Origin of the sequence: Paraburkholderia sp. 31.1 (assembly GCF_014397645.1) — a bacterium.
Lineage (GTDB): Bacteria > Pseudomonadota > Gammaproteobacteria > Burkholderiales > Burkholderiaceae > Paraburkholderia > Paraburkholderia tuberum.
This window is the reverse complement of record NZ_VZQN01000049.1, coordinates 1-51,334: the sequence shown is the minus strand read 5'-3', so window position 1 is coordinate 51,334 and position 51,334 is coordinate 1. Positions and strand designations below refer to the sequence as shown.

Sequence of the window (51,334 nt, the reverse complement as noted above, 5' to 3'; positions counted from 1 at the left end):
ACGACATCTGTTGCAAGGTCTTTTCCTCGGCTTCGCTCAGCTCTACAACACACTTCATCTGGACTCCGGCGCAATGGGGTCGCCGAAGTTAACAAAATTCAAACGCGTTTACCAGCAACACTTAAGCCGAGCAATGGAAAGTGGCTAAAAGCCTGTGTCTTAAGTAGACTGCTTGCAATGTGTGCCGGACACCCTAGACAACCCGGTAGAAATGACGTAGTCGGCGCCCCGTTGCCGAACGACTCCAATGCTCAATGGCTGTCACGTCCGCAATGTGCAACGGGCCGCGACCACTTCCGGAAAACATGGTCCCAATCCTCAACTATCTGCTCGAACGCCAAATCTCGCCGCAATGGCGCGGCATGCTGAGCGCGCTGGCGAGCGAGTTCGAAGCGCAAATCGGACACGACGAGCTGCGCCAGCTGATGCATCGCGTCGGCAGCCGTTTCGCGCTCGCGTATCCGCTGCCCGCCTGCGCATCGACGGCCGAGCTCGAGCAGGTGTTGAATTCTTACTGGCATCAGATGGATTGGGGTTACGTCGCGCTCGCCGATGAGGCGGAGTCGCTGCGCATCATTCACTATTGCGCGCCGCTGCCCGCCTTCGGCGAATCGGCGCTCGCCTGGACGCCGGCATTTCTCGAAGGCGCCTATCAGACGTGGCTGAGCGCGTTGGGCGCGCAGGGTTTGTCGGTCGTGCAGACGAGCGCGTTCGGCGAGGACAGCTCGCTCGAATTCCGCCTCGGCCGTCACCCCGCCTGAGCACCAGCGGGTGCTGCAAGCATACGTGCGAACGAGCGTGCGACGGCGATACAGCCGCCACGCAGAATCAGGGAAGGCAGTTCAAATAAACAGCACTCCGAGCAGTCGGTTTGGGGCCGTGCACGGGATGTAAGAGACGACGGCATCATGAGTTCATCGAGCGACATCGAAAAACTGTTCGAGCAATTTGGCGGCGACGCCAACGCGTACCAGGAGATCGGCCGCGAGAACGACGCGCGCACCGCGCGCACTCGTTGGCCGCTGCTCGTGACGCTCGATCTGACGCAACCGGCCATTCCGGCAATCGGCCAGCTTCGCGACGCGAAACCACAGCCGCCTATAACCGTGGCGCCACGGGCCGCCGTCCACGAGGACACGACACCGAAGGACATGGCATCCGTGACGCGCGCGAAGGCACCGCTGTTCACGCGCCCGCACCGGCGTGACATTCCACCGGTACCTGTGGCCGCAGCCCAGCCCGCGGCGCCGAGCGGCGCGTCACGCTTTCGCACGGCCGACGAACTCGACGAGGCGGCCGCGCAAACGATTGCGCCTGTCGCGCCAGGCAGGACACGACCCGCCGCGCCCGCCGCGCCCGCCGCGCCCGCTTATGGCAGCGCGAGCACGGCACCGGCATCGTCGATGCCACCGCCACCAGCGCCGCAACCCACCTATACGGCCCAACCCGCGCAACCGGCCCAACCGCCGTCGATCCTCGGCAAGATGTTTGCAGCGCAAACCCCGAGCGCGCCGCCGCAAGCGGCCGCGGCCGCGTCGCTGAACTCGGTGTTCGACCGTCTGCGCGGCACGTCCGCCCAAGGCACGCAAGCACCCGCCGGCACCGCGCGCGGCGGCTTCGCCTCGTGGCTCACCAACGGTCCGCGTCGCTCATGAAAGTCATTGCCGTGGTGTCCGCCAAAGGGGGGGTCGGCAAGACCACCCTCGCCGCCAATCTCGCCTCCGTGCTCGCCAACAGCGGCCGGCGTGTGATTGCACTCGATCTCGATCCTCAGAACGCCCTGCGGCTGCACTTCGGCGTGCCGCTCGACAGCATCGACGGCCTGTCGCGCGCGACTCTCTCGGGCAACCCGTGGCAAACGGTGATGTTCGACGGTATCGACGGCGTGACCGTGCTGCCGTACGGCGCGCTGCTGGAGGACGACCGCCGCCGCCTCGAGGCGCAGATCGACCAGCATCCGCAATGGCTCGCGCAGTCGCTGCAGCACCTGCGGCTCGATGCGTCCGACATCGTGATCGTCGATACGCCGCCCGGCTCGTCGACCTACGTGCGAACCGCGCTGAGCGCGGCCACCTTCGCGTTGAACGTCGTGCTCGCCGACGCCGCGTCGTACGCGGCGATCCCGCAGATGGAGCGGCTGATCGAAACCTACGCGGCGCCGCGCGCGGACTTCGGCGGCGTCGGCTACGTGATCAATCAGATCGACCAATCCCGCCAGTTGACCAAGGACGTGCTGAAGGTGCTGCGTCAGATGCTCGCCGGCAAGGTGTTCCCCGGCGTGATCCATCTCGACGAAGGCGTCAGCGAAGCGCTCGCCTGCGACACCACGCTGATCCATTACGATCCGCTGAGCCAGGCCGCCGCCGATTTCCGCGCGTGCGCCGCCTGGCTCATGGCGGCGCTCGACGCGATCGCCGCCCGGCCAAGGAACGTCGCATGAGCAGTCCAGCCTCCTCGCGCGAGCCCGAGGGCGGCGAGCCGTCGCGGTTCCAACGCTTCATCGACGCAAGCTTCTGGAACAGCCGCATCGTCACCGCGCTCGTCACGATGCTCGCGCTGTACATGCTGTACTTCGTGTTCACGGTGCCGCTCGAGTTCTATCAGCAACTGACCTTCGCGACCCTGTGCTTCGTGCTCGCGCTGCTGTTTCGCCGTCGTCCCGGCCGCTACGCGACGATGGTGATGATCATGCTGTCGATCGTCGCGTCGGGCCGCTACATGTACTGGCGGCTGACCGAAACGACCTACTGGGAGCATCCGCTCGACGCCGCCTGGGGTCTGCTGCTCGTGTCCGCCGAGCTCTACGCGACGATCGTGCTGATGCTCGGCTACTTCCAGACCGCGTGGCCGCTCAAGCGCAAGCCAATGCCGCTGCCCGCCAATCGCGACGAATGGCCGACCGTCGACGTGTTCATCCCGACCTACAACGAGCCGCTCGCCGTCGTGAAGCCGACCGTCTATGCGGCGCTCGCGCTCGACTACCCGGCCGACAAGATGTCGATCCACGTGCTCGACGACGGCCGCCGCGCCGAGTTCAAGGCGTTTTGCGAGGAAGTCGGCGTGAACTGGACGATCCGCACGCACAATCGCCACGCGAAGGCCGGCAACATCAACGAGGCGCTGAAGATCACGAGCGGCGAGTACCTCGCGATCTTCGACTGCGATCACATCCCGACCCGCTCGTTCCTGCAGATCGGCCTCGGCTGGTTCCTGCGCGACAAGCTGCTGTCGATGCTGCAAACGCCGCACCACTTCTTCTCCGCCGACCCGTTCGAGCGCAACCTCGGCACTTTCCGCAAGGTGCCGAACGAAGGCGAGCTGTTCTACGGCCTCGTGCAGGACGGCAACGATCTGTGGAACGCGACGTTCTTCTGCGGCTCGTGCGCGCTGCTGCGCCGGAGCATGGTCGACGAGATCGGCGGCATCGCGGTCGAGACCGTCACCGAGGACGCGCACACCGCGCTGAAGCTGCACCGCCGCGGCTACACCACCGCGTATCTGGCGATTCCGCAGGCCGCCGGCCTCGCGACCGAAAGCCTGTCGGGCCACATCGGCCAGCGCATCCGCTGGGCGCGCGGCATGACGCAGATCTTCCGCATCGACAATCCGCTCACCGGCAAGGGGCTGAAGATCGGCCAGCGGCTGTGTTACCTGAACGCGATGATGCACTTCTTCTACGGCGTGCCGCGTCTCGTGTTCCTGACCGCGCCGCTGTCGTATCTGTTCTTCGGCGCGCATGTGATCGAAGCGGCGGCCAGCACGATCGCGATCTACGCGCTGCCGCACATGATGCACGCGAGCATCACCAACTCGCGGATGCAGCGCCTGTTCCGCCATTCGTTCTGGGCCGAGGTGTACGAGTCGGTGCTGGCGTCGTACATCACCGCGCCGACGCTGCTCGCGCTGATCAACCCGAAGCTCGGCAAGTTCAACGTGACGGCCAAGGGCGGCGTGATCGAGAAGAGCTACTTCGACTGGTCGATCTCGCGGCCGTATCTGTTCCTGCTGCTGCTGAACCTGCTCGGCTTCCTCGCCGGTCTGGTGCACATCTACATGAACTGGCACGTGCGCAGCATCGTCGAGACCACACTGCTCAATCTCGCGTGGACCAGCTACAACATGCTGATCCTCGGCGCGAGCGTGGCCGCCGCGAGCGAGCGCCGCCAGATCCGCGCGGTGCCGCGCGTCGCGATGAAGATGCCGGTGATGCTGAAGTTCTCGACCGGCCGCACGCTCGCGTGCGAAACGATCGACTACTCGGAAGGCGGCGTCGGCGTCGCGCTGCCCAGCACCATCGAAGTGCCGATGCAGGAGCGCGTGACCGTGTCGCTGTTCCGCGGCGACGAAGAGTACGCGTTCCCCGCCACCGTCAGTTTTACCGAGCCGGGACGGGTGGGGCTGCGCTTTTCGTCGATGTCGCGCGAACAGGAGTACGAGTTCGTCAAAACCACCTTCGCGCGCGCGGACGCGTGGACCAGCTGGGCCGAGGGACGCGAGACGGACGCACCGCTGCGCGGTCTGTCGCACGTGCTGAAGGTCGGCGTGCGCGGCATCGCGGGGCTGTTCGAACATCTGTACGACGACTTGCGCAGTTCGATCAAAAGCCGTCCCGCGGACGTCAAGAAGCTAAAAACGAAAGACTGATCTATGGGCTACCGGATGGCCACGGACAATATCGAACGCCCGGCACACGGGCGCAACAGCATTGGACCCCAATCGCGCCTGTTTGCTTGTCACGGCTTGCGACACTCGCGGCGAATCATGCGCGGCGTCGCCTGCTGGCTCGCGCTGCAGACCGCGCTGGCGTCGTTCGTGCCGCTCGCTGAAGCGGCCACCCCTGCTGCCGCCGCCGCCAAACCGGCGTCGGACGCGGCGGCACCCGCCGGCGCGCCGCAAACCCCGCAAGTCGCGACCGGTGTCGGCAACGTGCCCGCGCCGAGCGCGGCGGTGCCGTTCGATCCGAACGCGATCGCCCAGGGCCAGCTCGCCACGCCGACGCCCGCGCTCGCGGCGGCGTCGGTGAAGGCGCTCGGCATGCGCACGCCGACCACCGCCGAGCCCGGCACGCTGGTGCCCGGAGGCCGCCGCCAGACGCTGACGTTCGCCGACTTCGGCGCGTTCGACCCGCTGCAATTGCGCGGCGTCGACGGACAGAACGGCATCGCGTTCTCGGTGCGCGGCGACGAGGTCGTGACCGGCGCGACGCTGCATCTGATCTACAGTTATTCGCCTGCGCTGTTGGCGAACCTGTCGCAGTTGAAGGTGCTGGTCAACGGCGAAGTCGCGGCGACACTGCCGCTGCCGCACGAGCAGGCCGGCATGCTGGTCGCGCGCGAGATCACGATCGATCCGCGCTTCATCACCGACTTCAACCACCTGAACCTGCAGCTGATCGGCCACTACACGACGGCCTGTGAAGACCCCGCCAACTCGTCGCTGTGGGCGACGATCAGCAACGCGAGCTCGCTCGACCTGACCTACTCGTCGCTCGCGACGAAGGCGGAGCTGGCCGCGCTGCCGCAGCCGTTTTTCGACCGCCGCGACGTGCGCCGCCTCGAGCTGCCGTTCGTGCTCGCGCAGAAGCCGGGCAACGGCACGCTCGAAGCCGCCGGCATCGTCGCGTCGTGGTTCGGCTCGCTCGCCGGCTACCGCGGCGCGGTGTTTCCCACCCAGCTCGACAACCCGCCGCTGTCGGGCAACGCGGTCGTGTTCGCGACCAGCGACCAGCATCCGGCCGGCGTGACGATTCCCGAGATCACCGGGCCGACCATCGCGGTGGTCGAGCGCGACGCGAACGCGCGCGGCAAGCTGCTGCTCGTGCTCGGCCGCAACGAGGCCGAGCTGAAGACCGCCGCGAAGTCGCTCGGGATCGGCCATAGCGCGCTGTCCGGCGCGAGCGCCACGATCACGTCGCTGAACGAAATTACGCCGCGCGTGCCGTACGACGCGCCGAACTGGCTGCCGACCGACCGCGCGGTGCGCTTCGGCGAGCTCGCCGATCCGAAAGACCTGACCGTGCTCGGCTACGACGCCGACGCGGTGCGCATCAACATGCGGGTGCCGCCCGATCTGTTCATGTGGCACACGCGCGGCGTGCCGATCGATCTGCGCTACCGCTACACGGTGCGGCCGGCGCGCGACCGCTCGTCGCTGAACATCAGCGTGAACAACGGCTTCGTGCAGGCTCTGCCGATTCCGGCGCGCCCTGCGTCGGTGTTCGACCTGAGCCGCTACTTCAACCTCATCATGCCCGACGGCACCGCCGACGCGCGCCGCAACATCCGCATCCCGCCGCGGCTGATGACGCCGCGCACCCAGCTGCGGCTGCACTTCTACTACGACATCCCGAACACCGGCGAATGCGCGGGCCGCCTGCTGCAGAACGTGGTCGGCGCGATCGATCCGAACTCGACGATCGACCTGTCGTCGTTCCCGCACTACATGGCGCTGCCCGATCTGGCCGCGTTCGCCAACAGCGGCTTTCCGTTCACGCGGATGGCGGACCTCTCCGAGACCGCCGTCGTGCTGCCGGACGACCCGGACGCGAGCGACTACAGCCTGTATCTGCTGACGATGGGCCGGATGGGCGAATCGACCGGCTATCCGGTCTCCGGCGTGACCGTCACCCATGCGGCCGACGTCGAGCGCCTCGCCGACAAGGACCTGCTGGTGTTCGGCGCGCCTGGCAAGCAGCCGCTGTTGCAGCGCTGGTCGAAGTCGATGCCGTTCTCCAGCGACGGCGCCGCGCACACGTTCCAGCTCACCGACCTGGTGTTCAAGCTGCGGGACTGGTGGCACGGCGAGCGCGGCGTCGAGCGCACGCCCGCGCGTGCCGATCTGACGATGGTCAGCTCGAACGGCGCGGCGCTGCTAACCGGCTTCGAGTCGCCGCTGCAGCGAGGCCGCAGCGCGGTTGCGCTGATCAGCGCGGCCGGCCCGTCGGATGCCGATCTGTCCGCCGCGCTGCTCGACGCCGACGTGCTGCCGAAGATTCAAGGCGCGATGGCCGTGATCCATGGCCGCGCCGTCACCATCACGTCGAACGGCACCGCATACTACGTGGGCCGTCTGTCGCCGCAGGAGTATCTGCGCTGGGCACTGTCGTCGCATCCGCTGCTGCTGTTGCTCGGCGGCGTGCTCGCCGCGCTGATCATCGCGGCCTTGTGCTACCGGACGCTTCGCGCGATCGCCGCGCGTCGACTGAAGGACTGATGGATATGACTCGAATGCGGTTTCGGATCAGCAGAAGAACCTCTTTTGCGCTCGCGCTCGGTATCGGCATGACGGCGTCGGCCAATCTGGCGGGTTTGAGCGGCGCCGCTCAGGCCGCGCAGAACGGCGCTGCATGCGGCGACTGGGGCGCCTGGCAAAGCTTCGTGCAACGCTTCGTCCAGGCCGACGGCCGCGTGATCGATTACTCGACGCCGGCCCAGCAGACCACCTCGGAAGGCCAGTCCTACGCGCTCTTTTTCGCGCTGGTCGCCAACGACCGCGCGACCTTCGACAAGCTGCTCGGCTGGACCCGCGCGAATCTCGCGGGCAACCAGTTCGACGCCCAGAACCTGCGGCTGCCCGCATGGCAATGGGGCAAGAAGCCGGACGGCTCGTACGGCGTGCTCGATCCGAATTCGGCGTCGGATTCCGACCTCTGGATCGCCTACGATCTGCTGCAGGCCGGCCGCCTGTGGCACAACCCCGCCTACACGCAACTGGGCCAGGCACTCGCCGAGCGCATCGCGCACGACGAAGTCGCGAATCTATCTGGCCTCGGGCCGATGCTGCTGCCGGGGGCGCAGGGCTTCAGGAACGGCAACGTCACGCGTCTGAATCCGAGCTATCTGCCGCTGCCGGTGTTGCGCGCGCTCGCGCACGAGGTGCCGGACGGCCCGTGGGCCAAGCTCGCCGACAACGCTTATCAGTTCGTCAAAACCGTGTCGCCGCAAGGCTTCGCGCCTGACTGGGCGGCGTGGCAGAACGGTCGGTTCGTCGTCGATCCGAAGAACGGCGACGTCGGCAGCTACGATGCGATCCGCGTCTATCTGTGGGCCGGCCTCGCATCGCCCGCCGATCCGCTCGCGAAGCCGTGGCTCGGCGCGCTCGGCGGCATGCGCGCGAAGGTCGCGCAGAACGGCTTCCCGCCGGAGAAGGTGTCGTCGACCACCGGCGCGGCGAGCGGCGAAGGTCCGCTCAGCTATTGGGGCGCGCTCGCGCCCTACTTCAAGACACTGGGCGACGAGCACGGACTCGGCCTCGCGCGCACGCGGCTCGCCGCGCTCGACGCGAACGTTCCGGGCCGTGAACCGGTGTACTACGATCGTGTGTTGGGTCTGTTCGGCACGGGGTTCATCGATGGCCGCTATCGCTTCGATGAAGCCGGCGGTCTCGTGCCCGCCTGGAGGACCGCATGCGATTGAACGCCCTCGCCGGGTCGCTGCATATCGCGCTGCATATCGCGCTGTCCGTCGGCGCGCTCTTGTGCGCGGCCGCGGCCGCGCCCGATGCGCTCGCGCAGGCGAGCAAGGATCCGCTGACCGTGCTGATCGATCAGGGCAAGTACTGGCAGTCGCATCAGCGCGGCGACCTCGCCGAGCAGGCCTGGCAGAAGGTGCTCAGCATCGATCCGAAGCAGCCCGACGCCCTGTTCGGCATGGGCATGGTGCTGGCCGACCGCAAGGACGGCGCCGGCGCGCAGCAGTACCTTGCGCGGCTGAAGGCGGCCGCGCCGAACTATCCGAATCTCGATGAGCTCGGCCGCCGCCTTGGCGAAACGAGCCCGCGCGACCAGACCATCAGCGAGGCGCGCCGGCTCGCGCAAGCCGGTCAGAGCGCGAGCGCGGCGCAGGAGTATCAGCGCGCGCTGGCCGGCAAGCCCGCAACGCCCCAGTTGCAGCTCGAGTATTACCAGGCGCTGTCGGCGACGCCGCAGGGCTGGGACGAAGCACGCCGCGGCCTCGAACAGCTCGCCCACGACAACCCCAACGACCCGCGTTTCGCACTCGCGTACGCGCAGCATCTGACCTATCGCGACGTCACGCGGCGCGACGGTATCGCGCGGCTGCAAAAGCTCGCCGGCGACACCTCGGTCGGCGCGGCGGCGAAAAAGAGCTGGCGCCAGGCGCTGCTGTGGCTCGACGCGCGGCCCTCGGACGCCGCGCTGTACGAGTCGTACTTCCAGAGCGCCGGTGAAGATGCCGCCGTGAAGGCGCGCTTCGAATCGATGGTGCAGCAGGACAGCGCAGCGCGCGCCCGCGCGCAGGAAAACGCCGCCGCCGACGCGCGCGGCCGCGTGATCGCCGACGGCTTCGCCGCGCTCGACCGCGACGACATCGTGAGCGCGCGCGCCAGGTTCTCGTCGGTACTCGCGAACAGTCCTAACGATACCGACGCGCTCGGCGGCATGGGCATCGCCGCGCTGAAGCAGGAGCGTTTCGCCGAGGCGCGCAACTACCTCGAGCGTGCCTCGCGCGGACCGAATCCGGCGCGCTGGAAAACCGCGCTCGACAGCGCGACCTACTGGACCTACACGAGCGAAGCGATCGGCGCGCGCAGCAATGGCGAGTTCGCGAAGGCGAAGGCATTGTTCGAGCGCGCGATCGCGCTGAATCCGTCCGACGTGACCGCCCAGGTGCAGCTCGGTGAAATGCTGCTCACGACCGGCGACCCGGCCGGCGCCGAGCAGGCATACCGGATGGCGCTGCGCCGCCAGGCCGACAACCCGGACGCGATTCGCGGCCTCGTCGGTGCGCTCGCCGCGCAGGGCCGTGCCGACGAGGCGCTGCAGTTCGCCAATCAGCTGAACGCGCAGCAACAGGCGAAGGTCGGCGGCATCGACCGTTTGCGCGGCGACGCGCAGGCAGCGCAGGCGCGCGCGGCCGAAGCGCGCGGCGATCTCGGCAGCGCGCGCAGCCTGTTCGAAGACGCGCTGCTGAACAAGCCCGACGATCCGTGGCTGCGGCTCGACCTCGCGCGCATCTACGTGCGCCAGGGCGCGGTCGCGAATGCGCGCAGCATGATGGACGGTCTGCTCGCCGCGCATCCGGACATGACCGATGCGCTGTACGCGAGCGCGCTGCTGTCGGCGGAAACGCAGGACTGGTCGACCGGTCTCGCGCAGCTCGACCGTATTGCGCCCGCACAGCGCACCGATGCGATGACGACGTTGCAGCATCGGCTGTGGGTGCATCAGCAGGCCGACCTCGCGACGCGCATGGCGAAGAACGGCCAGACGCAGCAGGCCATCGCGACCTTGCGCGCCGCCGAGCCGGTGGCCGGCAACAACCCCGAGCTGATCGGCGTGATCGCCGGCGCGTACCAGCATGCCGGCGAGCCGCCCCGCGCGCTCGCACTCGTGCGCGGCGCGATGAGCGCGGCGCCCGGCAACACCGATCTGCTGCTGCAATACGCGAGCATTCTGTCCGCGGCCAACCAGCAGGCCGAGCTCGGCGCCGTGATGCGCCAGTTGCAAGGCATGCAACTGACGCCGCAACAGCGGATTGACTTCAACAACCTGAATCTCGGCATCGTCATCCGACAAGCCGACGCGGTACGCCTGCGCGGCGATCTCGCGAGCGCCTACGAGGTGATCGCGCCGTGGCTCGCCGCGATGCCCGACAACCCCGACCTGCAGGCCGCGCTCGGCCGCATGTATGCGAGCGCGGGCGACGACCGCAACGCGCTCACGAGCTTCCGTGTCGCGCTGCAGCGCCGCCCCGACGATCTGAATCTGCTGCAGGCGGCGATCTCGGCCGCGGCCGGCGCGAAGCAGTTCAGCTACGCCGAAACGCTCGCGAACCAGGCGCTCGCCCTCGCGCCCAACGACCCGGGCGTGCTCGCGACCGTGGGGCGCATGTATCGCGCCCAGGGCAAGCTGTCGCTCGCGTCGACCTATCTGCAACGCTCGCTGGTCGCGGCCAATACGCCGCTGGCGGCGAACGCGCCCCGCAACGCAGGCACCAACGTGCCGCGCGGCTGGGAAGCGGCGATGGGCCAGATCGGCGCGACGCCGCTGCCGGGCACCAATCCATTCGAAGGCAAGACGGCGATCGTCCCTTCGGGCGACGCCGACAATGCCGCGCGTCCCACGCTTCCGTTCCTGAATACGCAGCCTTCCTCGCCGACGCAGACCGTGCCGAACTATCCGCCGCCCCTTCAGCCCGCGCCGTATTTCGCGCCCTATACGGCGCCCGCCGCGACGCCTTATAACGCGCCTGCCGCACAGCCCGCGCCGGTCGCCGCACCGTACGGAGCGCCCCGCTCCGCCGCCGAGGTCGGTGGCTACGGACAGGAATCCAACGGATCGAGCCAGTCGGGCGCGCCGTTGCAGCCTTATCCGGGGCAAGGTCAGGCGCCCGGGCAGCCGATGCCGCGGCAGCAGTACGACGCGGGCTATGCGCAGCAGCAGCCCTATGCGCAGCAGCAAGCGTATCCGCAGCCACAGCCTTACCCGCAGCAGCAAGCGTATCCGCAGCAACCGGCATACGGGCAACCGGCGTACGGGCAGCAGCCCTACGGCGCGCAGGACGGCTATGCGACCACACCGTGGCCTATGTCGCCGGCCGCGCGCCAAGCGCAGGCCAACGCCGCGTCGACGACGGCGCTGCCGTACGGATCGACACGCACGAGCACGCAGAAGAGCGCCAAGAAGAGCACGGCGAAAACGAGCCAACCCGCGCCGGTCTACGCGCAGCCGCCGCCGCCGTATCCGCAGCAGCAGGGCTACGCGCAGCCGTATCAGCCGTACCCGCCGCAACAGCCCTATCAACAGCAGCCTTACCCGAACCAGGGCTACTACGCGCAGCAGCCGTACATTCCGCAACCGCCGGCCGGCTACGCGCAGCCGTACTACCCGCCCGGCAGCAACGCGCAGAACAACCCGCAGTCGAACGTCGCGAACGCGCAGACGCTCGGCGTCGCCGAGGAGCTTGCGCAGGTCAATCGCGAGCAGTCGAGCACCGTGTCGGGCGGCCTGATCTTCCGCAATCGCGTCGGCGAGGACGGACTGTCGTCGCTCACCGACATCGAGGCGCCGATTCAGGGGCGTATCAAGGCGGGCAACGGTCACGTGGTCGTGACCGCGACCCCGGTCACGCTCGACGCAGGCACCGCGTCGAACAGCACGTCGACGCTCGCGCGCTTCGGCGCGGGGCTTTCGACCGCGTCGTCGAAATCGGCGGCGCAGAACGGCACCAACAACTACGGCAGCCAGACCGCGAGCGGTGTGGGCCTGTCCGTCGGCTATGACAGTCGCAGCATCAGCGGCGATATCGGCGTGACGCCGATCGGCTTGCGCGAGACCAACATCGTCGGTGGCGCGCAATACAACGGCGGCATCACCGACAAGGTCTCGTACTCGATCGCGGTCGCGCGACGCGCGGTGACGGACAGCCTGCTGTCGTACGCGGGCGCGCGCGATGCGGCCGCCGGCCTCGAATGGGGCGGCGTCACGTCGAACGGCGCGCTTGCCCGCCTCAGCTGGGACGACGGCACGAGCGGCCTGTACGTCAACGCGTCGTATCAGCACTACATGGGCACCAACGTGCCGAGCAACAACGCGGTCAAGGGTGGCGGCGGCGTCTACACGCGTCTGCTGAAAGACGCCGACCAGACGCTGACGGTCGGCGTGAACACGACGATCATGGGCTACAACCGCAATCTGTCGTACTTCACTTACGGCCAGGGCGGCTACTTCAGTCCGCAGCAGTACGTGATCCTGAATCTGCCGGTCGAATGGTCGGGCCGCGCGGGCCTGTTTACATATGACGTGAAGGGGTCGATCGGCGTGCAGCATTATCGCGAGGATGCGTCGAACTACTTCCCGCTGAACGACGGCTCGACGCGGCAAGGCGACGCGGCGGCCGCCGCGCAATCCCTCGGCAACGGTCTGAGCGCCGTCTACCCGGGTCAGAGCAAGACCGGCGTGTCGTATTCGATCAGCGGCGTCGGTGAATATCAGCTCGCGCCGCAGCTCGCGGTCGGGGCGACCGCGTCGCTCGGCAATGCCTATGAATATCGCGAGTGGCTCGCGGCCGTGTACGTGCGCTACAGCTTCAACAAGCAGACCGGCTTGCAGCCGTTCCCGCCGGTGCCGTTGACGTCGCAGTATCTGTCGCTGTCCAACTGACGGACGCACTCGTTGGGTGAGGTCGCGGCTTGCATTCGATGAATCGCAAGCCTCGTCGCCCCCGCCCTCACTTTCGTTCGCACTCCATTGCATAGCGCCGGCCATGCTCGAGATAGCCGGCCTCGTGGCTGCTCACGAGCTCGACGGCGGGTTTGGGGAGTGGATATCGTGTGATGTTTTCCTTCGCCATCGTACGGTGCGTTCCGTTGACGTTCGAAGCTCGCGCAGGAATCGGGGACGGCAGCACGATTCGCACCTGACAGCGGGCACGACCACGCCCTACGCGAAGGTATCGAGCCACGCCGGAAATGCGGGCGCTTCTGCCGCTTTCGCCGCGCAGCAAACGCGCCTCGCGGTAAATGTCGCCCGCGCATCGAACGAGGTGCCAAATTGGTACGGTTTCGGACACGGGTGCTTACCCGGCAAAACCCCGAATAGCGTCTGCGATGCATCACCGATAAGGCGTTGTGCCCTACAATATTTGGGGTTCGCGAGGCTGCGCAACGCGCGCGAACCCTCGAAGCTTCGGTCAAGAGCCAATCATTTTCGACGTGATTTCACGTGGAGCGCTGCATGCCTTTTCCGGCACAAGACTGCGGCTGCGCTGGCTGGCGCGGCGAGATGGCGCGACGCATCAGCGAATTCGACTGGCGCGCCACCACCCTCGGCGCGATCGAAAACTGGCAGCGCAGTCTGACCTCGACGGTCCAGATGATGCTCGCCTCGCCGGTGCCGCTCGTGCTGTTGTGGGGCGAGCCCGGCTACATGATCTACAACGACGCCTATGCGGTCTTCGCGGGCGGGCGGCATCCATATCTGCTCGGCCGTCCGGTCGAAGACGGCTGGCCCGAAGTCGCCGATTTCAACCATCACGTGATGGTTACCTGCCTCGCGGGCGGCTCGCTGTCGTATCGCGACAAGGCGCTCATGCTGCTGCGCGACGGCAAGCCGGAAGACGTGTGGATGGATCTGTACTACAGCCCGGTCGCGGGCGACGGCGGCGCGCCGGCCGGCGTGCTCGCGATGGTCGTCGAGACCACCGGGCGCGTGCTGACCGAGCGGATGCGCCAGCAAGCCGAAACCGAATTGCACGAGACCAACGAACGCCTGCAGCTCGCTCTGAACACCGGCGCGGTGCTCGGCACCTGGGTGCTCGACGTGCGCACCGGCGAGGTCACGGGCGACGAACGCTTCGCGCGGACCTTCCTGTTTGCGCGCGACAAAGCGTCGAAGGGCGTCGCGCGCGATGCCGTGACGCAGATGATCCACCCCGACGACCAGGCGCTCAACGACCGCCTGATCGCCGAAGCGATCCGCAGCGGCGAGCCGTTTCGCGCCGAGTACCGAATCCGGCGGCCTGACGGCGGCTATATGTGGGTACAGGCGAACGGCCGCTGCCAGTTCAATGAACACGGCGAACCGACGCGCTTTCCGGGCGTGCTGATCGACATTCACGATCGCAAGATCGCCGAACAGCAGCTTCTTCAGTTGACCGAAACGCTCGAGCAGCGCGTCGCCGATTCGATCGCGGCGCGCACGCTCGCCGAGGAACAACTGCGCCAGGCGCAGAAGATGGAAGCGATCGGCAGCCTGACGGGCGGCGTCGCGCACGACTTCAACAACGTACTGCAGGTGATCAACGGCAATCTGCAGATGCTCGCCGCCGACGCCAACGACGACCCGGTCGCGCAGCGGCGTCTATCCGCCGCGACCGATGCCGTCAAACGCGGCGCGAAGCTCGCCGCACATCTGCTCGCGTTCGCGCGGCGTCAGCCGCTGTCGCCGACCGTGCTGAATCCGCGCCGCCTGCTGACCGGCATGAGCGAGATGCTGCATCGCGCGCTCGGCGAAACGGTGCGGATCGACACGGTGCTCAGCGACGATCTGTGGAACGTGCAGGTCGACCGCAACCAACTCGAAAACGCGCTGCTCAATCTCGCGATCAATGCGCGCGACGCGATGCGCGCCGACGGCGTGCTGACCGTGCGCGCGACCAACCGCACGCTCGACGCCGCGTTCTGCCGCGGCAAGCCGGAGTTGTCGCCCGGCGAATACGTGGAGTTCTCGGTTGCCGACACCGGCTCGGGCATGCCGCCCGAAGTGCTGCAACGCGTGTTCGAGCCGTTTTTCACGACCAAACCCGATGGCCACGGCACCGGCCTTGGCCTGTCCATGGTGTTCGGCTTCGCGCGGCAAAGCGGCGGGCATGTGTCGATAGAAAGCGAAGTGGGACTCGGCACCACGGTGTCGCTGTTCTTTCCGCGCTGCTGCGAGGCGGAGACGCCGGAGACCGTCGATGGCACCGCGGCACCGGTCGGCGGCGGCGAAACGATACTCGTCGTCGAGGACGATGCCGACGTGCGGCTGACCGCGGTCGAAATGCTCGCGCAGCTCGGCTACAAGGTGCTGACCGCGTCGAACGGCGACGCGGCGCTCGAATTCATCGACAGCGACATGCCGATCGATCTGCTGTTCACCGACGTCGTGATGCCCGGCAGGCTGAAGAGCGTCGAGCTCGCGCAACGCGCGGCCGCGCGCACGCCACCGCTGCCTACGCTGTTCACGTCGGGCTATACGCGCGACGAAATCGTCCACCACGGCAAGCTCGACGCCGGTATCACGCTGCTGTCGAAGCCGTACCGGCGCGACGATCTTGCCCGTCTGGTGCGTAACGTTCTACGCGCGGGCGCCGCGCGCGTAGACCTCGCGGCCGGGATGCGCGAAGCGCGTATCGCCGCATGCGTGCCGCCCGCCGCGTACGAAAGCGCCAACACGTGCGCCACTGCGAAGGGCCCGCGGAAAGCGTCGAACAAAGAGCCGAAGAAAAAGCCGCACAAGCCGATCCAGCCGCGTGCGGCCCACGGAGCCGCGCGCGTGCTGTTCGTCGAGGACGACACCGAATCGCGCGAGGCGCTCGGCGAACTGCTCGGCGCGTTAGGCCTCGCTTGCACCGCGGTCGCGAGCGCGGAAGCAGCGTTGCCGCTCGCGAACACGCAACGCTACGACGTACTGTTGACCGACCTCACGCTGCCCGGCATGTCCGGCCACGAACTCGCGCGCGCGGTGCGGCGCGTGCAGCCGGAGATACGCGTGCTGCTGGTGTCGGGCTACGGTCGCAGCGCGGAGATCGGGGCGGCGATTCCGGGTGCACGGCTACTCGGCAAGCCGCTCGATATCGCGCAGTTGCGACACGAGTTCGCGCAATGGCTCGACCACACCGAAGCGGCGTCCTAGTCCCAAAGAGATCAGCGTCAGCTCCTTCAACGTGGTCGCGGTAATCCCCGGCGCGTCGCAGATGAAGGTCAGGAAAGCAACGCTAGCATCATCGGACGCGAAGCAATCCGCGGTTCAGCGGGCCAAACCCCGCGTAAATCCGGAATTAGAAGGAACCGCCCAAACCGTAAGATCGACATAAACCGGTCAGTCAGGTGTTCGCGGCATGCTAGATCTTCCTCTTTCCGATGACGCCTGGGCGCGCATCAGTCATCTGTTCAAGCAGGACCCGAAGAAACGTCTGGGCCGGCCCGCGCGTCCTCCGCGCGAGATCCTGGACGCGATTCTGTGGGTCGTCACGCGCAACGAGAAATGGCATCGGCTGCCCGGCACGTTTCCGCCGTCGCAGACGTGCTACATCAGGTGGCTGCAATGGCGCCGCACGGGCTTGATGAGCGCGATTCTCGACGAGCTCGGCCTGAGCGGTTGCGCGCTTGCATCGGCGTCTCGCGCGGATTCGGCGCCTCCGGCGGGGTCGACTGCCGACGCCTGAAATCGCGGCCTGGAATGGCATATATTGTTGGTTAGGATGAGTACCGCAACGGCGCGGCCCCGATCTGCATCAGCCGCGCGGGTGCGGGTATGATGCCGGGCGCGGTGCCCTCCGCACCCGCTTCCGATGCCGCATTTTTTGCCACGAGAACCATCATGCCTGCCCAACACGACGAAGCACCCGGCGCTCACGACACGACGGACAAGCCGAAGCGCAAGACGCTGTCCATGTCCGTGCGCAATCTCCTGATGGTCGCCATTGGCGTCGTGATGTTCACGATCGTGTCGGGCGTCGTGCTGTACAACCCGATCATGTACGGCGACGAGATCCCGAACTTCGGCATCATCCTGATGCTGACGGTGCCGGTCATCGCGGGCGTTGCGTTTCGGGTCGGGCTCGACGCGTGGCTCGATCGCGAGTGAGCGGCAAGAACGCCACGTCCTCATTCCATCATGCCGCCTTGACCGGCAATACGACCCACACTTCGAGGCCGCCGCCGTCGCGCGGATGAAACTGCAGGCCGCCGCCGTGCAGCCGCGCGATCCGCTCGACGATCGACAGCCCCAGCCCCGTGCCGCCGCTATGCGCACGCGCATTGCGGCCGCGCTGGAACGGCGCCTTCAGCTTCTCCAACTCCTCCGCCGTCAAACCTTTACCGCGATCGCCGACCGCAACCGTGACCGCGTCCTGCGTCGCCCACGTGCGCACCGCAAGCCCGCTGCCGCCGTAGACGATCGCGTTCTGCATCAGATTCATCAGCAGCCGCATCATGCTGATCGGCCGATATCGAACGGCCGGCAAGCTGCCCAGCGACAGGTCGAACTCGTGCCCGAGCCCCGCGAAGTCGCCCGCGAGCCGTTCGATCAGCGCATTCAGATCGCCGGACTGCGCTTCCTCGCGCTCGCCGCTGCCCGCGTAATCCATGAACTGCTGCAGAATCGTCTCGATCTGATCGAGATACGATTCGGCGGCGATGACGAAACTGCTGTCGGCCCCCTGCGGCATCGCCATCGCCATCGACAGGCGCAGCTTCGTCAACGGCGTGCGGATGTCGTGCGAGATGCCCGCGAGCATCAACGCGCGCGTCGCTTCGGCGTCCTGTAACGCGCGCGTCATCTGATTGAAAGCGCTGCCCACGGCGGCGATTTCGGCGGGGCCGTCGGTCGGCAGCGGCGCGGGCAGGTCGCCGGCGCTGACACGCCGCGCCGCTTGCGTGAGCTCGTGCAACGGTTCGTTCAGGTGCAGCTGGATCGCGTAGCCGGCGAGCGCGGCGAGCACGCCGAGACCCAACGACAGGAAGATCGCCGCTTCGAGGCCGCTGCCCTGCGCGTCCTCGGGAACCGGCAGCGCGATCCAGTATGGCGCGCTGACCGACGAACCGGCCGCGTGGTCGGACCCGGCAGCCGGCGCATGCATGCGAATCCACAGCCGCTGCGCGCCCTCGGTCTGCCACCGCACGGGCATATCGGCGGGCAGATGCTTCTGCAGGCTGTCGATGAAAACGCCGCGCTGATAGGTGCTGTACACATACAACAGATCGTGCGGCGGTGTGTCGGTCGCTTCGGGCGGCAACTGCTCGCGCGCGTCGAGACGCGCGGTCAGCGCCGCGCGCGAGGCGGGCGGAGTGGCCGCGAGCAGGTTGTCGAGCGTCGTCACGTAGGTCGCGAACACGGCCGCCGCGCGTTCGACGCGTGGCCGCTGCACGTAATGCAGCAGCACGACGATCGAGCAGATCTGGCTCAGCATCACGAGCGCGATCAACAGCGCGATATTGCGCGCGAGCAGCGTGCGCGGCAGCAGTGCGCGCGACAGTGAGCGCATCATGATTCGACATCGGCGACGAGCATATAGCCGACGCCCCAGACGGTGCGAATGAAACGCGGCTTCGACGGATCGTCCTCGACGATCTGCCTCAGCCGCAGCACCTGTACGTCGATGCTCCGATCGAGCGCGTCATGGTCGCGCCCTCGCGCACGCGCGAGCAGGTTGTCGCGGCTCACCGCACGATTCGGCGACGACGCGAGCGCGACCAGCAGCAGCATCTGCGCGGAATGAATCTCGAGCGGCTCGCCCGCGCGCGACAGCTCCTGCTTGCCGATGTCGAGCGTGAAGTCGCCGAAACGCACGCGCTGCGACGTCAGCGTGAGGTCGCCCGCGGCCATCTTCTGGCGGCGCAGCAACGCATTGATTCGCGCCACCAGTTCGCGCGGCAGAAACGGTTTCGCGAGGTAGTCGTCGGCGCCGGTTTCGAGGCCGGTCACGCGATCGAGCGGATCGCCCTTCGCCGTCAACATCAGGATCGGCAAGGTCTGCCCTTGAGCGCGCAGCTTCGCGCAGATCTCGAGGCCGTCCTCTTCGCCGATCATCAGATCGAGTATCAGCAGGTCGAACGGCTCGCGCTCCAGGTAGCGATTCAGGCGCTTGCCGTCCTCGGCCGCGCGCACGTCGAAGCCATGACCGCGCAGAAAGCGCAGCAGCATGTTGCGCAATTCGGCTTCGTCGTCGAGCACGATGATCCTGGCGGGGCGTTCCATCCGAAAGCTCCTCGATAACCGAGCCGCTCAGTGTGCGGCCCCGCGTTCCTGCATGAATGCCTCGATCTGCGGGAGCGTGATGTAGCCGGCCTTCTGCGTGTCGATCTCGTCGAAATGACGCGCCAGCCGCGGCATGCCGGCCGCTGCCTGGTCGCGCGTCAGCTTGCCGTCGTGGGTGGTGTTCGCGCTTGAAAAACGCGTTTGCAACTGCTGCTCCATGCGCTCCATCCGCTGCTGGCTGATACCTTGCGGCGCGGCGGCCTGAGCGAACGCGACGGTGGACGCGCAGCACAGCAGCACGGTGGCGAGCAACTTCTTCATGACTGACTCCTTCGGTTGGAACATCGACCGTCGCCTGCCTGCGTGCCGCGAGCCGTTTCGATGACAGGCCGAATTGTTGGTCAGACGCCGCGCGATCGCAATTCGAGAATCATGTCGAATCATGTCACGGCACCGGGTGCCGCTGCAGCTTGACATCGAATGAAATGAGTTCGCGGTTTCGTTTTGCGGGCCTGCTGCGTATCGTTCCGTCTGCCGTTCGTCGGCATTCACGTATCAGGAGTCCCAAATGACTATCCGTCTCGCCTGCGCCTCGACTTTCACCGCCATCGGTCTCGCCTGTTCTTCCGCTGCCTACGCGCGAGTCGTCGTCTATCTGCCCGCCGCCGTCGTTTACGCGCCGCCGCCGCGGCCGGTCTACTACCCGGTGCCGGTCAATCCCGTGTACGTATCGGCACCGCCTGTCGCCGTGCCAGTGGCGGCCGCGACCATCGTCGCGGCGCCGCCCGCACTCAACTATGCGGTGGTGCCCGCGCCGACGGTCAGCTATGCGCAACCGCTCGTGATCGCGCCACGTTGAAAGCGCGCGCCGGGCCGTCGCGCTGGCGGTTTCGATCGCCCCGAGACCGGCCCACGCGGTTGACTCAGCATAGGACACGCGCCTCGCCGGCACGCCTGGTGAATTCCCGTTGTCCCGTTGAAAGGTGGAGCGCCGCGTAAAGCTTGCATGGAGTTTGCCGCTTCTTACCATCGCGCACCGCGCCAGGCGCGCGCCCGATGTGGCGCTCTGCGCCGGCACGGCTGATATTGACTACATATAGGCGGGATGGAACGGACCTTGCGATCCCTGTCAGGTTCGCGCGCCCCTTATCCCACCTTCTTTCCTGGACCTTTGTGATGAGCTACCAAGATATCGACAAGGAAATCGCCCACCTCGAAGTCGTTTTCAACGCACTTTCTGGGCGCGACCGTTTTCCGTTGTCGTACTGGCATCGTCGGCTGCATGCGTTGAACCGTTCGTCGATGGTGCCCGCGCAACGCCAGCGCGTCGCCCACCTCGAAGCAAGGCTGCGCTCGGTCGGCGCGCGACTGGACCAGCTCGCCGGCGCGACGCGCGTCGGTTCCTGCACAAGCCCGCTGATGGCGGGCGGGTCCGGCATCCGTTCAGCCAGTTAATATCCGCGCCCCAAGCGCCAGCACGAGCGCGGGCACCATCACCAGCGCGCCGACTTTCAGAAACTTCATGAAGCTGACGTCTTCGCCTTCGCGGCGAATCGCGTTGAGCCACAGGATCGTCGCGAGCGAGCCGGTGATCGACAGGTTCGGCCCGAGGTCGACGCCGATCAACAGCGCGTCGATCACGCGCTCGGGGCTATGCGCCTGCATCACGGTCGAACTCGCGATCAAGCCGGCCGGCAGGTTGTTGATCAGATTGCTGAGGAACGCGACGCTCGCGCCGGCCCACCCGGCCGCTTCCATTTCGTTGTGTTCGGTCGCGCGGCGCAACGCACCCGCGAACAGGTTGATCACACCGGTGTGATCGAGCATCTCGACCAGCACGAACAGCCCGGCGACGAGCGGCAACACGTTCCACGAAATTTCGCGCGTCATCGGCAGCGGCGATCTGCGCTCCTTGATCAGCACGACGAGCGCGGTCAGCGTGCCGAGGATCGCGGTCGGCAGGCCGAGCTGGATGTCGTAGGCGGAGACCGTCAGCAGCGCGCCGGCCGTCACCGCGATGCCCGCGAGCGCGACGCGCCCGCTCGCCGACAGCTCGACCGCGTCGAGATTTGCCTCGCAGACGCCAGCGAGCGCCTCGCGTTGCGTCCAGCGCAGCATCACGAAGGTCGCGGCGATCGACAGCACCGACGGCAGCGTGAAGCGGAGCATCCACGGTCCCAGCGGCGGCGTGTGATTGCCGTACAGCACGATGTTGGCCGGATTCGAAATCGGCAGCACGAAGCTCGCCGCATTGGCGACGAACGCGCAGACGAACAGCAGCGGCAGCGGCGGTGTCTTCGCTTTCTTCGCCGCCGCGAACACGGCGGGCGTCAGCACGACGGCGGTGGCGTCGTTGGAAAGAAACGCGGTGATCACCGCGCCGAACAGATACACGAGCACGAACAGCTTGCGCGGCGAACTGCGCGCATGATTGACAGCGAGCACCGCGACCCAGTCGAACAGCCCTTCGCGGCGGCCGACTTCCGATAGCAGCATCATGCCGAACAGGAACAGATAGACGTCAGTGCCCTTGCCGATCGCTTCGACCGCGAGATGCAAGGGCAATAGGCCGAGGGCGACGAGCAGCACCGCGCCGGCGACGGCCCACACGGCTTCGGGCCATTTGAACGGCCGTGTGATCACGCCGGCGGTGGCGAGCGCGGCAATACTCCAGGAAAGAAAAACGGAATTCACGGCTTAACGCCCGGATAATGAGTTATGTCGGTGGCTGCGCAAAGCGCGCAACCTTGTTGTTCGGGGCAACAAATTACCACAGCGGTACCACGGCGAGCGCTCCATAGCAGCGTGCGTGCCTTCATGCGCGGACCTTTCAGCGCGCATACCTCCCGACACGATTAACATCACCGCAACAACGATCTGTTCCCGCCCACCCGCCTATTCAGTTTGAATGGGCATCCCTACTATCCGCATTCTCACGCGGCTTCTCGCGAGCAACGGATAGAACACGATGCAAACACACGCTTGCGCTCCCACGCGCTACCACGGCGCGGCGATCGCGCTGCACTGGCTGGTCGCCGCGCTGATGATCTGCGGCTTCTACATCGGCTGGATCATGACCGATATCCCCGGCTTCACGCCGACGAAGCTCAAGTACTTCTCGTGGCACAAATGGATTGGCGTGACCGTGTTCGCGCTGGCGCTGCTGCGGGTGCTGTGGCGCGCGACGCATCGCGCGCCCGCGCTCGATGCCGCGACGCCCGCGTGGCAGAAGGCCGCCGCGCATCTGGTGCACGGCCTGCTGTATCTGCTGATGCTCGCGATTCCGCTGTCCGGCTACTTCTACAGCTCGGCGGCCGGCATTCAGGTCGTGTATCTGGGCATCGTGCCGCTGCCGACAATCATCGGTCCCGATCACGCGCTGAAGGCCGCGCTGCGCACGGTGCACGTGCTGCTCAACTACACGCTGCTCGCGCTCGTGATCATGCACGTGCTTGCGGCGCTCAAGCATCAGTTCATCGATCGCGACGGATTGCTCGCGCGCATGGTGCCGTTTCTGAAGACCCGCGCATAACGATATGACGGCTTGAAGAAAGCCATAACTTCTGTCGATTGGTTACGACTGGTTGGCAATCAAATTCCTCGCGGTGTGCAATCAGGCCGCGAAGCTCGGATAGGATGCGTACCATCATGAAGACACCTTTTTATCTCTCCACTCGTCGCGCGACGCTCGCTTCTTTGGCGGTGCTTGCGCTGCTCGGCGCGAACCTCGCGCACGCCGACGTCGACCTCGCGAAAAGCAGCGTCATCGCCACGACCAAACAGATGAACGTGCCCGTCGACGGCAAGTTCAGGAAGTTCTCCGCGCAACTGAATTTCGATCCGGCGAAGCCTGCCGCGGGCAGCGCGAACGTGTCGATCGACACCGCGAGCTACGACCTCGGCGCCGACGACTACAACAAGCAGGCGCAAGGCAAGGAATGGTTCGACAGCGGCGCCTTCCCGAGCGCGACCTTCGTGTCGAGCTCGATCGCGCCGGCTGGCGGCAACCAGTACAAGGTGACCGGCAAGCTGACGATCAAAGGCAAATCGCAAACGGTCGTCGTGCCGGTCGTGATCGCGAGCCAGGGCGCCACGCAAACTTTCGACGGCTCGCTGCCGATCAAGCGCACGCAGTTCGACGTCGGCACCGGCGAATGGAAAGACACGTCGGTGGTCGCCGACGAAGTCGTCATCAAATTTCATCTGGTCGCGGCGAAGAAATAACCCACAACGCCGCAGCACCGCTTTACCCTTCGACCTCTGGAGTCCAACTTGAAGCAATCCTTCCTGCTCGCCGCCGGCGCGCTCGCCGCTGCATGCTCGTTCAACGCGATGGCCGCCGCCGAAACCTACCTGCTCGATCCGACGCACACGTCGCCGAGCTTCGAGACCGACCACTTCGGCGGCCTGTCGATCTGGCGCGGCAAGTTCCAGAAAAGCAGCGGCACCGTCGTGCTCGATCGCGCGGCGAAGACCGGCACGGTCGAGGCGACAATCGACATGACCTCGGTCGGCATCGGCAACGACAAGCTCAACGAGGAACTGGTCGGCGACAAGTTCTTCGACACCGCGAAGTTCCCTACCGCGACCTACAAGGGCACGCAGATCCGCTTCGACGGCGACAAGCCGGTCGAAGTGATCGGCACGCTGACGCTGCACGGCGTCACGAAACCGGTCAACCTGAAGATCGAATCGTTCAAGTGCATCCAGCACCCGATGCTGAAGCGCGAAGTGTGCGGCACCGAATCGGTCGCGACGTTCAATCGCGACGATTTCGGCATCGATTTCGGCAAGGCGTACGGCTTCAACATGAAGACCACGCTGCATATCCAGGCCGAAGGCGTCAAGCAGTAAGCGCATCACGCCCGGCACGGCCGGGCGCCGAACTACTGGATCGCGGGCTGCGCCGGCGCGTGCGACGCGCGGCGCGCCTCCAGCCACGCGACCAGCTCCTCGCGGCGCATGGCCTTCGCGAACAGCGAGCCCTGTCCGTACTGAACGCCTCGGCGCAGCAGATACTCGACCTGCTCGTCGCGCTCGATTCCCTCCGCCACGACTTCCACCCCCAATTCGTGCGCCATGTCGATGATATGCGGCGCAACGATGCTCGACGCCGCCTGTTGGGCGATCGTGTCGACGAACGATTTGTCGATCTTCAGAACGTCGATCATGAAAGTCTGCAAATAGGCGAGGCTCGAATAGCCGGTGCCGAAATCGTTGGACTTGCCCCTGCATGACCGGACATGCGGTCACGCTTAGGTTGGTGAATTTGCTCGCTGGCGAAACTCGCGTGGTGAGCGGTATTTCAGGGCGCTGTGCGGATGCAACTCGTTGTAATGGTCAAACGCGATGGCCAGATTCTGCAACGCCGTTCCCGCGTCCGGCTTCGGCATCCACGAGACGTAGTCTCTCTTCATCGTTTTGACGAAGCTTTCGGCCATCCCGTTGCTCTGCGGACTTCTGACCGGCGTCGTGATGGCTTTCAGGCCCACGTTTTTTGAGAACGCCAGCGTCTCCCCGGCAATGTAGCAGGAACCGTTGTCGCTGAGCCACTCGATTTCGCTGTCGGTTTTCAGCGCACCATCGAAACGGCTTTCTACAGCCTGAAGCATGACATCACGCACCATGTCTCCGGTATAGCCTCCAGTGGTCGCAGCCCAGCTCATAGCCTCCCGGTCGCAACAGTCCAGCGCAAAGATGACGCGCAGCGGCGAGCCGTCATCACAACGGAATTCGAAGCCGTCCGAGCACCAGCGCGCATTGCTCCGGTCCACCGCGACCCTGCCATCGTGCCGGCGCCTGGATTCGGGATGTCGAGCGCGGCGCTCGAGCAGCAGGCCGTGGGTATGCATGACCCGATAAACCCGTTTTGCATTAACGCGAGGCTGCCCCTGTGCGTCCCGGTTTCGCCGTAGGAGGGCCCAGGCGCGCCGGTAGCCGTAAGTGGGCAAATCAGCAATCAGCCCCTGGAGCTCCGCAACGAGCGGCATGTCGTCACGGGCCGGCGTCTTGCGCTTGTCGACCCCTTCAGCGTCGCGCTTTGATTTCACCGCGAGATTAGAGCGCGACACACCCAGGACTTCACAGACCGTCTTCATCGGTCGTCCCCCGGCAGCAATGGTGAGCGCGCAATCAATTTTTTTGCCCGGCCGTACTCCACTGCTTCGCGTCCTTTAAGAGCAACTCGATCGTCGTCGCAGAAAACACGACGGCTGCTGAGTGATGGCCGTCATCCCTGAGGCACTTCGCCTCGTGATGGGCATCGATGGCAGGTCGCATGACTAGTGGATTGGCAAGATAATATGAGCGCAGGCGATCCGCCGTGAATTCTCCAATCGCCTGAACGCGGTGCTCAGGATACAACTCGTCGCCGATGCGCTCGTACATTTCATCCATTGCCGCGTCATGCTCATCGTGGCTCATCGCTCTCTCCGTCGTTTCAGCCCACACCGTTTCGCTTCAAATGAGCGGTCATTGCTTCTTGGCTCGCGCTGAGAGACTTTTCCTGTTAGCGCGGGAGCTTTTTCGTGTCGCCGCCTGCGCGCATCATGAGTTCCAACGTCGCTTCGAGTCGAATAACGCGCTCCGTCAAGCCCTCAATCTTGACCTGCTGATCCTTCACAGTGCCAGCCAGCGACACGACCTTGTCGTTCATCTTGATAACGGTCGTGAGCGCGTCCCACACCTTGTCTGTGACGCCCATCAGTGCTTACCTTCCGTCATCGCCGCGATTCGTTTGTTCGACTCCGCGACGAACGCGAGCGCGTCGTCCAGCGCTTCGTTCGCTTCGCTCGTGGACGCGTTCACGCGCGCGATCAGCGCATGCATATCCTGTTCATCCTCGGACGGCGTGAAGCCCTGCGCCGCCTGGCGCATTAATTCGCTCACGTTAAGCCCGAGGCGCTTCGCCGTGCTCGCAATCGCCCGCTTCTGAACCGCCGTCACCTGGACGACGATCCGCTCCGTTGCAGTTGCCATTTCCCTGCTCCTATGTACATGGACATGATATGTACATTTTAGGCGCATCTGTGGCATAGTCAAGTCGCATCGGACGGTGCCGCCTCGCGAGACGCGCGACTCGGATATCGGCGGTGTTAGGCTAATTCTTGACCTCGTAACACATCACTCTGGCTCGCCTGTTACGGGGTATTCGTACCTTTCGTGCAATTTCTGGCGGCTGGTGTCTAAAAACGTTTATTTATCAATGGCTTGGTGAATTCGCGTTCTGAGGAACTGGGGCAGCACGGGAAATCCTTGTGGGACGGGACTCTGCGGGCGATGACTGCCAGAAATTGCACGAAAGGTACGAATACCCCAAGAACCAATACCTTGGTCATCTTCTTTCTCTCGGATTCATTAAAGCGTTGAACGTTGCGCCGATAGCTCGGGTGGCCGTGCCGCCTGCTCACAGCCCGGCCTCTTCCAGTTCTTCGCGGTGCGGCGATCGCTCGGTGTCGCTAATCACTTGCGCCGCGCGAGCACCGATCCAGGCGCTGCGTCGAACCGCGTCGGACACGTCCCGTCCTTCGAGCAAGGCGCTGAGAACGCCAACCGCGAAGCCGTCTCCGGCGCCCACGGTGTCGATCACCCGCGAGACCGGATGCGCGGGCACAGTGCCGGAACCAGCCGCCCGGTCATCGAAATACGCGCCGTGCGGGCAGAGTTTGACAATCACCCGAGCCGCGCCGCGGTCGCGGAAGAATCGCGCGATCGCCGCTGGCTCACCGGTCCCGGCGAGAGCGAGCCCCTCGGCCACTCCGGGCATGACCGTGTCGCATGAGGCTGCCAGCTCAATGAGCCTTGAGCGCATCGCGTCCTGCGATGCCCAGAGGGCGGCCCTGAAGTTTGGATCGAAGACACGCTTGCGCCGGCACCGCACATCACATCGATCGCACGTTGCGTGAGCGCCAGGCATCCAGGAGACAGGGGAAAAATGCCAGTTATGTGCAGGTGACGCGCGCCGCGCAGCCAGTCCTCATCAAGGTCGTACGGCGTTATCAGACTCGCTGCCGACTCTTTTCGATGATATTCAACGGGCGGTGGTGCGAGACAATTATCCTTTGCCAGCATTATCGCTGGCTCAGGCCCCGGCCCGTCCACTTAGCCGACTGTCCGAATTCGCGAGGCCACCTCTATGTTCCTCTGCGGCTTGTTTCGTTTGATGGCGTGCTGGACGGCTGAGATGACGTCGACGCCGCCGCAGAGCCTCTGTCCGGGAGCGCGTCGAGCAGATCGGCGGACGGCACGAAGAAGAGACCTCCCGTCACTGCGCGGCTGTAGTCGAGCAATCGGTCGTAATTGCCCCGCGGGCGACCGACGAACATGTTTTCCATCATCTGCTCGATCGGCGCGGGCGTGCGCGCATAGCCGATGAAGTATGTCCCAAACTCCTTTGCGCCAGGACGGCCGAAGGCCATATTGTGCCGCAGGATCTTGATCTCCTGGCCGTTCTCATCGATGGTCGTGAGCGAGCTATGCGAGCACGAGGGCTTCACAGCCGCGTCTAGTTCGACGTCGGACAGCTTCTTGCGCCCGATGATCTTTTCCTGTTGCTCCACCGTCAGGCCATCCCATGCATCCATATTGTGAAAGTACTTCTGCACAATCACATAGCTGCCGCCCGCGAATTCCGAATCCTCCTCGCCGATGATCGTGTGGTTCGGGGCGCTTCTCCCTGATGGATTCTCCGTGCCGTCGACGAAGCCCACCATGTCGCGCAGGTCGAAGTAGCGAAAACCCTGCACCTCGTCGACGACCGTGACGGCGTCGCCCAGTTTGATGAGCAACTGTGACGCGAGCTCGAAGCATAGATCCATGTGATCCGCGCGGATATGCAGCAGGATGTCTCCGGGTGTGGCAATGGCGCGGCGCTCGCCCGATCCGACCTCGATGAAAGGATGCAGCGACGCGGGACGCGGCGCGCCGAAAAGAAAATCCCACGCTTCGGAACCGAAGCCGCACACGCAAGAAAGGTTAGCGGTAGGCGCGCGCGTGCCGACCGCGCGGACCAGCGCGGCAATGTCGCCGCACCATTCACGCACGGTGTCGGCTTGGCCTTCGCCGCGCGCTACCGTGAGTGTGAGGAAGATCGCACTTCGGGAAATCGGATCACAGACGGCTTGTGGTTCGGGAGTGTCGTTGTTGGGCATCTGAAATTTATTTGATTACGCCAAGGGAGTCACGACGGCATTCATGCAACGGCGGACCGCGATGGACTCGAAATAATGCTGGATTTCGTCACCCAAGCAAGCCTCGCCCCGTGCGCACATGGTCGACCTAAAGCAAGAACGTTGGAATATCTCGTTCATTAAAACCGGTACGACCCGATATAGATAGTCCGTTCCGCTTTCGCTGATACTGGTTGCACTGGGAGCTTGCTGCCAGTGCAGGCGGAACATGCACCCGCGGGCTACGAATAAGTCGACCCAAACGCCTGGACGTTTGCCGCTTTAGCTTCGAGTCCGCGGGTGCGCTTGCGCTCGTCAACGAATACTCAGGGTTCGCCGTCGCACCGGCTCACTATATTGCCTTCGCAGGGCGTTGTCACGCTCGCGCGCTGGTCAGCCAAGATGACGTGATGAAGAAGACGAAATCGCTCTACCATGGCCATCGATTTCCGGCGTCAGTCATCAGCCACGCGGTTCGGTGGTATTTCCGCTTTCAACTTCAGCCTTCGCGACATCGAGGAGCTACTGTTCGAGCGCGGCGTGGTTGTCAGCCATGAATCGATCCGGCGGTGGACGGACAAGTTCGGCGCCAGTTTTGCGCATCAGGTCAGGACTGCCCGTCGCAAGCCGGGCAGCACATGGCATCTGGACGAAATGTTCGTGACGCTGCGCGGCGAGCCCTGGCTGCTGTGGCGTGCAGTCGATGAGCACGGCATTGAACTCGACATCCTGCTTCAGAAGCGCGGCGACAATGTGCGGCCGAACGAAACCGCGGCGCGCGAGGATGATGAACTCATGCGGCGAGACGTCCGAGCATCGAGACGCACGTCACCCTCTCCCAAGCCTCGAAGGCTTGGGTGCGTACCTCTCGCTTCTGTTGCGCATCCGTGTGATATCGGCAGTGCATGAACAGGTTGCCCACCTGATCATGGACCGAACCGAATCGTTGTAGTTGACGCACTGACTTGAAGTGGCGCATCACTTTCTCGCGTATCCGCGTTGGCTGGTGCGAGTTCTCCGCCCGGTTGTTCAATCCTTTGTGCTGGCGGTGTTCGACGTTCAACCCCAGATCCTTGTTCGCTGCGGCGTAGCTCTTGAGCTTGTCGGTGATCAGTACACGCGGGGCGCGCCGTGCTGGTCCACCGCACGCCACAACCAGTGCTTCTTGCCGTTGATGGTGACCACCACTTCGTCGAGGTGCCACTTATCGCCGCGGGCCAACGCGGTAGAGCGAATACGCCGGGCAATGCCCAGGCCAAACCTCACCGACCAGCGCCGCACCGTCTCGTAGGTCAGATCGATGCCGCGCGCGCCCAGCAGTTCTTCGACCATGCGCAGGCTTAATGGGAAACGGTAGTACAACCACAGCGCGTAGCCGATCACGTCGGGCGGGAATCGGTAGCCGGCATAGGAAATGGTGTCGGTGGCAGGTGCGTCGTGCTGCAGGGCGGCTCGTTTCATATCAGAGATTGTCGCCGGATCTCCGTCAACCTGCCAATAACGTGACAGTACCCTTGAAAGACAAGCGCCGATACAGGCGATCGGCTGGAATTGTGCGCCATCAGCAGTTCCAGCCAGTCAAGCAGGGAGAAGTCAGACGCCGATACACTCGTTCGCTTTTCGCATCGCGTGACATAGGCCGGTCTCAACGGCAAACCGCGTGTAAGATCGTTCGAATACTGCCACCGTGGCCGATTGCTGCAATTCGAACGCCGCTTGCTTCATCCGTACGAATGTGCATGTGTTGCCGGGAGACGATGCGATGCGCGTACTGCTCGTCGATGATCACGAACTCTTCAGAGCCGGTCTCGGACTGCTCATCAGGGAGCTTTTTCCGGATGTCGAACTGCTGCATGCGAATACGTTATCGCATGGAGTCGATCTGGCGATGACCGAGCAGCCGGACATCGTTTTTCTCGACCTCGAACTCCCTGACGGGCACGATTGCGACGCGCTGGTCCGGTTGAAAGACGCACGATCGTCCTTGCCCGTGGTCGTCGTATCGGCTGATGAAAGCATGGAGACGGTCGGTCGATGCCTCGAACTCCGCGCGATGGGCTACGTGCCGAAATCGTCGTCGCCCGAAGCACTCCATGCCGCGATCGTTGCCGTGCTTTCAGGCGGCGTGTTCCTGCCCGCAGCGAGCATCGCCGGGCTGAGGCGCGCGATCGACATCGCCGGGGCACCGGCACGCGAATCAGCAGTAGCACAGCCGACGAACGGCGGCGCCGCACTGAACTCATCGTGATGCTGGCCGACAAGGGCGTAACGCTCGGGACGCTATCGGTCACCGATCCTTCGCGAGATCGAGACTCACCTTCCGATGGGCCGCAACGAACCGGCTGATATTCGCCACCAGATCTTCCGGTGCCGAGGACTTGCGCAGCAGCACGAATGGCTCCGGAAAGTCGCGAAGCACTTGAACGGAGAGTAACTCGCCGGTGATAAATGCGACCGGAATAACGCCCACCCACGCGACGTGACGCCTGATCCGATCGGCAACCTCCTTGCCGGAGGCCCCATCGCGCAGCCGGATATCGGTCACGATGAAATCGGGAATGCGGCTATCATCGGCGAGAATGGCTTCAAACCCGACCATCGACTCCGCGGCCTGCACAAGCGAGCCCGCGCTCGAGAAAAGGCGTCGCAGGCCTTCGAGGACGGTTGGTTCGTCGTCACACAGCAGCATGAACGTGCCGTTGAGAATATGGCCCGCTTGAAGGGTGACCGGTCGGTCTCGATGGACGGCGGGGCCACTCGTCGCCGCGCGAGTCTGAGATCGATTCCCCGCAACTGGGCCGTCTGCCGGTACTGCTCGAGCACCTCGGTCAACAGGTTGAGCGTATTGACCGACGTCAGGCGGGGAACATACGAGCCCAACTCGCTATAGTCCTGAATGTCCTTGAACATGTCGAGGATGTCGGACGCGGTCTCCTGGATGACGTCGAGGTCGCGTTCCACCGCGTGTTCGTCCCTGATCCGCGACGCAGCTTCGACGCGCGCCTTGGCCGCGCGCAAGTTGCGCTGATACATGAATTCGCGTCTTGCCGAACGTTCCAAGGGAATACTGACAACCAGCCCGATGGCATATGTCAGCGGCACGCTCGTGCCGTGCGCAATCACCGACGACAGGTGCATGCCGAACCTCTCGCCCGGAGGCTGGAGGTAGAGCATGAGCAGGTAGCTCGCGACGCAAAGCCCGACCAGCCACGCTGCCGTGATCGCCCGAAGCCGGAAAGCCATGAATATCGTGAACAGGGTAAGCGTCAGGATCGAATAGTGTTCATGCCACGGCAGGTCAACGATCTGCAGCATTCTGAGGGTGGCCAACCAGGCGCTGAGCGTCCACATGCAGAGCAGCGCGACGGCCCAGCGTTCGTCGAGTGCGCGCGGGGTCTCTCAGACCGATCCGACACCGACACTTGCCCAGGTGCGGGCGGAGCTACAGCAGCTCGAACAGGCCGGGTATGATCCGGTCAAAGGCGAGGATGCGAGTTATCCGAGCGACATCCAGGCGGCGGAGGCACGGATATCGACCCAGAGCCCAACCGCGTATGGCGGCGTGCCCTTCGGCTCATCGACGTCCGGTTCCCGCGCGGTCGTTCGCCCCGCCTCTATCGAAGACATGAAGCAACTCTATTTTGGAGGCGAGTAGTACCTTCCCCTTCTTCCCGCTGTGGTGTGCCACACCGGAACCGCTGCTTGATCAATCGCGGAACGACCTGTGCGCCGGAAATGTCAATCTTCGGCGCACGCCGGAACCTGGGAGCGGTTGCCTCCCTTGTGCCGCGATCCCAGCGACCATTGCCTTGCTGCTGGGTTTCCCGATTGTCCACGAACGGGCCGGAACTGACCGGCGAGCTTCCGTAAGCGACCCACTTCTGCCCCTCGACCGACGGTATCTCAACGGGAGCTTTAGCTGGCGGAGCAGACAGTCGGAAAAGTCGTTCGGAGGGAGGCACGAGCGATGCGCTGGCGTGGGCGCTACACTCATATCTGTACTCCGACTGCGATGACTATGGAGACGGCGAGGACCCACAGCTCGATGGCGGTGAAGCGGGGGTATCCAATCTTTTTCATCGTCTTCCTCTCCTTATGCCCCGCAGCCTGAACTTCATTGGGCATTCCTGGCCGGCAAGTACCTGCTCTGGCCGTCGTCGATGTGCAACAAATCGAGGGCTTGTACCTCAGCCGACGTTGAAACCTCGGCCCGAGGTCGAGGTCGACGCGCCGTACTTGGCCGGGGTCTGCGCCTGTCTACCGGTGGCAGGCGCTTTCCGCCGCTCGCTGACCGCTCGGTAAAAAAAAGCCGGCGGAAGCCGGCTTCGAAGGAGGTTCCGTTTTTCCCAGGGGTGGGAAGGTAGGAACCTGAGGAGACTCATTGTGTCAACGCGTTGGCCGGGTGATGTCCTACAACTGTTCACAAGCGTCCAAACTAAGCCCTGCCGATTCGATCCTCGCCTCCTACATAACAATCGCACCGTCCATGGAACCATGATATGCGGATGGTCCCAAGACGGCCATTCTACGAACGGTTGCCGCAGTCGTACGTGAGCGTCGGGCTCTTATACTCGTGTATATCATCGAGACGATGAAGCGGGCCGGGCGTCGAACAAACATATCGCGCAGTACAACAAGACGGAGCCTGCCTGCCCGAGCGGCGGGTACGGCGGGGTAGCAGACGTCGGAACGTCCGCGCGAAGGTGCCGACCAACGTCCGTAGCGGGCCGGCCTCTGCCGCTTGGACGGTCGCGATATCGGTATGCATGGTCCAGCGCAATTCCATTCGGCGTTGATCGGGTCGGCCGGGCGCCTTTACTCGCCCTTGCGTGCACCGAAGAGCGGCAGCATCCAGAATGGTTTGAGCCACTGCGCCCAAAGGGGCGCGGCCTCATGCGGAATGCCCCGTTCGGCGTTCGACGGCTCGCGAGCGAGCAGTTGTACAAGTGTTGCTTCCGCTATCCGGCGCCCCTCCGCAAAGCTCATAAAAGCCGGCACCAGTGCGTTGAGTGCAATCGGATCCGCGAGCAGCCCACGCAATGTCTGCTCGTCCATCGCTTCGAGCTGCAGTTCGTACTCGATTTGCAGCGTGCTTTGCAATTCGGCCAAAGTCAGCATGTCCACCTCCCGGTTGATCGACGAAAATGGATCGAAGCTTCTTCGCGCATACCGCCTGCATAGCTCGCCATTGACGATCGGAAGCGGCCGCAGAGGTCTCCTGCCGCCCGAGCGCATGCGTGCTGCGTATCCGTTCCGTCGGTCAATAGTATGGCGCACTTGTGCAGAGCAGCAAATGTCATTTTCATGCCGGGTCGCACCCCAATTGAAGAACGCTTTCTGGTCAACATTCAAGGGCTTACCCGCATACCGGTTCACAATGTTGAATCAAAAATGAGACTGCTGCAGCGCACACAAATGCAATATGTCTTTTTCGACATCGTCTGGACCGCAACGGCTCCCAACTGCGCCTCACCCGGTGCGGCTCACCTCAAATCCGCACAGTCGTACCTATTGACCTAACCTCCCTTGTGACCAAACGTGTGCGCGACAATCACGGTATGTGAGGCAGGATACGCACTGAGCGGCAGTACCCGACATTTAACGACGAGTATGGGGACGCTGAACGCGCAATCCTTAGCCATGTTCCAGGCCCGTCTACTCTCTGTTGGGTCTGGCTGCGAACTCTTTTCGAAGAACCCGTGGCGGCGAGCACCGATTTAACGTCGGCGGGAATACGTCGGCGGAAGCTTCACGTTGTTTGCTCAGTTTGCTCAGATGGACCAAGCCCACGGACATCGAAGGGAAAACCGGGGAACCGATTTTCTCCGCATGCCGACAAGAGACCCTCCTCCCGCGATCGTCGGCGTTCATGCGCTGCTCGCCGACGCGCGCCTCAACCAGCTGACGCGTACCGACCCGAAGCGGTCATCCAGATTTCTACAAAGCAGCCCGTCAAGTCTGCGATCCGAGGATCGCCTTCGGCGGATAGCTCGCTAGCACGACAGAAGTGGCCACGGGCCCGAATCTGGCAAGCGCGTCGATTGCGGTTTCGAGCTGGGCCATCTCTTCAACCACAATCCGAACGATGAAGCAGTCTTCACCAGTGATCCGGTGCGCCTCGACGATCTCAGGCATTGCTTCGAAGGCGCTCAGGCAACGCTCAATCTCAGCGTGGGTGGTGCGGATTCGCACGATCGCCGCGATGCCCCGACCGACGAGGCCGGGGTTTATCCGCGCCGCGTAGCCCTCGATGACTCCCCGCTCCTCGAGCCTTCTGATGCGGGCGGTGACAGCCGGCTGAGAAAGCCCGATCTGCTTCCCAAGTTGCGTGTTGGTGACACGTGCATTGCGCTGAAGCACCTCCAAGATCCGCCAGTCGAGCCTGTCCAACGTTACCGGCTTAGTTTTCATTTGTGAGCACCCTCAAGCTCAGTCAATTCGTTTGTGTATGACCATCAATCCATTTGATTTGCGATGTTGCCTGAATTCGCGAGCTTTTACACTGGATGCTCATTCACTCATGGAGATCTGGCAGATGGACTACCCCGTTCTTGTTGTTCCTGGCATCGGCAACTCTGGTCCATTGCACTGGCAGAGCGTATGGCAAGCCGCGCATCCGGATTGGCAACGCCTCGCAGTCGAGGATTGGGATTACGTCGTGTGCGATGACTGGGTAGCGGCGATAGAACGGCAGCTAGCGGCAAACGGGAGGGAGACTGTCATAGTGGCGCACAGCCTCGGATGTCTGGCCGTGGTCCATTGGGCTGCCAGGTACGCGCGGAAGATTCGTGGCGCGCTGCTTGTGGCCGTGCCGGACCCGGCATCACCGGCGTTTCCCCGGGTAGCCGCGGGCGGATTCGCGCCCCTGCCATCGGAGCGGTTGCCGTTTCCGACGACCGTCGTATCCAGCACCAACGATCCATACGGCAGCGTGGACCACGCACGCGCCTGCGCAGCTGCGTGGGGCAGCGAACTCGTCGAAGTTGGAGCGAAGGGACATCTCAACGCCGACAGCAACCTTGGCAATTGGCCCGAAGGGTTTCGATTGCTGGAGAAGATGAACAACGGTTGATCCGGTGTTCAACCGCCGGCGTGCCTATTCCAGCATGCGAAGTCGGATCGCTCACGGGTCGCAGCTGCCGACGGTGGAATAGTTCTTCACTGAGCGGCAATGGAAACACGCATCCAGTTTCGGGATGGCGCCGCTGATTGTTGACGATCTATGCCGTGCCGTCGAACGGCAGATATTGGCCGACTCCAGTCCACGATGCTCACTGCCCACGCTGCCCAGCAGGAAGATGGGTGGTGTTCTTCCAAGTAGACGAGCGCAACCTCTTGTGGCGCCGGGGCTGACTCGATGGCCCCGGGCTCGCCGCACGTCACATCATTCCGCTGTTGCTGCCCGTACTGCCAGTGCCGGAAAAAGGTGCGGACGTCGCTGTAAGCGGATGGGCGAGACCCGCCGCGGACAGCAGCGAGACGGCGGCCTGATCGGGCATGCCATTGGCGTCGAGAGCCCCTGCTGCCGCTAGCGCGCCCAGGTCGCGGTCGACACCTATTTGGCCAACGGTAAAGGATGTCGTTAGAAACGCCGGTGCCGTCAGCGTGAGCGCATAGCGCTGCTGTAGATTCGTGACGACTGCCGATTGCGCAGCCTGCACGTCGGCCTGGTTTGCCAGCACCTCCTGGAACTGTGAGTTGGTCGGGAAGCCCGCTATCAGACCGCTCTCGCTCGTGCCGAGTTGCGAAGCGATGTAGACAAACATCAGTTCGGTCTCTGGCGTCGTATTGAAGGTGCCGCCGGCAAATGCCACCGAATGCAGGCCAATGCCACCAGAGGTCACGGTGAGGATGCAGGGAGGCGTGGCATTGAACGTAATCGCGTAGTGTCCACCGCCGTCGGACAGGGTGGAGCCCGAGCCCTGCACACAACTGAAGCTGACCGTCGCGCTGGCGACCCCACTACCGGTGGCGGCCGTGCCGGATATAGCGACGGTTGGCGTCACGTTTCCGCCACCGCAACTGTCGAGGCCGATACAGGCGTTTCCGCCGCAAGCGGCGAGCGTTGCGAGGGAAGCCACGCAAATTGCAGCCAGCGCCGGACGAACGAAACACGCGTAGTGAGTGTTCATGGTTGCCTGCCGTTGATAGATCGGGATGGGGCAATCGGTTCCACGGAACGGACCAATGCTACGTACAATTTTAGCGCCCCATGCCTGGAGACCGTTCTACACGTCAATCACATTCGCCGGTGTTATCAACTGCTGAACGGTGGCTCGTCGGCTCGCCGACACGCGAAGGTCGACCCGCAGCGACCCGTCGACCCAGCGCGACATATAGGGCGGCTTCCAAGGTACAACGGACGTTCGTTGACTCGCATTGCGAGACTGGAATTCGGCCCGAGCCGTCATTCGAGCATTGGTGCTGGTCAGACGGGTATGGGGCGCTTTCCTGTCATTCACGGATCGGTGGTCGCGAATGACTCGTCCCACGGAAAGCGAACGAGTACTTGCGACCCGTTTGAGCCACTCCACTTTTCCTTGTTGAATGGCTCATTCCGAGGGAACAACGGCCACGGCTTCCTGCGTCACCGCGCATTGTGGCTCGACGGTCTTGGTCCGCCGGCAAAACCCTGTTGCGACCGTGCGCAGCGGAGGCATCGCCCGAAGTTGGCCGGCAGCATTGGCCGCGGACGGCCGTCGAACCGGTGGTAACCCGTGAGCTGCCTGCACCGCGTGCGTGGGCGCTTCGATGCGCACGCGGCGGCGTCGAGTCCCGAATTGCGGTCGACACACGTCGGGGTGCCGCAACGCGTGCGGCCGTGAGGTGATTTTTGCGGCGGCTTGCGTCGCGGCGGTCCGGCGCCGGCACTGACCACCCTCGCCGAACACGCGTGCCCGAATGACTACGACGACGCCGTGCATGGCTGAGCCTTCGCGACGTCGCGAGCTGCTAGCCATCAAGCAGTGCTCCGCTTGAACACGTGATAAAAATTTCGGTGCGGTGTCGTGAATTCGAAATTTCTCTGCTTTACGTAGGCATCGAGCCAGGACTTGACGAACGCGAGCAGCGTGGCATCGACCACGAAGCCATCGCCATACTCCTTATACGGCGTGTCAAGCGCGTAGACTCCGGCGTTGGGATCGAAGAAATACAACGACCCACCGCGGCTACGATAGAACGCGATCGCATGCTTGCCTTGCGTGCATTCGACCTCGATGATGACCGCCCTGCCTTGGCGGAGGTTTTCCCCAGCTTCCGCAATGGTCTTGTCGTCAAGTCGGTTGACACCGCCGCCGGGCGCCGGTTCCTGTGCGATATGAATGTCGTCTTCCAAGTCTGCTTCTACGAGACCCAGTTCGCGGGCGACCGTGCTCACCGGTCTGCCGCTGTAAGCGTTTTGCGTCATCGCGGCAGCCACCATGGTATCTGCGTTGCGCGGACCGCTTTTACCCTTGTCGATCAAACTTGCGAGCGGGGAACCCGCCGGCGGCGAAATGCCTTGGCTCATGCGGCTGACTGGATTCAACGGATTGGCGAACCGCTTCGTCGTCGGGTTCAGCAACGGACCGTCCTTCTTCAGAATGCCGTTGGAGGTGGTCATCTTTTCCTTGACCCAGTTCAGCACGGCGCCCATACAAACACCGTTGGCCAGACTTTCCGAATAGTTGCTGCCCATCACGTCTCGATTGATCTTCTGAAAAGAGTCGCTCTGAGCAAACTTGTACTCACGGCGTGCATATTGGTTTAGCGCACTGAAGTCCATTCCCATTGTGTAACTTCCCTTCGGCTGAATGCGTGGCTGATCAAAAGCGGGGTGAGCGTCTCAAACAGCAGAACAACCGGTGCGCGCGTTTTATTCCTGTGCCGAGCGGATCTTGTCGGCTGCGTGACGTTCGGCGTCCGATGTTCACCAGCAGAGCGAGCGCGAGCGGCGATCAACGCGGCTCGGCGAAGCAAAGACAGTCGAACGCAACGTACGCGAACACCGCTGCTGCGATCAACCGCGAACGGCCGGTCAGCTCAAGCAGCTTCGTACCGGCTGTAGCGCAGGCTACTGTACGAAAGCCATGCCAGACCGGGCATCATCGCGGCGGCGACCGTAGGCCGATCGGACGTCGAATCGCGCCGCACGACGCCGCGTGTTCGCCCAGACGTGCCTGCAGTCAGCACGTGGCCGGCATGTCTCGATCGATGACGACGCCGTCGCCTCGGCGGCTCGCGAAGAACTCACGCGAATGCAGACATCCCCTCTTGACCACAAGGCAAACCAGCAAGCGGCGGGAGCCGGAGCGACGTCCGATAACGGCCGCCTGGGAGCGGTCGTTGAACTGTTTCTCATAGGCCGAAGTTGATCGGCTGAAGATGGGCCGATCTTTGCCGGCGACGCGATGCTCGCTATCATTCTTTCGGTTCCTCAGCGCAGTTCGAGTTGGGGCTTGGGCGCGGGGCCCCGAGAGAAAAGCAATCGGGCCCTGCACATGAAACCCGTCGACGACGGAGAGTCTTGCCATCCGCCTCAAGCGCCGAAACGTAGGGTGCGTCGATACGCGACTGCATGTGACGATCCGCTTCAACGTTTCATCGATGACTCGTGATCATCGGCGCTGGAAGGCGCGGTGGATGTCCGGGCTCGCTTCAAGAGCCAGCGCCAAAACATTCAAGGACTGACCAAGCAGAGCATCGTCGCGTTCCGAGCCTTCGACGAAGTCGGGCTGGCCGGCTCCACCGTCCTGATATTTCGCGCCGTGGGCGAGGTTGTTTCTGGTTCGACGGATCGCCAGGAACAGGTCCGCCGTGTTATTCACCGGGCCCATGTCTCGCCAGCCCAAAGAGCCCTCTTCAAGCTTGATCTGTTTCTTCGGCGGCCTGGCGATAAGATCGGGCGCGACGCCCCGAGCGACGACCTCTCTCAAAAAGGCCGGGCCGAGGTCCCGGGCAAAACCATCCCAATCAGGATCGACCCTCGTGTCGTCGCCCATCGCATATTTGCCGGAGCGTTTCAGCGCACACTCGAACCGAGAGAAGACAACGAAAAAGTCCGTTGCCAGCTTCGGCAGCTCTGCTTCCAATGCCTGTTCGATCAGATTCATGATCTTCCTAAGAGTGACTTCATCGGGGCAGCCCTGGATCAGCGTGGTGGCGCAGAGATCACGCTGACGGGCATGCCCAAGCTTTGCCCTTTGTCGACAAGAACTCGATCTCTTAATCGCGCAGCAAGAAGTCGATGCGGGATGAGGCGCCGACTGAGTTTGCATTAGCTCCTCGCGCTTGATGTCGCAAATATTGAAGATAGCGTCCAACTTGTCCTGCATATCGCGCTCATCACAGGTGACCAACGTTAAGGCGCGCAACGTGCTGATGATCGAGTTGCACCGCAAAGGTGTGAAGTGGCGGAGAATTTTCTCGATAGTCATGATCGCCGATACCGATCGAAGGTTGGCGACGCCGCCAGAGGTTCGATCGGTGAAACCAGCTTGTAATGAATGTTCACCACGAAACCGAATTGTGGGTCATCGGTTATCAGGAAGCCGGCGGGCGCCTCGTCATCCCATCTTAAGCTCGCAATCAAGCTGAAGATCGGAGGCGCCGCACCAAAACCTGCATCTCGGCGCGCGCTTAGCGTTCGGACGTCAAAGAGATCTGTCCGACGGGACATTTGCTTGCAATCAAGCACTGATCGCCGCTTCATGTCGGCCGCTAAGTAGCACACCTCCTTTGCAACCGGGTCGGACTTTGTCTCCTCCGTCGCCCACCCGAAAAGACATGAGGAAGCAGCCCAGCCCTCGCCGGAACTCCCCATTTATATTACAAAAACGGTGCCGCCACCTGACAAAAATACTGTATGGATGTACAGTTTAGGCATTTGATGGGGAGAACGCGATTTCTCAATGTTTCGATGTTCATCATCCGGGGCTCTGCGGAGCGCCGCGTTGGCCCAGCTAGACACTGAACGCTATTTTGAGTATCAAGGCATGCCAGATCATAGGCGCATAGCCCACATTGACATGGATGCATTCTTTGCGTCTTGTGAACTTTCGCAGTATCCAGAACTGCGAGGCCAAGCCATGGTGGTCGCGGGCCGTCGTTCGGATGCGCCCCGAACGAACGCGGACGGCACGCGTGAATTCTCGCGGTTACGCGACTATACGGGCAGAGGTGTATTGACGACTGCAACCTACGAAGCACGAGCGCTCGGAGTTCACTCTGGGATGCCGGCGATGAAGGCGGCCCGACTGGCGCCGAATGCCATTCTCCTTCCGGTGAACTTTGACCTGTACCGAACATACTCACGACTGTTCAAGGAAGCAGTTCGATCCGTAAGTCCTACAATCGAGGACGTGGGAATAGATGAGGTCTATGCCGATCTATCGTTCTTGAATGACGAATCGGAGCGAATTGCGCGGAACCTGAAATCCGCGGTCGTCGAGGCGACCAATCTGACCTGTTCGGTTGGAATTGCGCCAAATAAGCTCTTGGCAAAATTGTGTTCCGACATGGAAAAGCCAGACGGAATCACAATTTTGCGGCTTGAAGATTTGCAAGCAAGGATCTGGCCGATGGCTGCCGGAAAAATCAACGGTATTGGGCCGAAGGCCAACGCCAAGCTGACGTCTCTCGGGATAACGACGATCGGTGAAATTGCCGCATGCGGCGAGCAATGGCTGATCGAACAGTTCGGACGGAGCTATGGGTCATGGCTTCGCCAAGTTTCCCATGGGCTCGACGACAGGCCAGTGGTGACTCATAGCGAGCCTGTCTCGATGAGCCGAGAGACTACATTCGAGCAAGACCTGCACGCCGTACGGCACAAGCAGGAACTCGGTACCGCATTTACCCGTTTATGCGAGCAGGTGGCGCTAGATTTGCAGCGTAAAGGCTATCTCGCGCGAAGGATCGGGATCAAACTTCGCTTCAACGACTTTCAGACAGTAACGCGTGACGTCACTCTCCCAGATCCTGTTGCGGACGCTAAGGCACTGCGTCACGCGGCCACCCAATGCCTGAAACGGGTCGAACTTGTTAAATCCATCAGGCTACTGGGGGTCAAGGCGGGCGGCCTCCAACGTGCGGGAACGACGGCGAGCGAGGCGTCGTCGCAGTTCGAGTTGGATTTTTAATGCGCGTACCACCTTACCGAGCAAATGTATCCTAACTTACCAAAAACGACCAAAACAGGTAGGTTGGGCGACACTGAGCTTCTCAAATGTCTTTTTTAAGAAAAACGTGACTGATTGTTTTATACAAATCAGATAGTTACAACCAGAGCGTCCAGAGTTACCCCGCCCACGTTCGCCATACGAGATCTATATCGACCTGACCGACCTGGCGGGCGAACCGGCCGACATCGGCCGGCGCATCAAGGACGCCGTTCATCAGGCCACCGGTCTCACGTGTTCGATCTGCGTCGCGCCGAACAAGCTGCTCGCGAAGATCGGCTCCGAACTCGACAAGCCTGACGGCCTGACGATCCTGACGCCGGCCGATATACCGCTGCGCGTGTGGCCGCTGCAGGTACGCAAGGTCAACGGCATCGGCCCGAAGGCCGCGCAGAAGCTGACCACACTCGGCCTCGCGATGGTCGGCGATCTGGCCGCCGCCGACGCCGGGTTGTTGCAGGACAACTTCGGGCGCAGCTATTCCGCCTGGCTGATGCAGGTCGCGCAGGGTCACGACGAGCGGCCCTTGGTGGTCGAATCGGAGCCGAAGTCGATCAGCCGCGAGACCACGTTCGAGCGCGATCTGCATCCGCGCCACGATCGACCGGCGTTATCGAGCGCGTTTACGGGGCTGTGCGTGCGTGTCGCCGACGATCTCGTGCGCAAGGGTTACGTGGGCCGCACGATCGGCATCAAGCTGCGCTACGACGACTTCCACACCGTCACGCGCGACCTGACGCTCGACGAACCGACCGCCGACGCGAGCGAAATCTGCCGCGCGGCGACCGAATGTTTGCGACGCGTGGAGTTGAACCGCAAGCTGCGGCTATTGGGCGTGCGCATCAGCACGCTGACGTCGGCCAGCGAACAGGCGCTGAAGCCGCGCCTGCCGGTTCAGGCCGACTTGCCTTTCGCGAGCGACGAATAGGCGCTGTCGCCGGCGACGCCGGTCGCGTTCGCACGCATGGCCGGCACGTCGCCTGACGTGGAGAGCGCCGACGCCGCCACCGAAAACGAGAACGTGTTGACGCCGTTGGCGCTGTGCGCGGACACGGTGCCGCGATGCATCTCCGCGATCGCCTTCACGATCGCGAGCCCTAGCCCGTGGTTTTCGCGGCTATTGGTGCGCGAGACTTCCGCGCGATAGAAACGGTCGAACAGATGTTCGAGGACGTCCGGCGCGATCGGCTCGCCAGGATTTGCCACGGCGACGCGCACCTGGTCGCGCATCGGTCCTTTCCCGCGCGCGATCGTCACGCTGATCGACGCGCCCGGCTCGCAATGCTGGATCGCGTTCATCAGCAGGTTCGTGCACGCGCGGCCGAATAGCGACCGGTTCACGCGCGCGAACGCATCGCCGTGCAACTGCGCATGCACGCGCGCCTCTTCGAGCGGAATCTCCAGAAACTCGAGCGTATGCGCGAGTTCCGCCGCGAGCGACACCTCGACGAGCCCCGTCGCGCGTTCGCCCTGATCGGCGCGCGCGAGGAACAGCATGTCGTTGATGATCGTGCGCATCCGCTCGAATTCTTCGAGATTCGATTGCAGCGTGTGGCGCAGATCGTCGACCGAGCGGTTGCGCGTCAGCGCGACCTCGGTCTGGCCGATCAGGATCGTGACCGGCGTGCGCAGTTCATGCGCGACGTCCGCGTTGAACGATTCGAGCCGGCCGTAGGCGCCGTCGAGCCGTTCGAGCGCGCCGTTGAACGAGTTCGCGAGGTCGTTCAGTTCGAGCGGCAGCGACGCCGTATTGAGCCGCTGCGAGCGGTTGTTCGGGCTGACCGCCGATGCGTCGCGCGTCAGACGCGTGAGCGGTGCGAGACCGATGCGCGTGACCGAGTAGCTGAGCAGCAGCACCGCGAGACTGCCGAGCGCGGACAACGCCGCGAGCGCCGAGCCGAACACGCGCATCGTGCGCAGGTTCGGTGAATAGCTCGACGCGACCTGCAACTGCACCGGCGGCCGCGCGGCGTTGGCGGGCAAGCTCACCGTCGAGGTCAGCATGTCGGGGCCGCCGCCCGCCGGCGCGATGCGCGCATAGCCGCCCGGCCAGCTCTTCGTGACGGTGCCCTGCACCGGCGTGCCGAAGTGATAGCTCGGGTCCGCGCTCGTCACCGAGTACACGGTGCTGCCGTCGTGCGGCGTCATGTCGGTGAGTTTTTCGCGGCACATCCGCCATTTTTCGGGCGTCACCGCGTGATAGACGATGATGCGCGCGATCTGCGTGCGATCGTCGAGCGACTCGCGCAGATGATGTTCGAGCTGCGTGCGCAGCACCAGAAAGAGCCCCGTGCCGACGAGCGTAAACACGAACAGCGCGACCAGCGCGAACATCGACGCGAGACGGCGGGCAATCGAACGGTTCATGATGTCTCGGCCTCTTCGCGCACTTCGAGCACGTAGCCCATGCCGCGCACCGTGTGCAGCAGCTTCGACGGGAACGGGCCGTCGAGCTTCGCGCGCAGCCGCTTGATCGCGGTCTCGACGACGTTCGTGTGGCTGTCGAAGTTGACGTCCCACACGAGTTCGGTGATCGCGGTCTTCGACAGAATGTCGCCCTGACGGCGCGCGAGCACGCTGAGCAGTTGAAACTCTTTGGCGGTCAGGTCGAGGCGTACGCCGTCGCGCGTCGCGCGGCGGCCGATCAGATCGACGAACAGATCGCCGACGGAAATCAACGTGGACTCCTGCGAACGCGTGCGGCGCGCGAGCGCATGCAGACGCTCGACCAGTTCGAGGAACGAGAACGGTTTGGTCAGGTAGTCGTCCGCGCCTTCGCGCAGGCCGCGCACGCGGTCGTTCACGTGATCGCGCGCGGTCAGCATGATGACCGGCGTCGACTTGCGCATGCGCAGCGCCTTCAGCACGCTGAAGCCGTCGCGCTTAGGCAGCATCACGTCGAGGACGATCACGTCGTAATCGAATTCGGTGGCCAGATGCATGCCTTCCTCGCCGTCGAGCGCGACATCGACGACCCAGCCCTGCTCTGTCAAACCGGAGCGCAGGTAGTCCACCACCTTGTGCTCGTCTTCAACGATCAGCAATTTCATCCGCGTCCCCATGCCACGTTTGGCGGTCAACTGTCCATTATACGAAACGCCCCTAACGCCTCGCGCCGATCCCACTGCCTCGGCATGGAAGCTCTGCCGGGGCGATTCAGTGTGCAGGAGCCGGCATCTCCTTCTGCTGCGCGCCGCCGGCTGGCGCTTGCTGCGGCGATGCCGTAGCACTGGCGACGTTCGCTGTCGCGTTCGTACGGGTAGCCTCGTTCCCGGCCATTGCGCCACCTTGCCCGCCGCCCTCCCAGCCGCCGCCGAGCGCCTTCACGAGCGCCACCGACAGCGTCAACTGCTGGCCGTGAATCTGCACGTCCGTGCGCTCGCTGGTCAGCAGCGACTCCTGCGCGTCGATCACGTTCAGATACGCGACGAGGCCGCCCGAATAGCGATCGTTCGCGAGCGACAGCAGCCGCTGCGCGTCCTCGACCGCCTCGCGCGACTGCTTCGCCGCGCCGTCGAGCACCGACAGTCCTGTGATGCCGTCCTGTACCTGCTGGAACGCGCTCAGCACGGTCTGCCGATAATTCGCCTCGGTCGCCTTGTAGCCCGCGCTCGCGTACTGGACGTTGGCCGCGCGCCGGCCGCCGTCGAAGATCACTTGACCGACCGTCGCGCCGAGCGTCCACATCAGCGTCGGCGCGCTCAGCAGATTGGCGAACTCGGTGCTCTCCCAGCCGATGCCCGGCGTCAGCGTGAGGCTCGGGAAGAACGCCGCCTTGGCCACGCCGATCTGCGCGTTGGCCGCCGCCATCGCACGTTCCGCCGAGGCGACGTCGGGGCGCCTTTGCAGCACGTCGCTCGGCACGCCGAGCGGTACGGTCGGCGCCTTGATGTCGAGCACCTTCGGCTCGATCGCGAACTGCGGTGCCGGCACGCCGACCAGCGCGGCGATCGCATGCTCGAACTGCGCGCGCTGATTGAGCAGCAGTTGCGCCTGCACGCGCGTCGAATCGAGCTGCGATTTCTGCTGCAGCACGTCGAGGCCCGATACCGAACCGAGATCGTGCTCGGTGTTCACGTAGTCGAGCGCTTTCTGCTGCAGCTTCACCGACTGGTTCAGCACGTCGATCTCGCGGTCGAGCTCACGCAGCGAGAAGTAGTCGGTGGCGAGGTCGGTCGTCAGCACGAGGCGCGCGTTCGCGAGATCGTCCGCCGACTGTTCGGCCGACGCCTGCGCGCCCTCGACCTGACGACGGATGCGGCCGAACAGATCGGTGTCATAGCTGATCGTCGGCCCGAGCTGGAGGTTGTTCTGCACCGTCGATTCGGTCGGCGTCGCGTAGTTCGTCAGCGGCCGGTCGTGCGAAATACGGAAGCGCGAGGCCTGTGCGTTGAAATCGACTTCCGGCACGCGCTGCGCGCTGGTGTTCGCGAGCGTCGCCTTCGCCTGCTCGTAGTGCGCGCTCGCCGCGGCGAGCGTCTGGTTCTGCGCGAGTGCCTGGGTTTCGAGCGTCGCGAGCGTCGGGTCGGCGAAGCCCGTCCACCAGTCCGGCGCGATCGGCGCATGCGACGGCGCGGCGACGCGCCAGAACGAATCGGTGTGCCATTCGGGCGGCACTTCGGCCTGCGGCCGCTGATAGTCCGGGCCGACCGTGCACGCGGCGAGCAGCGCCGCGCCGGCGCACGCGCTCAGCGCGGTGAAGACAGTGCCACGCGTACGCGCCTGGCGTGAAGCCGCGAACATCACGACGCCCCCTTGCCGTTCTTCTGCAGCGGCTGCACCTGCACGTGATCGCCATCGGCAATCGAATCGCTCGGGTTGACGATGATGCGATCGCTCGGCGAGATACCGCGTTCGATTTCGAGCTGCTGTCCGAGGTCCACCGCGATCACGACCTTGCGCAGGCTCACGTTGCCCTTTGCATCGACGACCGCGAGGCGCGGACCCTCCGCGCGAAACAGCAGCGCGTTGCCTGGCACCGTGAGACGCGCATGCGCGGCGGCCGGCACCGCGACCTGCACGTACGCGCCGGGGCGCAGCTTGTCGTCGGGATTCGGCAGCGTCACTTCGATCTGCAACGAGCGCGTGGGTACGTCGATCGCGCCGGATATATGCGTGATCTTGCCGTTGAACTGCTGACCCGGCAGCTCGGCCTGCGTGACCACGACCTTCTGCCCGACCGCGACGTTCTGCGCGTAGGCCTGCGGCAACTGCACATAGACGCGCAACGGGTCCGATTGAGCAAGCGCGAACAACGCACGGCTCGTGCCGCTGCCCGCGTCGATCAGATCGCCGACGTCGACGTTGCGCTGCGTGACTACGCCGGTAAACGGCGCGACGATCCGCTTGAACGATTCGAGCTGCTGCAGACGCTTGACGTTCGCATCGGCGGCCGCGAGATTCGCGAGGTCCTGCGTGTAGGTGCTTTGCCGTTCGTCGAGCTCCTGTTGCGACACCGCATCGCGCTGGCGCAGCTGCTGCCAGCGTTCCAGCGAGCTCTTCGCGAGCGCGAGGCTCGAATTGATCTGCTGACGCTGTGCCAGAGCCTGCGCGAGTTCCTGGTCGATTTCCGGCGTATCGAGCTCGGCGAGCAGTTGCCCCTGCTTCACGTGGGTGCCGATGTCGGCGTACCAGTGCAACAGATAGCCGGTCGCGCGTGCATAGATCGGCGACTCGACATAGCCGCGCAGCGTGCCCGGCAGCAGCGTGTCGCCGCCGCCCTCGGTCTGGGTCGGCGTGACGACGTTCACGTACTGCGTGGCATTCTGCTGCGCGATCGCCGCGACTTCGCGGTTTTGCAGCACGTTCGCGATCACGGTGCGAAGTGTGCCTGCCACGAGCAGCACGAGCACGATCACGACGGCGATCTTCGCGCGCTTCCATTCGCGATGGCGCGGCGGCAGCCGGTGCTCTCCTTCTTCGGTTTCCCGCGCGGGGATCGCTAGCGATGCATGAGTTTTTTCGGTCATCTCAGTCAACCATCGTTTAACTTTTACGCGGGCGTCGCCGCACTGCTGGGTTCCGGTGCGGGGGTGTCACTATGGCCGCCACTGCCACCGCCGTTGCCGCCAGCGTCGCCACCGCCGTTGTCGTCGTCGCCGCCGTTCTTACGACGGCGCGCGAGCCACGAATGAATTCCCGCAAACACGAGCGGCACGAAAAACAGCGTCGATACGGTCGCGAACAGCAACCCGCCGATCACCGCGCGGCCAAGCGGCGCATTCTGCTCGGCGCCCTCGCCGAGACCGAGCGCCATCGGAATCATGCCGATGATCATCGCGAACGCGGTCATCAGCACCGGACGAATCCGGCTCGCGCCGGCTTCGAGCGCGGCCGTGAGCGGCGGCGCGCCGGCCGACAGCCGCTGGCGCGCGAACGAGACCATCAGAATACTGTTCGCGGTCGCGACGCCCATCGTCATGATCGCGCCGGTCAGCGCCGGCACGCTCAGATGGGTGCCGGTCAGGAACAGCATCCACATGATCCCCGCGAGCGCCGCCGGCAACGCGCTGACGATGATCAGCGGATCGACCCACGACTGGAAGTTCACGACGATCAGCAGATACACGAGCACGATCGCCATCGCGACGCCGATGCCGAGCCCAAAGAACGAACTGCGCATCGTCTGTACCTGGCCGCGCAAGGTGATCGTGCTGCCGCGTGGCAGCGAGCCGCGCACCTCGTCGACGAGCTTGTCGACCTGATTCGCCACGCTGCCGAGATCGCGCTTTTCAACGCTCACATACAGATCGATCACCGGACGGATGTTGTAATGCGTGACTTCCGCGAACTGGCTCTTCGGCGAGATCTGCACGAGGTTGCCGAGCAGTTGCGTCGGCCCGTTCATCGTGGCCGAGACCGGGGTGCGCAACAGTTCGTCGATCGAAGACACCTGGTACTGCGGCGTCTGCACCGCCACCTTGTATTCCACGCCGTTCCTGTTGTTGACCCAGAAGCCCGGCGACGTCTGCGAGCTGCCCGAGAGCGAAACGAGCACGTTCTGCGCGACGTCGTTCGCGGTCAGGTTCAGTTGTTGCAGGCGGGTGCGGTCCATGTGCAGATCGATCACCGGTTCGTCGAGCTTCTGCTGGATATGCGTGTCGACGGTGCCGGGAATCAGTCGCACCTGCTTCAGCAGCTTGCGCGCGACGTCGAGGTTGCCCTGCTGATTCGCGCCCGAAATCTGCACGTCCACCGCGGCAGGCAGGCCGAAGTTCAGGATCTGCGTGACGATATCGGCCGGCTGAAAGAAGAACTCGACGCCCGGGAAACGCTGCGGCAGGATCGCGCGCAGCTTGTCCATGTAGATCTGCGACGGCTTGTGGCCTTCGTTCAACGCAATCTGGATCTCGCCGTCGAGCGTGCCCATCGTGCCCGCATTGCTATACGACAGGTTGATGCCGCTATACGGTACGCCGAGGTTGTCGAGAATCGTGCCCAACTCCCTGGGCGGCACGACTTCGCGGATCACCTTTTCGACCTCGTCGGCCAGCCGCGCGGTTTCCTCAATACGCGTGCCGGTCGGCGCGCGCATGTGCAGACGGATGTCGCCCGCGTCGACGCTCGGAAAGAAGTCTTCGCCGAGTGCAAAGAACAGGCCCATCGACAGCACGCAGAAACCGAGGAACAGCGCGCCGAACATCTTGCGACGCACGAGCAGGCTGCTCAGGATCATGATGTAAGTCGCGCGCATGCGCTCGAAGCCTGCGTCGAAGCGGTGATACAGACGCATGAACAGATTCGGCTTCGTGCCCGCCTTCGGCTTGTGCGCGTGGCCCATCAGCAGCATCGCGAGCGTCGGCACGAGCGTACGCGACAGGATGTACGAAGCAAGCATCGCGAACACCACCGCTTCCGCGAGCGGCACGAATAGATAGCGCGCGACGCCGGTCAGGAAGAACATCGGCACGAACACGATACAGATACACAGTGTCGAGACGAGCGCCGGCACTGCGATTTCGCCGGCGCCTTCGAGAATCGCATCGTGCAGATTCGTGCCCAAGTGCAGGTGCCGCTCGATGTTCTCGATCGTCACGGTCGCGTCGTCCACCAATATGCCGACCGCGAGCGCGAGGCCGCCCAACGTCATGATGTTGATGGTCTGCCCGAGCGCGTGCAGCACGATCAGCGACGACAGAATGGACAGCGGAATCGAGATCGCGATGATGCAGGTGCTGCGCCAGTTGCCAAGGAACAGCAGGATCATCGCGGCGGTCAGCGCGGCGGCGGCCAGCGCTTCGCGCACCACACCCTGCACCGCCGCCTTCACGAATACCGACTGGTCGAACAGCGCGGTGATCTGCAGATCCGGCGGCAGCGCGGCGCGCGCGGCCGGCAAAATGGCTTTCAACGTATCGACGATCGACAGCGTCGACGCGTTGCCGTTCTTCAGCACCGACATCAGCACGCCGCGATGGCCGTTCTGCCGCACGATGTTGGTCTGCGGCGAGAAGCCGTCGCGCACATGCGCGACTTCACGCAGGTAGGTCGTCGCGCCGTTGACGGTGCGCACCGGAATGTCGTTGAGACCTTCCAACGTCGGCGGCGACCCGTTCATGTCGATCGTGTATTCCTTCGGCCCGATCTTGGCCGTGCCGGTGGGCAGAATCAGGTTTTGCGCGTTGAACGCGTTGACCACGTCGGCAGGTGTCAGGCCCTTGGCCAGCAGCGCGCGCGTGTCGAGGTCGACCGAGATCAGCCGCGATTTGCCGCCATACGGATACGGCACGGCCGCGCCCGGAATCGTCACCAGTTGCGGTCGCAGGAAGTTCAGCGCGGTGTCGTTGAGATCCTGCTCCGAGAGTTTCGGACTCGACAGGCCGAGCTGGATGACTGGAATGCTGGAAGCCGAGTAGCTGATGACCAGCGGCGCGGTGGCGCCCGGCGGCATCTGCTTCAATTGCGCCTGCTCGATGGCGACCGTCTGCGCGATCGCCGTCTGGATGTTCGCGTTCGGCTGCAGAAACACCTTCAGGATCGCGATGCCGGGGAGCGATTGCGATTCGATATGTTCGATGTCGTTGACCGTCGTGGTCAGACTGCGCTCGTTGACCGACGTGATGCGGGTGGCCATGTCTTCGGCCGACAGCCCCGTATACGTCCAGATGATGCTGACGACCGGAATGTTGATATCCGGCAGCACGTCGACGGGCATGGTGAACAGCACGAAGGGCGTCGCCAGCACGATCAGAATTGCCATCACGATGAACGTGTATGGCCGCTTAAGCGCTACGTTGACGATCCACATTGAAACGGGCCAGAGAAAATGCGGGTGGAGGGAGGGATTGAATCTGCGCTTATGCTAGATCGATGGCACCAACGCCTGCATGGCATGAAAATGGCGAAATCGTCAGGAAGCTTGTTGAAAGCAAATGCGCCATTTTTGAAGGCGAAGGGCTCTCGCCGAACTAGCCGCAAATTAGCCGCAAAGCAAACGTTTGTTGAATAAATTTACGCGCAGTTAAGTGTTGCTGGTAAACGCGTTTGAATTTTGTTAACTTCGGCGACCCCATTGCGCCGGAGTCCAGATGAAGTGTGTTGTAGAGCTGAGCGAAGCCGAGGAAAAGACCTTGCAACAGATGTCGTTG

General features: G+C 63.9%; 41 protein-coding genes and 5 pseudogenes. 21 read left to right on the top strand and 25 right to left on the bottom strand.

Going from position 1 to position 51,334, the window contains the following annotated elements; translation table 11 throughout:
* The first annotated feature begins 305 nt into the window (after positions 1 to 305).
* From bcsD to F6X37_RS29955, 10 genes are all read left to right on the top strand, one after another.
* A complete protein-coding gene (gene bcsD, locus F6X37_RS30000) occupies positions 306 to 761 on the top strand; it encodes a cellulose biosynthesis protein BcsD (RefSeq protein ID WP_090806351.1) in 456 nt (151 codons plus the stop codon).
* Positions 762 to 908: 147 nt separating this feature from the next.
* Positions 909 to 1,655 (top strand): cellulose biosynthesis protein BcsP, encoded by a 747-nt coding sequence (gene bcsP, locus F6X37_RS29995; RefSeq protein ID WP_187613802.1) that lies wholly within the window; start codon positions 909 to 911, stop codon positions 1,653 to 1,655.
* Positions 1,652 to 2,440: a cellulose biosynthesis protein BcsQ gene (gene bcsQ / locus F6X37_RS29990; RefSeq protein WP_187613801.1), complete on the top strand. Its 789-nt coding sequence runs from the start codon at positions 1,652 to 1,654 to the stop codon at positions 2,438 to 2,440. Before bcsP ends, bcsQ begins: the two co-directional genes overlap by 4 nt.
* Positions 2,437 to 4,644: a UDP-forming cellulose synthase catalytic subunit gene (bcsA, locus tag F6X37_RS29985; RefSeq protein ID WP_187613800.1), complete on the top strand. Its 2,208-nt coding sequence runs from the start codon at positions 2,437 to 2,439 to the stop codon at positions 4,642 to 4,644. Before bcsQ ends, bcsA begins: the two co-directional genes overlap by 4 nt.
* Positions 4,645 to 4,647: 3 nt before the next feature.
* The gene (bcsB, locus tag F6X37_RS29980) at positions 4,648 to 7,212 is read left to right on the top strand and encodes a cellulose biosynthesis cyclic di-GMP-binding regulatory protein BcsB (protein WP_187613799.1); all 2,565 of its coding nucleotides are present in this window, start codon (positions 4,648 to 4,650) and stop codon (positions 7,210 to 7,212) included.
* A gap of 14 nt (positions 7,213 to 7,226) precedes the next feature.
* Positions 7,227 to 8,414, top strand: a complete 1,188-nt coding sequence (gene bcsZ, locus F6X37_RS29975; RefSeq protein WP_187613798.1) for a cellulose synthase complex periplasmic endoglucanase BcsZ — start codon at positions 7,227 to 7,229, stop codon at positions 8,412 to 8,414.
* Positions 8,405 to 13,120: a cellulose synthase subunit BcsC-related outer membrane protein gene (locus F6X37_RS29970; protein ID WP_187613797.1), complete on the top strand. Its 4,716-nt coding sequence runs from the start codon at positions 8,405 to 8,407 to the stop codon at positions 13,118 to 13,120. Before bcsZ ends, F6X37_RS29970 begins: the two co-directional genes overlap by 10 nt.
* A gap of 573 nt (positions 13,121 to 13,693) precedes the next feature.
* The gene (locus tag F6X37_RS29965) at positions 13,694 to 16,354 is read left to right on the top strand and encodes a response regulator (RefSeq protein WP_187613796.1); all 2,661 of its coding nucleotides are present in this window, start codon (positions 13,694 to 13,696) and stop codon (positions 16,352 to 16,354) included.
* A gap of 205 nt (positions 16,355 to 16,559) precedes the next feature.
* The gene (locus F6X37_RS29960) at positions 16,560 to 16,886 is read left to right on the top strand and encodes a transposase (RefSeq protein ID WP_090806367.1); all 327 of its coding nucleotides are present in this window, start codon (positions 16,560 to 16,562) and stop codon (positions 16,884 to 16,886) included.
* A 155-nt stretch (positions 16,887 to 17,041) separates the two neighbouring features.
* Positions 17,042 to 17,308 carry a hypothetical protein gene (locus F6X37_RS29955; RefSeq protein WP_184036397.1) on the top strand — a complete coding sequence of 89 codons (267 nt, stop codon included), beginning with the start codon at positions 17,042 to 17,044 and terminating at the stop codon, positions 17,306 to 17,308.
* Between the two features lie 28 nt (positions 17,309 to 17,336).
* On the opposite strand, the gene F6X37_RS29950 is transcribed toward F6X37_RS29955, so the two are convergent.
* Genes F6X37_RS29950 through F6X37_RS29940 form a run of 3 tightly spaced genes read right to left on the bottom strand, consistent with a single transcriptional unit; the run spans position 17,337 to position 19,741 of the window.
* Positions 17,337 to 18,710 (bottom strand): ATP-binding protein, encoded by a 1,374-nt coding sequence (locus F6X37_RS29950; protein ID WP_187613795.1) that lies wholly within the window; start codon positions 18,708 to 18,710, stop codon positions 17,337 to 17,339.
* The gene (locus tag F6X37_RS29945) at positions 18,707 to 19,420 is read right to left on the bottom strand and encodes a response regulator (protein WP_090806371.1); all 714 of its coding nucleotides are present in this window, start codon (positions 19,418 to 19,420) and stop codon (positions 18,707 to 18,709) included. The genes F6X37_RS29950 and F6X37_RS29945 overlap by 4 nt, the downstream gene beginning before the upstream one ends.
* A gap of 27 nt (positions 19,421 to 19,447) precedes the next feature.
* Positions 19,448 to 19,741, bottom strand: a complete 294-nt coding sequence (locus tag F6X37_RS29940) for an EF-hand domain-containing protein (protein WP_187613794.1) — start codon at positions 19,739 to 19,741, stop codon at positions 19,448 to 19,450.
* A 247-nt stretch (positions 19,742 to 19,988) separates the two neighbouring features.
* On the opposite strand from F6X37_RS29940, the gene F6X37_RS29935 reads away from it, so the two are divergent.
* Both F6X37_RS29935 and F6X37_RS29930 read left to right on the top strand, forming a co-directional pair.
* Positions 19,989 to 20,279: a hypothetical protein gene (locus F6X37_RS29935; protein ID WP_184036386.1), complete on the top strand. Its 291-nt coding sequence runs from the start codon at positions 19,989 to 19,991 to the stop codon at positions 20,277 to 20,279.
* 317 nt (positions 20,280 to 20,596) lie between these two features.
* Positions 20,597 to 20,875 (top strand): hypothetical protein, encoded by a 279-nt coding sequence (locus F6X37_RS29930; protein WP_184065276.1) that lies wholly within the window; start codon positions 20,597 to 20,599, stop codon positions 20,873 to 20,875.
* Here F6X37_RS29930 and F6X37_RS29925 read toward each other — a convergent pair.
* Positions 20,864 to 22,114, bottom strand: a complete 1,251-nt coding sequence (locus F6X37_RS29925; protein ID WP_187613793.1) for an arsenic transporter — start codon at positions 22,112 to 22,114, stop codon at positions 20,864 to 20,866. The two genes, F6X37_RS29930 and F6X37_RS29925, sit on opposite strands and share 12 nt — an antisense overlap.
* 274 nt (positions 22,115 to 22,388) lie before the next feature.
* Here F6X37_RS29925 and F6X37_RS29920 point away from each other — a divergent pair, with 274 nt between their 5' ends.
* The 3 genes from F6X37_RS29920 (at position 22,389) to F6X37_RS29910 (ending at position 24,274) form a co-directional block, all read left to right on the top strand.
* A complete protein-coding gene (locus F6X37_RS29920) occupies positions 22,389 to 22,952 on the top strand; it encodes a cytochrome b (protein ID WP_187613792.1) in 564 nt (187 codons plus the stop codon).
* Between the two features lie 116 nt (positions 22,953 to 23,068).
* Positions 23,069 to 23,644 (top strand): YceI family protein, encoded by a 576-nt coding sequence (locus F6X37_RS29915; protein ID WP_090810112.1) that lies wholly within the window; start codon positions 23,069 to 23,071, stop codon positions 23,642 to 23,644.
* 48 nt (positions 23,645 to 23,692) lie between these two features.
* Positions 23,693 to 24,274, top strand: coding sequence for a YceI family protein (locus F6X37_RS29910; RefSeq protein WP_090806381.1), 582 nt, complete (start codon positions 23,693 to 23,695; stop codon positions 24,272 to 24,274).
* A gap of 32 nt (positions 24,275 to 24,306) precedes the next feature.
* Here the strand turns inward: F6X37_RS29910 and F6X37_RS29905 are convergent.
* The 6 genes and pseudogenes from F6X37_RS29905 to F6X37_RS29875 form a co-directional block, all read right to left on the bottom strand.
* A pseudogene (locus F6X37_RS29905) lies at positions 24,307 to 24,639 on the bottom strand (EAL domain-containing protein); the annotation flags it as partial.
* Between the two features lie 36 nt (positions 24,640 to 24,675).
* Positions 24,676 to 25,589: pseudogene (locus F6X37_RS29900) on the bottom strand (IS3 family transposase); the annotation flags it as partial.
* A 339-nt stretch (positions 25,590 to 25,928) separates the two neighbouring features.
* On the bottom strand, positions 25,929 to 26,123 hold the full coding sequence (locus F6X37_RS29890) for a hypothetical protein (protein WP_187613791.1): 195 nt from the start codon (positions 26,121 to 26,123) through the stop codon (positions 25,929 to 25,931).
* Positions 26,123 to 26,398: a plasmid mobilization protein gene (locus F6X37_RS29885; RefSeq protein WP_131317393.1), complete on the bottom strand. Its 276-nt coding sequence runs from the start codon at positions 26,396 to 26,398 to the stop codon at positions 26,123 to 26,125. Before F6X37_RS29885 ends, F6X37_RS29890 begins: the two co-directional genes overlap by 1 nt.
* A gap of 427 nt (positions 26,399 to 26,825) precedes the next feature.
* Positions 26,826 to 27,335, bottom strand: a complete 510-nt coding sequence (locus F6X37_RS29880; protein ID WP_262420076.1) for a carbohydrate kinase family protein — start codon at positions 27,333 to 27,335, stop codon at positions 26,826 to 26,828.
* A gap of 217 nt (positions 27,336 to 27,552) precedes the next feature.
* Entirely contained in the window at positions 27,553 to 28,569 is a 1,017-nt protein-coding gene (locus F6X37_RS29875) for a Dyp-type peroxidase (RefSeq protein ID WP_187613790.1), read from the bottom strand.
* 428 nt (positions 28,570 to 28,997) lie between these two features.
* Between F6X37_RS29875 and F6X37_RS29870 the strand changes: the two are divergent.
* Positions 28,998 to 29,412, top strand: a pseudogene (locus F6X37_RS29870) (IS6 family transposase); the annotation flags it as partial.
* Here the strand turns inward: F6X37_RS29870 and F6X37_RS29865 are convergent.
* Together F6X37_RS29865 and F6X37_RS29860 are read right to left on the bottom strand one after the other, a co-directional pair.
* Positions 29,381 to 30,048 (bottom strand): annotated as a pseudogene (locus F6X37_RS29865) (IS6 family transposase). The pseudogenes F6X37_RS29870 and F6X37_RS29865 overlap by 32 nt on opposite strands.
* 184 nt (positions 30,049 to 30,232) lie before the next feature.
* Positions 30,233 to 30,442, bottom strand: a complete 210-nt coding sequence (locus tag F6X37_RS29860) for a hypothetical protein (RefSeq protein WP_187613806.1) — start codon at positions 30,440 to 30,442, stop codon at positions 30,233 to 30,235.
* Here F6X37_RS29860 and F6X37_RS29855 point away from each other — a divergent pair.
* Complete coding sequence (locus F6X37_RS29855; protein WP_187613789.1) at positions 30,350 to 30,835, top strand: response regulator transcription factor; 486 nt, start codon at positions 30,350 to 30,352, stop codon at positions 30,833 to 30,835. The two genes, F6X37_RS29860 and F6X37_RS29855, sit on opposite strands and share 93 nt — an antisense overlap.
* 39 nt (positions 30,836 to 30,874) lie before the next feature.
* Here the strand turns inward: F6X37_RS29855 and F6X37_RS29850 are convergent, their stop codons facing one another.
* Positions 30,875 to 31,237, bottom strand: a complete 363-nt coding sequence (locus F6X37_RS29850; protein ID WP_262420077.1) for a response regulator — start codon at positions 31,235 to 31,237, stop codon at positions 30,875 to 30,877.
* Positions 31,129 to 31,902: a hypothetical protein gene (locus F6X37_RS37250; RefSeq protein WP_262420078.1), complete on the bottom strand. Its 774-nt coding sequence runs from the start codon at positions 31,900 to 31,902 to the stop codon at positions 31,129 to 31,131. The genes F6X37_RS29850 and F6X37_RS37250 overlap by 109 nt, the downstream gene beginning before the upstream one ends.
* 34 nt (positions 31,903 to 31,936) lie before the next feature.
* Here F6X37_RS37250 and F6X37_RS29845 point away from each other — a divergent pair, with 34 nt between their 5' ends.
* Complete coding sequence (locus F6X37_RS29845) at positions 31,937 to 32,242, top strand: DUF4148 domain-containing protein (RefSeq protein WP_187613805.1); 306 nt, start codon at positions 31,937 to 31,939, stop codon at positions 32,240 to 32,242.
* A 1,160-nt stretch (positions 32,243 to 33,402) separates the two neighbouring features.
* Here the strand turns inward: F6X37_RS29845 and F6X37_RS29840 are convergent.
* Both F6X37_RS29840 and F6X37_RS29835 read right to left on the bottom strand, forming a co-directional pair.
* On the bottom strand, positions 33,403 to 33,822 hold the full coding sequence (locus F6X37_RS29840) for a hypothetical protein (protein ID WP_187613787.1): 420 nt from the start codon (positions 33,820 to 33,822) through the stop codon (positions 33,403 to 33,405).
* Positions 33,823 to 34,539: 717 nt separating this feature from the next.
* Positions 34,540 to 34,998, bottom strand: a complete 459-nt coding sequence (locus tag F6X37_RS29835; protein WP_187613786.1) for an Lrp/AsnC family transcriptional regulator — start codon at positions 34,996 to 34,998, stop codon at positions 34,540 to 34,542.
* Positions 34,999 to 35,122: 124 nt separating this feature from the next.
* On the opposite strand from F6X37_RS29835, the gene F6X37_RS29830 reads away from it, so the two are divergent.
* Complete coding sequence (locus tag F6X37_RS29830) at positions 35,123 to 35,659, top strand: RBBP9/YdeN family alpha/beta hydrolase (RefSeq protein WP_187613804.1); 537 nt, start codon at positions 35,123 to 35,125, stop codon at positions 35,657 to 35,659.
* A gap of 307 nt (positions 35,660 to 35,966) precedes the next feature.
* On the opposite strand, the gene F6X37_RS29825 is transcribed toward F6X37_RS29830, so the two are convergent.
* The 3 genes from F6X37_RS29825 to F6X37_RS29815 all read right to left on the bottom strand — a co-directional run bounded on the left by F6X37_RS29825 (position 35,967) and on the right by F6X37_RS29815 (position 40,004).
* Positions 35,967 to 36,719 carry a hypothetical protein gene (locus tag F6X37_RS29825; RefSeq protein WP_187613785.1) on the bottom strand — a complete coding sequence of 251 codons (753 nt, stop codon included), beginning with the start codon at positions 36,717 to 36,719 and terminating at the stop codon, positions 35,967 to 35,969.
* 827 nt (positions 36,720 to 37,546) lie between these two features.
* A complete protein-coding gene (locus F6X37_RS29820) occupies positions 37,547 to 38,359 on the bottom strand; it encodes a hypothetical protein (RefSeq protein ID WP_187613784.1) in 813 nt (270 codons plus the stop codon).
* 826 nt (positions 38,360 to 39,185) lie between these two features.
* On the bottom strand, positions 39,186 to 40,004 hold the full coding sequence (locus F6X37_RS29815; RefSeq protein WP_187613783.1) for a hypothetical protein: 819 nt from the start codon (positions 40,002 to 40,004) through the stop codon (positions 39,186 to 39,188).
* 558 nt (positions 40,005 to 40,562) lie between these two features.
* Between F6X37_RS29815 and dinB the strand changes: the two genes are divergently transcribed.
* Entirely contained in the window at positions 40,563 to 41,708 is a 1,146-nt protein-coding gene (gene dinB / locus F6X37_RS29810; protein WP_187613803.1) for a DNA polymerase IV, read from the top strand.
* Positions 41,709 to 41,889: 181 nt separating this feature from the next.
* Positions 41,890 to 42,675: pseudogene (locus F6X37_RS29805) on the top strand (DNA polymerase IV); the annotation flags it as partial.
* On the opposite strand, the gene F6X37_RS29800 reads toward F6X37_RS29805, so the two are convergent.
* The 6 genes from F6X37_RS29800 to F6X37_RS36465 all read right to left on the bottom strand — a co-directional run.
* Positions 42,642 to 44,114, bottom strand: a complete 1,473-nt coding sequence (locus tag F6X37_RS29800) for a heavy metal sensor histidine kinase (protein WP_187613782.1) — start codon at positions 44,112 to 44,114, stop codon at positions 42,642 to 42,644. The pseudogene F6X37_RS29805 and the gene F6X37_RS29800 sit on opposite strands and share 34 nt — an antisense overlap.
* Complete coding sequence (locus F6X37_RS29795; RefSeq protein WP_018424874.1) at positions 44,111 to 44,797, bottom strand: heavy metal response regulator transcription factor; 687 nt, start codon at positions 44,795 to 44,797, stop codon at positions 44,111 to 44,113. Before F6X37_RS29795 ends, F6X37_RS29800 begins: the two co-directional genes overlap by 4 nt.
* 106 nt (positions 44,798 to 44,903) lie before the next feature.
* On the bottom strand, positions 44,904 to 46,490 hold the full coding sequence (locus F6X37_RS29790) for an efflux transporter outer membrane subunit (RefSeq protein ID WP_187613781.1): 1,587 nt from the start codon (positions 46,488 to 46,490) through the stop codon (positions 44,904 to 44,906).
* Entirely contained in the window at positions 46,490 to 47,716 is a 1,227-nt protein-coding gene (locus F6X37_RS29785) for an efflux RND transporter periplasmic adaptor subunit (protein WP_187613780.1), read from the bottom strand. The genes F6X37_RS29790 and F6X37_RS29785 overlap by 1 nt, the downstream gene beginning before the upstream one ends.
* A 23-nt stretch (positions 47,717 to 47,739) precedes the next feature.
* Complete coding sequence (locus F6X37_RS29780) at positions 47,740 to 50,994, bottom strand: efflux RND transporter permease subunit (protein WP_187613779.1); 3,255 nt, start codon at positions 50,992 to 50,994, stop codon at positions 47,740 to 47,742.
* A gap of 160 nt (positions 50,995 to 51,154) precedes the next feature.
* Positions 51,155 to 51,334 (bottom strand): hypothetical protein (locus F6X37_RS36465; protein ID WP_222944981.1); only part of this gene is annotated, 180 nt, incomplete at its 5' end.

Excerpts from the sequence above, each read along its gene's own strand:
- F6X37_RS29945 (WP_090806371.1), bottom strand. The coding sequence starts at position 19,420 with ATGGAACGCCCCGCCAGGATCATCGTGCTCGACGACGAAGCCGAATTG.
- dinB (WP_187613803.1), top strand. The coding sequence starts at position 40,563 with ATGCCAGATCATAGGCGCATAGCCCACATTGACATGGATGCATTCTTT.
- F6X37_RS29970 (WP_187613797.1), top strand. The coding sequence starts at position 8,405 with ATGCGATTGAACGCCCTCGCCGGGTCGCTGCATATCGCGCTGCATATC.
- F6X37_RS29800 (WP_187613782.1), bottom strand. The coding sequence starts at position 44,114 with ATGAACCGTTCGATTGCCCGCCGTCTCGCGTCGATGTTCGCGCTGGTC.
- F6X37_RS29845 (WP_187613805.1), top strand. The coding sequence starts at position 31,937 with ATGCAGAGCAGCGCGACGGCCCAGCGTTCGTCGAGTGCGCGCGGGGTC.
- F6X37_RS29780 (WP_187613779.1), bottom strand. The coding sequence starts at position 50,994 with ATGTGGATCGTCAACGTAGCGCTTAAGCGGCCATACACGTTCATCGTG.
- bcsP (WP_187613802.1), top strand. The coding sequence starts at position 909 with ATGAGTTCATCGAGCGACATCGAAAAACTGTTCGAGCAATTTGGCGGC.
- F6X37_RS29825 (WP_187613785.1), bottom strand. The coding sequence starts at position 36,719 with ATGAACACTCACTACGCGTGTTTCGTTCGTCCGGCGCTGGCTGCAATT.
- bcsQ (WP_187613801.1), top strand. The coding sequence starts at position 1,652 with ATGAAAGTCATTGCCGTGGTGTCCGCCAAAGGGGGGGTCGGCAAGACC.
- F6X37_RS29890 (WP_187613791.1), bottom strand. The coding sequence starts at position 26,123 with ATGGGCGTCACAGACAAGGTGTGGGACGCGCTCACGACCGTTATCAAG.
- bcsZ (WP_187613798.1), top strand. The coding sequence starts at position 7,227 with ATGCGGTTTCGGATCAGCAGAAGAACCTCTTTTGCGCTCGCGCTCGGT.
- F6X37_RS29915 (WP_090810112.1), top strand. The coding sequence starts at position 23,069 with ATGAAGACACCTTTTTATCTCTCCACTCGTCGCGCGACGCTCGCTTCT.
- F6X37_RS29860 (WP_187613806.1), bottom strand. The coding sequence starts at position 30,442 with ATGCAGCAGTTCGACATCCGGAAAAAGCTCCCTGATGAGCAGTCCGAG.
- bcsB (WP_187613799.1), top strand. The coding sequence starts at position 4,648 with ATGGGCTACCGGATGGCCACGGACAATATCGAACGCCCGGCACACGGG.
- F6X37_RS37250 (WP_262420078.1), bottom strand. The coding sequence starts at position 31,902 with ATGCTGCAGATCGTTGACCTGCCGTGGCATGAACACTATTCGATCCTG.
- F6X37_RS29840 (WP_187613787.1), bottom strand. The coding sequence starts at position 33,822 with ATGCGCTCGGGCGGCAGGAGACCTCTGCGGCCGCTTCCGATCGTCAAT.
- F6X37_RS29785 (WP_187613780.1), bottom strand. The coding sequence starts at position 47,716 with ATGACCGAAAAAACTCATGCATCGCTAGCGATCCCCGCGCGGGAAACC.
- F6X37_RS29930 (WP_184065276.1), top strand. The coding sequence starts at position 20,597 with ATGAGCTACCAAGATATCGACAAGGAAATCGCCCACCTCGAAGTCGTT.
- F6X37_RS29830 (WP_187613804.1), top strand. The coding sequence starts at position 35,123 with ATGGACTACCCCGTTCTTGTTGTTCCTGGCATCGGCAACTCTGGTCCA.
- F6X37_RS29835 (WP_187613786.1), bottom strand. The coding sequence starts at position 34,998 with ATGAAAACTAAGCCGGTAACGTTGGACAGGCTCGACTGGCGGATCTTG.
- F6X37_RS29940 (WP_187613794.1), bottom strand. The coding sequence starts at position 19,741 with ATGAAGAAGTTGCTCGCCACCGTGCTGCTGTGCTGCGCGTCCACCGTC.
- F6X37_RS29880 (WP_262420076.1), bottom strand. The coding sequence starts at position 27,335 with ATGCCTGGCGCTCACGCAACGTGCGATCGATGTGATGTGCGGTGCCGG.
- F6X37_RS29790 (WP_187613781.1), bottom strand. The coding sequence starts at position 46,490 with ATGTTCGCGGCTTCACGCCAGGCGCGTACGCGTGGCACTGTCTTCACC.
- F6X37_RS29875 (WP_187613790.1), bottom strand. The coding sequence starts at position 28,569 with ATGCCCAACAACGACACTCCCGAACCACAAGCCGTCTGTGATCCGATT.
- F6X37_RS29820 (WP_187613784.1), bottom strand. The coding sequence starts at position 38,359 with ATGGGAATGGACTTCAGTGCGCTAAACCAATATGCACGCCGTGAGTAC.
- F6X37_RS29955 (WP_184036397.1), top strand. The coding sequence starts at position 17,042 with ATGCCTGCCCAACACGACGAAGCACCCGGCGCTCACGACACGACGGAC.
- F6X37_RS29885 (WP_131317393.1), bottom strand. The coding sequence starts at position 26,398 with ATGGCAACTGCAACGGAGCGGATCGTCGTCCAGGTGACGGCGGTTCAG.
- F6X37_RS29950 (WP_187613795.1), bottom strand. The coding sequence starts at position 18,710 with ATGATGCGCTCACTGTCGCGCGCACTGCTGCCGCGCACGCTGCTCGCG.
- bcsD (WP_090806351.1), top strand. The coding sequence starts at position 306 with ATGGTCCCAATCCTCAACTATCTGCTCGAACGCCAAATCTCGCCGCAA.
- bcsA (WP_187613800.1), top strand. The coding sequence starts at position 2,437 with ATGAGCAGTCCAGCCTCCTCGCGCGAGCCCGAGGGCGGCGAGCCGTCG.
- F6X37_RS29855 (WP_187613789.1), top strand. The coding sequence starts at position 30,350 with ATGCGCGTACTGCTCGTCGATGATCACGAACTCTTCAGAGCCGGTCTC.
- F6X37_RS29920 (WP_187613792.1), top strand. The coding sequence starts at position 22,389 with ATGCAAACACACGCTTGCGCTCCCACGCGCTACCACGGCGCGGCGATC.
- F6X37_RS29795 (WP_018424874.1), bottom strand. The coding sequence starts at position 44,797 with ATGAAATTGCTGATCGTTGAAGACGAGCACAAGGTGGTGGACTACCTG.
- F6X37_RS29935 (WP_184036386.1), top strand. The coding sequence starts at position 19,989 with ATGACTATCCGTCTCGCCTGCGCCTCGACTTTCACCGCCATCGGTCTC.
- F6X37_RS29815 (WP_187613783.1), bottom strand. The coding sequence starts at position 40,004 with ATGACTATCGAGAAAATTCTCCGCCACTTCACACCTTTGCGGTGCAAC.
- F6X37_RS29965 (WP_187613796.1), top strand. The coding sequence starts at position 13,694 with ATGCCTTTTCCGGCACAAGACTGCGGCTGCGCTGGCTGGCGCGGCGAG.
- F6X37_RS29960 (WP_090806367.1), top strand. The coding sequence starts at position 16,560 with ATGCTAGATCTTCCTCTTTCCGATGACGCCTGGGCGCGCATCAGTCAT.